Consider the following 46756-nt stretch of genomic DNA (forward strand, 5'->3'; position numbering starts at 1 on the left):
TAGAGGGCATCAGGGGGCATAGTCTAGCTACCAGGCTGTTGAGCCTCAGGCTCTGTGGATGCTCACCCTGATGCCAAGGCCTGCTGGCAGCTAAACAACAAGCCCGGAGAGACACAAGGCTCTGTCCGAAAAGTCGACGAGTGCAGGCACTTTTCAGACGAGCCCTAGTGCAGCTTTAGCCTGGGCTTGAGGAAGCGGTTAAGCCCATCCACCACCACCATCATGGCGGTCTTGACCGTGCCGTGGATGGCGCGCTGGTGCATGCGGTAGAGCGAGGCGTAGAAGAAGCGCGCCAGGTTACCCTCGATGAACAGACTACGGGCCGAGGCGGCGCGCATCAGGCTGCCGATGGCGTCGAAGTGGGCCAGCGAAATCAGCGAGCCTCGGTCGCGGAAGACAAATTCCTTGAGCGGCTTGCCGTCGACCACGGCACACAGGTTGCGGTAGAGCACGCCGGCCTGCTGGTGGGCGGCCTGGGCCCTGGGTGGCACCACCGTGCCGTCTTCCTGGGGGCAGCTTGCGCAGTCGCCGAAGGCGAAGATGCGCGGGTCATCGATGCTCTGCATGGTGGCGGCCACCTTGACCCTGTTGTTGCGCTCCACCTCCAGCCCCAGTTCTGCCAGGAAGGCCGGAGCCTTGATGCCGGCGGCCCACACCCCCAGGTCGATCTCGATGGCGTCATCGTCGGTGGTGTGGATGGCGCGCTCGTCGACCATGGTCACCCGGGTGTCCACATGGACCTTGACCCCCAGGTTCTCGAGTTCCTTGTGCACCGCGCCGCTGATGCGGTCCGGCAGCGCCGGCAGCACCTTGGGTGCGGCCTCGATCAGGTGGACCCGCAGGTGCTCGCGGCCCAGCGCGGTAAAGCCGTAGCTCTTGAGCATGCGCGAGGCGTCGTGCAACTCGGCGGCCAGTTCGACGCCGGTGGCCCCGGCCCCGATGATGCCCACGGTAATGCAGGGATCCTGATCCTCGAGCCGGGTGCTGTAGCGCATGAAGGTATTGAGCAGTGCCTGGCGAAAGCCTTCGGCCTGGGCAGGGCTGTCGAGGAAGTGGCAGTGGTCCGCCACGCCTTTCGTGCCGAAGTCGTTGCTGACGCTGCCGACTGCCAGTACCAGGTGATCGTAGTCGAGACGCCGCGCCGGCAGGATCTCGTTGCCCTCGTCATCGACGATGGGGGCCAGGGTCAGTTGGCGGGACTCGCGATCCAGATCGCACAGGGTGCCGCGCTGGAAGCGGTAGCCGTTGGCCGCCGAGTGGGCCTGATAGGAAATCTCGTCGAGGCCCGAGTCGAGGACGCCGGTGGCGACCTCATGCAACAGCGGTTTCCAGATGTGGGTCGAATTGCGATCGACCAGCACGATGTCGGCCTTGTCCTTCTTGCCGAGCCGTCGTCCCAGGCGCGTGACCAGCTCAAGGCCGCCGGCGCCGCCGCCGACAACCACGATGGTGGGTTTGCTCATGATGAGCTCCAGAAAAAAGGTGGAGCGCCATCATAGACAGATAAGTGCTTGGCTGACCACGGCGCTTGCGCCAGAATGTGCGCCGCGCATAGATATTCCAATTTCGGCATAGTCGAGGAGACGGCCTATGGGTGACGCCCTGGAGGGGGTGCTGTTGGTGGCCTTCGATCTGGATGGCACCCTGATCGATTCGGTCCCGGACCTGGCAGCGGCGGTGGATGCCGCCTTGATCGACGTCGAACTGGCGCCGGCAGGCGAAGCCAGGGTGCGCGACTGGGTCGGCAATGGTGCCTGGGTGCTGCTGGAACGTGCCCTGACCGATGCACTGGGCGAGGCCCCCAGCGAGGTGCTGTTGAAGACCGCCCACGAGCGCTTCCTCGAGCACTACCATCGCCGTCCCTGCGACAGGACGAGGCTCTATCCGGGGGTGACGGAGACCTTGAAGCGGCTGTTCGGGCGGGGTCTGATCCTGTGTCTGGTCACCAACAAGCCCGAGGCCTTCATCCACCCGATCCTCGAGCACCTGGGTATCGATGGCTTCTTTTCCGCCTGCCTCGGTGGCGACACCCTGCCTCGTCGCAAGCCTGATCCCATGCCGCTGCGGCACCTGTCCCAGCAGTTCGACGTCTGTCCCTCGTACTGTCTTATGGTGGGCGACTCCCGTCACGATGTCGCGGCGGGCAAGGCCGCCGGTTTCCGTACCGTGGCGGTGCCTTACGGCTACAATCACGGCGAGCCGATCAGCCTGAGCGAGCCGGATCTGGTGGTTGAATCGCTGGAACAACTCGTTTAGGGTTTTTTGGCATGACACTATCGTTAGCGTCATGCCGATAAATCCTCGCTATTGCAGGCTTTACCAGGCGCCCGTCACAGGGAATCCCGTCGTGTGGAATCCTCGAGCGCGGCGCCCGGGTCTCGCGGTAGCTGTCTGTCACTCGTTGGCTTCATTCATTCGTTTCGCTGGTGGACTGCCCATGGCCCAGCCTTGCTTCTCCTCGATGTCCTGTCCGCATCTGTCTGCGTCGCTGCCTACGACGTCCTGCGGTTGGCGATGGTGACCGTTACTCCGTTCTTGTCGTTGTCACTTTCGTCTCTTGAATTGAGGATCTGGGCATGATGACCCCCGAGCGTTTCGACGAGCTGGCCCAGGCCGGCTACAACCGTATTCCCATCACCCGCGAGATGATGGCCGACCTGGACACGCCGCTGTCCACCTATCTGAAACTGGCCGATCAACCCTGGACCTTTCTGCTCGAGTCGGTGACCGGCGGCGAGAAGTGGGGGCGTTACTCGATCATCGGTCTGCCCTGTCGCGAACGCATCGAGGTGCGGGGCTATCAGGTTCAGCATATTGTCGATGGTGACGTGACCGGCGCCACCGAAGTGGAAGATCCGCTGGCCTGGATCGAGGAGTTTCAGCGTCGCTTCAAGGTGCCGGTGCTCGACAACCAGCCGATCTTCGACGGCGGACTGGTGGGCTACTTCGGCTACGACACCATCCGCTATATCGAGCCGCGCCTGGCCGGTGTGGAGAAGGACGACCCCATCGGGGTGCCGGACATCCTGTTGATGGTGTGCGATGAGCTGGTGGTGTTCGACAACCTTTATGGGCGTCTGACCCTGTGGACCCACGCCGATCCTTCCACGCCCTCGGCCTACAGCGCCGCCCAGGCCCGGCTGAGCGCCCTGGAAGACGCCCTGCGCAGCCCGCTGTCGGTGGCCTCGCGAGTGCCCGGTGACGCGCGCCCGGCGGTGGAGGAGGGGCACTTCACCTCCGGCTTCACCGAAGAGGGCTTCAAGTCGGCAGTGGAAAGGATCAAGGAGTACGTGCTGGCGGGCGACGTGATGCAGTGCGTGCCGTCCCAGCGCATGTCGATCGAGTTCCAGGCCGAGCCGCTGGACCTGTATCGGGCTCTTCGCAGCCTCAATCCGTCGCCCTACATGTTCTTCTTCAACCTTGACGACCACCATGTGGTGGGTGCCTCGCCGGAGATCCTGACCCGCCTGGAGGATGGCATGGTGACGGTGCGTCCGATCGCCGGCACCCGGGTGCGCGGCAAGACCGAGGCCGAGGACAAGGCGCTGGAGGAGGACCTGCTGGCCGACCCCAAGGAGGTCGCCGAGCACCTGATGCTGATCGACCTGGGCCGCAACGACGTCGGCCGCATCTCCGAGACCGGCAGCGTCGAGGTGACCGATCAGATGGCCATCGAGCGCTACTCCCACGTCATGCACATCGTCTCCAACGTCACCGGCAAGCTGAAGCCGGGCTACAGCGCCATGGACGTGCTGCGCGCCACCTTCCCGGCGGGCACCCTGTCCGGAGCGCCCAAGATCCGCGCGATGGAGATCATCGACGAGGTCGAACCGGTCAAGCGCGGCGTCTACTCCGGGGCCGTCGGTTATCTGTCCTGGCATGGCAACATGGACACCGCCATTGCCATCCGCACCGCGGTGATCAAGGACGGTCAGCTGCACGTCCAGTGTGGCGCCGGCGTGGTGGCGGACTCGGTGCCCCAGTCCGAGTGGGACGAGACCCTGAACAAGGGGCGTGCGCTGTTTCGTGCCGTGGCCATGGCCGAGCAGGGACTGCGCTGAGTTCGGCCTGACATCCGCTTGACAGCCATGACCACGACACACACTATAAGCCCATGATGAATATGACCTCCGCACCGTCCCGTGATCGCCAGCAGTGGTGGCGCCCCTTCGACTGAAGCGGGCGGAGGAACCCTGAGCGCCGGGGTGTCGCGGACCACGGTCTGGACAACGACGGTCAGGACAGCGAAAGTGCCGCCCGCGAGGCGGCATTTTTGTGTGTGGGTCGTCTCGCTGGGTGAAGCCCAATATTGAATCCTGGAGCCACCATGATCTTGATGCTCGATAACTACGACAGCTTCACCTACAACATCGTCCAGTACCTGGGCGAACTGGGCGCCGAGGTGGTGACCCGACGCAACGACACCATCAGCCTCGACGAGATCGAGGCCATGGCGCCCAGCCATATCGTAGTGTCGCCGGGGCCCTGCACGCCCAACGAGGCCGGCATCTCGCTGGAGCTGATTCGCCACTTCGCCGGCAAGCTGCCGCTGCTCGGTGTGTGCCTCGGCCACCAGGCCATCGGCCAGGTGTTCGGCGGCAAGGTGGTCCGCGCGCCCCAGGTCATGCACGGCAAGACCTCCGACATTCGCCATGCCGGACAGGGCGTGTTCAAGGGCCTCGATGATCCGCTCTCGGTGACCCGCTACCATTCGCTGGTGGTGGAGCGCGAAAGTCTGCCGGAGTGTCTCGAGATCACCGCCTGGACCGATGACGACGACGTCACCCCCGGCCTGATCATGGGCCTGCGCCACAAGGAGCTGCCCATCGAAGGGGTGCAGTTCCACCCGGAATCGATCCTGTCGCGACAGGGACACGAGATGCTGGCCAACTTCCTCGAGCGCCACTGACTACCATCAGGAGACTTGCATGCAGATGACCAATGCCATCGCGGCGGTGATGCGCCGGGAGAACCTGGGCCGAGAGCAGGCCTATGCGGTGATGCGCACCATCATGACCGGCGAGGCCAGCGACGCTCAGGTCGCCGCCTTTCTGATGGGCATGGCGATGAAGGGCGAGACCGCCGAGGAAATCAGTGGCTGCGCCCAGGTGATGCGCGACCTGATGACGCCGGTAACGCTGTCCTGCGACAACGTGGTGGATATCGTCGGCACCGGTGGGGACGGCGCCAACCTGTTTAACGTATCCACCGCCTCGAGCTTTGTCGCTGCCGCCGCCGGCGCCCACGTGGCCAAGCACGGCAACCGAGGGGTGTCGTCGTCCTCGGGCAGTGCCGATCTGTTCCAGGTGGCCGGCATCGGCCTGGATCTGGACGCCGAACAGGTGGGCCGCTGCATCGAGGAGGTCGGCGTCGGCTTCATGTTCGCGCCCAACCACCACCCGGCCATGCGTCACGCCATCGGTCCGCGCCGCGAGATGGGCGTGCGCACCCTGTTCAATATTCTGGGGCCGTTGACCAACCCTGCCAGTGCGCCCAATCAGCTGCTCGGCGTCTACCACGCCGACCTGCTGGAGTTGATGGTGGAGGTGCTGCGTCAGCTCGGCAGTCGGCATGTGCTGGTGGCCCACGCCGAAGACGGCCTGGACGAAATCTCGCTGGCGGCACCGACCCGCATCGCTGAACTCAAGGATGGCGAGATCCATCGCTATACCCTGACCCCCGAGGATGTCGGTATCGAGCGTCAGTCGCTCGCTCCGCTCAAGGTCAAGACCGCCGAGGACAGCCTGCGCCTGGTCGAGAAGGCGCTTTCCGGCGAGGGGCCTGCGGCGGATATCGTCGCCCTCAACGCCGGCGCCGCCCTCTACGCCGCCGACGTGGCCGATTCCCTCAAGGAAGGCGTGCTGATGGCCCAGGACGCCCAGGGAACCAGGCTGGCGCTGGAAAAGATGAAGGAACTGGCCCACTTTACCCGGGTGTTCGCTCAGTAGGACCTTTCTGAAAAGAGCCCGACGGGCCGCAAGGAGAATCACAACATGGCCAATGCCACCCCGACGATCCTCGAGCGAATCCTCGAGCGCAAGGACGAGGAGGTCGCCAGCCGACGCCGCCAGGTCAGCGAGCAGGCGCTGCTCGCGCGTGCGCGAGAGCAGGATGCACCGCGCGGTTTCGTCATCTCGCTGGCCGAGCGGATCCGCGACGGCGACGCCGCAGTGATCGCCGAGGTCAAGAAGGCGTCACCCTCGAAGGGGCTGATCCGTGAGGACTTTCGCCCGGCCGAGATCGCCGCTCAGTACGCCCGGGGTGGGGCGGCCTGCCTCTCGGTGCTGACCGACGCCGACTTCTTCCAGGGCCATGAGGACTACCTGATTGCCGCCCGCGAGGCGTGCAGCCTGCCGGTGATCCGCAAGGACTTCATCGTCCACGGCTACCAGGTCAGCGAGGCGCGGGCCATCGGCGCCGACTGCATCCTGCTGATCGTCGCCGCCTTGGAGGACGCCCAGATGCGCGACCTGCACCAGCAGGCTGGCGAGCTTGGCATGGACGTGCTGGTCGAGGTCCACGACGCCCAGGAGCTGGAGCGGGCGCTGGCGCTCGATCTGGATCTGGTCGGGATCAACAACCGCGACCTGCATACCTTCAATACCCGACTCGAGACCACCCTGGAACTGCTGCCGCGGATTCCGCCCGAGGTCACGGTGATCACCGAGTCCGGCATCCACAGCCGCGACGATGTGCTGCGCATGCGCGAGAACGACGTCCATGGCTTCCTGGTGGGCGAGGCCTTCATGCGCGAAGAAGATCCGGGCGAGGCCCTGCGGCGACTGTTCTTCTGAGTCCTGTGCTCGCCTGAAGACACCTCGGGCCGGTCATCGACCGGCCCGAGGTGTTTTTATTTCCGACTACTTTGCCGGTCTGGCATGACCAGGCGGATCACATGATCGCCCTTGCGCGGTGTCAGCGGCGCGTCGGCGGTGGCGATGCGCGGCCGCCCGGAAGTGCCGACACAGATCAGCGGCGCCGAGTCGGTATCGCCGGGGAAAGCCCCCTGACGTCTCGCGCTGGCGACGTCCCTGGCCTGGAGGGGCGCTTGCCGGGTGTCTGTGCTGTGGGCGTGACCTGGGCGTCTTTCTCCCCTTTCTCCACTCGCACGCTTGTCGCCGCTGGCGCGCAGCAGCGCCCGTGAGCGGGGGGCTTCGTCGAGCCTTTCGACCTCGAAGCGAGCCCCACGCTCGACCAGGCTCGAGAGCTGGGCAAAGGTCATCTCGCGGCCGAACAGGTAGGGAACATGCTCGATGGCGGTGGCGTGCTGGCGCCGGGCCTGGCGCCCCAGGTTGACCGCCAGGCGGAATACCTGGCCCTGGCCCAGCAGATGCTCGAAGTGCAGCGCGGCCAGATCATTGAGCTCTCGGTAGGGCGACAGCGGCATCAGGTAGCCGATACCGCTCAGCTCCATATGCTGGGCGGCGTGTTCGGACAGCGGGTCACCGTAGTAGGCCGAGAGCCCCTCAGCGCGGGCGGCCTGCACCGCGTCCCAGCTCGAGTCGGTCAGCAGCACGCCGAGTCGGGCCTGGCGCAGACAGTGGGCCATCTGCCGGGCCACCGGGTTGGCGCCGATGATCAGCACGCCGTGGGCCGAGGGGCGGCGCACCTTCAGCCAGTCGCCCAGCGGACGGGCCAGCAGACTCTGGGATACGACCGTGGCGATGATCACCAGAAAGGTCACCGGCACCAGACGGTCGGCGCCGGGCACACCGATCTCTTCCAGCCGCAGCGCGAACAGCGAGGCCACTGCGGCGGCGACGATGCCGCGGGGCGAGATGAACGCCAGCAGACTCTTCTCGCGCCAGTCCAGGCCGCTGCCCAGGGTGCACAGCCACACCACCAGCGGACGCACCAGCAACAACAGCACCGCCAGAAAGGCCCAGGCCGGCCAGCCCAGCAGCGCCAGTTGCTCGACCGTCAGACGTGCCGCCAGCAGGATGAACAGACCCGAGATCAGAAGAATTGACAGGGTCTCCTTGAACTCGATGATCGGTCGGGTGGGGACGCCACGCATATTGGCGAGCCAGGCGCCCATTACTGTTACCGTCAACAGGCCGGACTCGTGAAACAAGGTGTTGGACAGGGTGAACAGACCGAGCATGGTCATCAGGGTGCCGAAGCTGTGCAGCCGTTGCGGCAGCAGGTGCTGGCGCAGTACCTGGCCCCATAGATAGCCGCCGGCGACGCCGAAGCCGAAGCCGATCAACGCGGTCTGGGCGAACAGCATCAGGGTATGCGGCAGTGCCTGGGTGCCGGAGCCCAGGGCGACGAATTCGTAGACCAGCACCGCGCCGATGGCGCCCACCGGGTCGATCAGGATGCCCTCCCAGCGCAGGATCTGGGTCAGGTGCTCGCGGGCCCGCAGGGTCTGCAGCAGCGGCAGGATCACCGTCGGGCCGGTGACCACCAGCAGCGCCCCCAGCAGGCTCGCCATCTCCCAGCTCAGGCCCAGCAGCCAGCGGGCGGCCAGCGCTCCGCACAGAGCGGTGATCAGGGCTCCCCAGGTGACCAGGCGGCGCACCGTGCGGCCATGCCCTCCCAGCTCGCGAAAGTTCAGGGTGAGGCTACCCTCGAACAGGATCACCGCCACTGCCAGCGACACCAGCGGGAACAGCAGCTCGCCGAACAGGGCGTCGGGGTCGAGCAGGCCGGTCACCGGGCCTGCGGCAATGCCGGCGATCAACAGCGTCAGGATGGCGGGGACCTTGAGGCGCCAGGCTAGCCACTGTGAGCCCAGCGCCAGCAGGCCAACGGCCGCCAGGGTGAGTCCGGCATGCTCCATGGTCGGTCGACTCCGAAACGGGAAAAGCCGCGCAGCGTACTGACGCGGCGTCGATCATGCAAACCATCGCCATCATAGGCGTCAACGATGGTCTGACTCAGCTCGCCCGACGAAGTGCGCCGAGGAGCGCCTGTAGCGGATGCGGCAGCTGGCTGTCGGAGAAACGTCGGGCCTGGCTGCGACAGGAGTAGCCTGTGGCCAGCAGGCGACCGCTGCCGCCGTGCTCCTGCACCACCGGTTCCCAGGACTGGGCGTAGATGGTACGCGAGGTCGTAAGGTTGCGTGCCTCGTGGCCGTAGGTGCCGGACATGCCGCAGCAGCCCGAAGGCAGCGGCGCCAGGCGCAGCCCGAAGCGTTCAAACAACTGCTGCCAGGCCTTGGGACTGCCCGGTGCCTGGGTCTTCTCGGTGCAGTGGGACAGCAGCTGGAAGGGGGCTTCCTCGCTCAGGTCGAGTCCCGAGGGCACCAGCGAGGCGCCCAGGCTCAAAAGCCACTCCTGCAGCATCAGCACCTCAGGCACCGCCTGCTCACCCAGTGCCTTCACGTACTCCTGACGATAGGTCAGCGTCATCGCCGGGTCGATGCCCACCAGCGGCACGCCGCTGGCGGCCAGGGTGGAGAGCTCTCGGGCACGCTTGCGGGCGGTGCGCTCGAAGGCGCCGAGGAAGCCCTGGACGTTGAGCGGCTTGCCGTTGGGCTTGTAGGGCGCGACGAAGACGCGGATATCGAGGCGCGACAGCAGCTCCACCACGTCGGCGACCAGTCTGGCTTCGAAGTGGCTGGTGAAGGCGTCCTGCACCAGGATCACGCTGCGCGCCTTCTGGCGCTCGCTGAGGCGTCCCAGCGTCAGTGGTGTGGCCTCGGCCACGCCCCAGGCCTTGAGCTGCTTCTTGAGCCGGGCGCGTGACAGCCTGGGGCTGTCGACCATGCCGAGGCCGCGGGCCATCAGCCGGTCCACCAGGCGGTTATCGAGTGCCGCGTTGTAGGCCGGGGCCAGTGGCGCCAGCGCCGGCAGCAGGAATTCGAGCCCGCCGATCAGGTAGTCGCGCAGCGGTCGCAGGTAGCGTCCGTGGTAGACCTCGAGGAACTGGGAGCGGAAGGCCGGGACATTGACCTTGATCGGGCACTGGCCAGCGCAGGACTTGCACGCCAGGCAGCCGGCCATGGCGTCGTAGACCTCGTGGGAAAAGTCGTCCTTGCCGCGCAGGCTGTTGAGCGCGCGGCGGGGCAGGTGGGCGAGCCAGCCGAGCGCGGTCTCATCCTTCTTGCGCTGTGACTCCTCGACCACGTCGATGCCGGCCTTCCCCTGCAGGCGCAGCCATTCGCGCATCAGGCTGGCGCGGCCCTTGGGCGAGTGCACACGATCCCGGGTGGCCTTCCACGACGGGCACATGGCGTCGTCGGGATCATAGTTGTAGCAGGCGCCGTTGCCGTTGCAGTAGACGGCGTCGGCGTGGGCCTGCCATACCCGCTCGTCGATCTGACGATCGAAATCGCCGCGCATGGGCACCGCGTCGATGGCCAGCAGGCCGGGGTCGCTGAGGCTGGCGCCGGGCTCGGGCTGGCTGTCGGCCGCTTCGTCGGTCTCCACCAGCGGCGTGGCGATCTTGCCGGGATTGAGCTGGTTGTGCGGGTCGAAGGCACCCTTGAGGCGTCGCAGGCTGGGGTAGAGCTCACCGAAGAAGGCCGGCGCGTACTCCGAGCGCACGCCCTTGCCGTGCTCCCCCCACAGCAGGCCGTGGTAGCGCTGGGTCAGCGCCGCCACCTCATCGGAGATTTCGCGGATCATCGCCTGCTGGCGCGGGTCCTTCATGTCCAGCGCCGGGCGCACATGCAACACTCCGGCGTCGACGTGGCCGAACATGCCGTACTCGAGCCCGCGGGCATCGAGCAGGGCGCGGAACTCGGCGATGTAGTCGGCCAGGTGCTCGGGGGGTACCGCGGTATCCTCGACGAAGGGCAGCGGGCGCTTCTCGCCCTTGACATTGCCGAGCAGGCCCACCGAGCGCTTGCGCATGGCGTAGACCCGACCGATGGCGTCTCGGCCGACGGCCTGGGTGAAGCCCAGGCGGGTGACGCTGGTGTCGCTTTCGAGTCCCCGGCAGAAGGCGTCGACCCGGGCCTCGAGGCGCTCGGGGTCGTCGTCGTTGAACTCCACCAGGTTGATGCCTTCGATGGCCGGGCCGTCATCCACCGGGAAGAACTCGGCCACCGAGTCCCACACGAAGTCCTCCATGGCGAGCTTCAGCACCTTGTCGTCCACGGTCTCGATGGAGGTGGGGCGAAGCGCCTGCGGCTTTTCTGGTGACGAGCCGCCGGCCATCAGCGCCTTGGCGTCGGCGAGGGCCGCCATGAAGCTCGGGTAGCGCACATTGACCAGGATCGAGTGGCGCGGGATCGGCAGCACGTTGAGCACCGCCTCGTTGGTCAGCGCCAGCGAGCCCTCGGCGCCGCACAGCACGCTGTTGAGGTTGAAGCGGCCGTCGTCGTCGCGAAGGTGGGCCAGGTCATAGCCGGTCAGGCAGCGGTTGAGCGGCGGGAAGATCGCCTCGATGCGCTCGCGCTCCTGCTCGATGATCTTGCGGGCGGCGCGATAGGCGCGGCCCCGGGCCGAGTCCTCGGCGCACAGGGTCTCGAGTTCGTCCTCGTCGACCGCGGCGCTGATCAGGCGCTCGCCGCCGATCAGTACGCTGTCGAGCTCGAGCACATGGTGGCGGGTCTTGCCGTATTCGCAGCTGCCCTGGCCGCTGGCGTCGGTGGCGATCATGCCGCCGATGGTCGCCCGGTTGGAGGTGGACAATTCCGGTGCGAAGAACAGCCCATGGGGCCTCAAGGCGGCGTTGAGCTGGTCCTTGACCACCCCGGCCTGGACCCGCACCCGGCGGTTGTCGACGTCGATCTCGAGGATCTGGTTCATGTGCCGGGACACGTCCACCACCAGGCCGTCGCTCAGCGACTGGCCGTTGGTGCCGGTGCCGCCACCACGTGGTGTCAGGGCCACCTTGCGGAAGGTTTCCCGCCCGGCGAGCCGGCCGAGCAGCTCGAGGTCGCCTGCATGACGCGGAAACACCGCCGCCTGGGGCAGGCACTGGTAGAGCGAGTTGTCGGTGGCCAGCACCGTGCGGCTGGCGTAGTCCGGGGCGATTTCGCCCTCGAAACCTTCCGCCTTCAGGGCCTTGAGAAAGTCGACGTAGTGCTGGTCCAGTGGGGTCGCGGCATCAGCTAGGGGCAGTGGTGCGATCATGGTCTCGGTCGATACAGGCCCCGCGGCGGCGCGGCTGGCGCTATCGACAGGGCAGGAGAATGGGAGGGCGTCCACTTTACCGCGTCTCGGGGGGTGGGTGCATCCCGATCGCGCGAGAAGCGGGCGCTCGCCCCCGGTCGATGGCGCCGCCTCTCGCTTTTGCCTACAATAGCCGCCGGCAGAAATTCTACGTCCTACTTTAAACGCAGCTTTGCGATTTTACGTCTCGACGTAAATACGACGACAAGTTTCTGTGTAGTGCCTACAGCCAGGCTTGATCAGGATTGGCCCTTGATTGCCAATCCGCTTGCTTGCTTGCTTGCTTGCTTGCTTGCAGAACGGACGTGGCGCTATCTCAGGCGATTGATTCAACTTTCACTCAGGCGACGGACCAGACTCCATGCTCGATCCGAAACTGCTGCGCGGCGACCTCGATACGCTCGCCCAACGACTGGCCACCCGCGGTTACTCTCTCGACAGCGAGGCGCTTGGCTCGCTGGAATCCCGCCGTCGCGAGCTGCAGACCGAGACCGAGCGTTTGCAGAACGAGCGCAACACTCGCTCCAAGGCGATCGGCAAGGCCAAGGCCGCCGGCGAGGACATCCAGCCGCTGCTCGACGAGGTCAGTGACCTGGGCGAGCGCCTGGACGCCGCCAAGGTGGCGCTGGCCGAGGTGCAGGGCCAGTGGGAAGACATCGCTGCGGGGATTCCCAACCTGCCCCACGCCAGCGTGCCCGAAGGTGCAAGCGAAGACGACAACGTCGAGGTGTCGCGCTGGGGCAACCCCGGCGAGTACGCCTTCGAGGTCAAGGATCACGTCGATCTGGGAGCCAAGAAGGGCGATCTGGACTTCGAGGTTGCCGCCAAGCTGACCGGCGCTCGCTTCGCCGTGATGCGTGGGCCGATCGCTCGCCTGCACCGCGCCCTGACTCAGTTCATGCTCGACAAGCAGACCCTGGAGCACGGCTACGAAGAGTGCTACGTGCCCTACATGGTCAACCGTGACTCGCTCTACGGCACCGGCCAGTTGCCCAAGTTCGGCGAGGACCTGTTCAAGCTCGACGACGAGCGCGAGTTCCACCTGATCCCCACTGCCGAGGTGCCGCTGACCAACCTGCTGCGCGGCGAGATCGTCGACGCTGGCGCCTTGCCGCTGAAGCTGACCGCCCATACTCCCTGCTTTCGCAGCGAGGCAGGTTCCCACGGTCGCGATACCCGCGGGATGATCCGCCAGCACCAGTTCGACAAGGTCGAGATGGTGCAGCTGGTCGATCCGGCCAAGAGCTACGAGGCGCTGGAGGAAATGCGCGGCCACGCCGAGGCGATCCTTCAAGCACTCGAGCTGCCTTATCGGGTGGTGACCCTGTGCACCGGCGACATGGGCTTCTCCGCCGCCAAGACCTACGATCTCGAGGTCTGGCTGCCGAGCCAGGACACGTACCGCGAGATCTCCTCGGTGTCCAACTGCGAAGACTTCCAGGCACGCCGCCTGCAGGCGCGCTTCCGTGCCAAGGGTGAAAAGAAGCCGCAGCTTCTGCACACCCTCAACGGCTCCGGCCTGGCGGTGGGCCGCTGCCTGATCGCGGTGATGGAAAACCACCAGAACGAGGACGGCTCCATCACCGTTCCCGAGGTGCTGCGTCCCTATATGGGCGGGGTCGAGCGCATCAACGTCTGATCCGTCCTCGAGAGGGGCAGGTACGCTTGCCCTTGCTCAAGCCCTTGCTTAAGCAAAAGCAAAAGCCCCGGTGGTCGCGACCACCGGGGCTTTTGCGTCACGGGCTTTTGCGTGACGGGCTTAGGCGTAACAGGCTCAGGCGACATGGCACCGGACCCCGGCCGCTTTCCGTTGGGCGGGTGCGACTCGCTGGCCACCGATGCCATGGCCGTCGGGCTGACGTCGCCGCTATCGTCATTGCGGCGCAGCCGGGAGCTGCTGGCGATCCTGATCGATATCCGCGGTTGCCTCGGCCAGCCCCCAGCGAACCTGGACACCGGCGTCGATGGTGATGCTGCCGGGGCTGTAGTCGGCGTTGCCGCCGCTTTCGGCCATGTCCGCGCGCATCGCCATCATGCGTGGCTGAAACACCGGGGCGTTGGTCTCGCTGACATGGATCACCTCACCGAGCTCCACTCCCAGGGCGTCCGCCATCAGTTCGGCCTTGGCCCTGGCGCGCGCGAGCGCCTGGGTCAGTGCGCGGTCGCTGGCCGCGTCGCGGTCGGCAAGATCATAGCTGACGCCGTCCAGTGCATTGACGCCGGCTTCGGTCAGGGCGTCGAGCAGGGTCGGAAGGCTATCGAGATCGCTGATCGCCAGGGTCACCGGACGTTCAAGGCGAGTACGTACCATGGGGATGGGGGTGTCATTGCCCTGACGTGTTCGATGCAGCATCTCCTGCTGTACCCTCAGCGATCCAGCGTTGATCGCTTCGCGGGAAAGACCCGCGTCTTCCAGCGCCGAGATCAGCTCGGCGGCACGATCCTTCAGGCGTTGGCGGGCCTCAGCCAGGGCCTGGCCGTGGTCACCACTGTCCTTTTCCTGGGCGATGGCCGGTGTCAGCTCCCACAGTCGGGCGTTCAAGGTCGCTTCGTCCGGAGCGACCTTGAGCTCGGACTGGGCCTGGATATCCAGATAGCGTGGCGTGGGTGACTCGGCGGCCAGGGAGGGCGTGGCGGCCAGAGAAGCCAGCGCCAGGCCGAGCCCCACCGTCGCCAGCCGGTGGAGGTGGCGCAGGCGAAGGCTCGGCATCGCCCGTGACCGGGCGGAGGGAGTGGCGAGTGACATCGGATTCTCCTAGTAACGTGGGGGATTAACGACAGGGCGAACAACAGGGGGCGCGTCGCAGACAAGTCTGACAGGTACCCGCACCGGCCAGGGCCTACTGACTGGGACGGTGTCCCTGGCGAGACGTTCCCGGATCTCAAGCGTCTCCACGATCCTTGCATGGTTGAGGCTGGGCCGGCCAATGTCGCCGGAGTGATACACGCAACATTGGCAATGTCGCGCCATGTGCCATGATTCTTTGTGCTGAAACGATTGGCGGGGCATGATGGCGCCGATAACGCCGTCGAGCCGACGGCTGGTTAACGAGAGGAGCTACCGTCCATGGAAGATGAAGTCGAGGCGCAGGAGCGCAGGCTCCCCTTGAACCTGACGCTGGCCCTGGCTGCACTGGTGGTCATCGTCGCCGGCATGCGCGCGGGGGCAGACCTGCTGGTGCCGGTGCTGCTGTCGCTGTTCATCGCGGTGGTGTGTACCGCCCCGGTGCAGTGGCTGCACGAGCGGGGGCTGGGCTTGAGACTATCGGTATGGGTCACGCTGGTGGTGATCGGCGGCATGCTGATCCTGTTGGCGCTGTTGCTGGCCAATAGTGTCGGTACCTTTGCCGAGGCCTTGCCCGGGATCGAGGAAAAGCTCTACGAATACTACCTGCGCCTGCTCGATGGACTGGCCAGCATGGGGCTTGCCATCGACACCCAGCGGCTGGCCGGGTTTCTCGACACCCAGAAGCTTGGCGAATGGCTACCGGCACTGCTCAGCCAGCTCGGCAATCTGATGATGCAGAGTATCGTGGTGGCGCTGCTGGTGATGTTCATGTTGTTCGAGACCCTGAACTTCCGCGACAAGATATCCCGGGCGCTGGCCAACCCCGCCCCGAGCCTCGAGCGCTTCAACGAGTTCAGCCACACCCTCAAGCGTTACCTGGCGGTCAAGACCGTGATCAGCCTGGTCACCGGGGCCCTGGTGTGGGTGGCCTGTCTGCTGGTGGGGGTCGACTTCCCGCTGCTATGGGCGGTGCTGGCCTTTGCGCTCAACTATATCCCCAACATCGGTTCGGCCATCGCCGCGGTGCCGGCGGTGCTGCTGGTGCTGGTGTCTCCGGACGGGGGCATGGGTGATGCGCTGCTGCTGAGCCTTGCCTATCTGTCGATCAACTTCGTCATGGGCAATCTGGTCGAACCGCGGGTCATGGGGCGAGCGCTGGGATTGTCCACCTTCGTCGCCTTTCTGTCGCTGGTGGTGTGGGGCTGGATCTTCGGGGTCACCGGCATGTTGCTGTCGGTGGTGCTGACGATGACGTTGAAGATCGCCCTCGACAGCCACCCCCAGACCCGCTGGATGGCCCACCTGCTGGGACCGGCCAAGGGTGGCCCGGTGGAGGACGCCAGCCGGCCACTGGCCGAGCGTGCTCGCATGAGCAAGCTGAAACGCAAGGTCGAATCGGTCCAGCGCAAGTAAACCGACCGGGCGCTTAAGCCAGCGCTAGTAAGCTGGGCAAACCCAACAAAAGGTTGAGCCAACCCGGCCAGGGTCGGCTGCTGTAGCGCAAGCGAGCCAAGGACGGGGTTATGGCGCCTTCTCGGGCGGTGGGAATACCACCTCCATGCCGCGGGCGTCGAGCTGACGGATGTCCTCGGGGCTACCGTCCTCGGCCAGGGTGACCAGACCGATGCCGGGCCCGTTCCACAGGCGTTCTCCGGCCTTGGCGCGGTCCGGGTCCCTGGGCTCCACCGCCATGGGCCGGCGCTGGGTGAACCAGTTGAGCGGCGAGCGTGGCGAGTAAAGCCAGCGATTGAGCCGGTCGAAGGTATCCAGCAGGGTGTCAGGAAAGCAGTTCTTGAGACCGCTGGAGGTGATCTGCCAGATCATCGGGCCCTGGTGCCGGTGACGGATACGCACGTCGTAGACGAAGGAGTAGTGCACGTCGCCGGACAGGATGACGTAGTGTCCCGGGGTCCGCGAGTGGCGGAAGATGTTGAGCATCACGCTGGCGGCGCCACGATGGGCCATCCAGTTCTCGGCATCCACCAGCAGCGGCTTGCCCGCCAGGGTGAACAATTTCTGGATGGTCTCGATCAGCTTGACCCCGAACATCGGCGCCGGAGAGACGATGACCGCCGACGGTGCGTCGATCAACTCCTGCTGAAATTCCGATAACGCCTCCCAGTCCATCAGGCCGGATGGCCGTTCGGGCTTGCGCCCATTGCGCCAGCGTCGGGTGCGGGTATCCAGCACCACCAGCCGTGGACTGCCCTCCACCTGAAATTCCCAGCCCTCGAAGCGAAAGAGGCGCTCGAGACAGGCATCCTGCTGATCCTTGTCGAGCCAGCCTTGATGGTCATTGGCGTCGTTCAACAGCGCCTGGGCTTCGTCCAGCGGTGTCTTCAACCGCTCGGGGGCGTTGCCCCAGCCCTGACACAGCAGATAGGCCAGCAAGGCATTGCCGATGATGCGCTTGGAGAAGGGGTGGCCGTAAGCCGTGCTTTCCCACTGCGCGGTAAGGTTCCAGTCGTCGGTGACGTCGTGGTCATCGAAGATCATCAGGCTCGGCAACTGGGCCATGACGCGGGCGGCGGCAGGCAGGGTAGCGACAAAGTCGTCGATGATCCGAGCCTGGTCGTCGTAGGTCTCTCGTCGCTCTTCTTCAAGCGCAGGAGGCTGGCACTCGATGAGGCGCCACGGCGTCGGCGACCAGACCAGCAGGTACATGGCCACCATCTCGGCGAAGGTCATCAGGTGATTGGCGGCGCTGGCCGACGTGAACACCGGCTTGCGTACGCCCCCGAAGAAGCGATCCTTGAGGGCAGCCGAACTCTTGACGTCGGGCAGCAACTCCTCGCGTCGATAGTAGCTGAAGGGGCTTGCGTAGAGCGATTGGCTGTCGTCGATGGTCGAGCCCTCGAGGGTCTCGTCGAACAGCCCCAGGCGCTCGATCAGCGCGTGTATCGCCACCAGCAAGGGGCCGGCGACGTCATCGGCGTAGATCTGGTCGCCGGTCATCAACAGCCAGGCCGGCCACTGTTCGGGACAGTCGAGACGCTGGGCGAGCCAGCTGTCCAGATGGGCCAGGCCGTCCGGGCCATCGTAGTGAGGACGACGGCAGGAGCCGTGCAGCAGGCGCCGGTGGCTCGACGCCAGCACGAATGCCGGCGTCTCGTGCCCTTCATGGCACAGATGGGGCGCCAGCTCGCCGAGTGAGGTTTCGCGCTCGTCCGTCACCTTGAGGTCGTAGTCGATCCGGGTGTCCTGGGGCAGAGGCTCATCCAGCGGTGCATCGATCAGGTAGAGCAGGGCATGGCGGCCCAGTGGCACCAGCCGGTAATCGTCCTCACCAAGCGGCTGTCGGCGAGGTGACTCGCCGCTGGGTGACAGCTCGAGGGTCAAGCTGAGCGGACGGCTCGCCACCAGCCAGATGCGCAGACGTTCGGGACTCAAGCGTCGCAGGATGGGGCCGGCGAGGATAGCGGGGAGGTCGTCGGGAGACGTTCCGGTGTCGGTCATGGCGGTCCTGTGTCGGTTCGCTGTCGGTAAGCCCCGTTCCGGGGGAGACCTCGCGCATGGCGAATACATCAAGAGTATCAACGGTAAGCGGCAAGGAGGCCAGAGCGCCGGCGTATGCCATGCAGACTGTTCCCGAGGTGGCCGTTGCGCTGGCTGGTCTGGTAGCGCTGGTCTTGAACTGGCTGCGCGAGTGGACCAGGTCAGCACCTGGCAAATGCTAGCATCAAGGATGAGGAACGCGTCTTCCCGGGAGACTCCCATGGCTCATGAACATCGAACGACCGAAAGCGCCAGAGCGGACGGCCCTGCTCACCAGCACGCTGAGCGTGACAAGCATCGGCACGATCCCCACGGTCATGACGCGCACCGCCATGGCCATGGCATCGGCCATGTGCACACCGACAGCCAGCGTCGGCTGGCCTGGGGCATCCTGCTGACCGCGTCCTTCATGGTGGCCGAGGTGATCGGAGGTGTTGTCTCCGGATCGCTGGCGCTGCTGGCCGACGCAGGCCATATGCTCACCGACAGCGCTGCTCTGGTACTGGCCTGGTTCGCCGCCCGCCTCAGCAAGCGACCTGCCGACGACGCCCGCAGTTTTGGCTATGACCGGGTGCAGATCCTCGCCGCCTTCGTCAACGGCTTGACCCTGATCGCCATCGTTGTGTGGATATCGATCGAGGCGGTCCGCCGCCTGCTGAGTCCGGTCGAGGTGCTGGGGCCTGTCATGCTGACGGTGGCGGTGGCGGGACTGCTGGTCAATATCGTGGTCTTCGTGATTCTTCACGGCGGCGATCGCGACAATCTGAATATTCGCGGTGCTGCGCTGCACGTGCTGGGCGATCTGCTCGGTTCCGTTGCGGCGATCGTTGCATCGCTGGTGATCATGGCGACCGGATGGACGCCGATCGACCCGCTGCTGTCGGTGCTGGTGGCGCTGCTGATCCTCAGGAATGCCTGGACACTAACGCGCCAGAGTGGGCACATCCTGCTGGAAGGCGTTCCGGAATCCCTGGACATCGATGCCATGAAGCGGGCCGTCGTCGAGACGGTACCGGCGGTATGCGACGTTCATCATGTTCACGCCTGGTCGCTGACACCCGGACGGCATCTGGTGTCGATGCACGTCGGCGTGCGCTCGGGAGAAGACCACCAGACAACTCTGGTGGCAGTGCGGGAGGTGCTGACCCAAGGGTTCGATATCGAGCATGTCACGATGCAACTGGAAGAGGTGGGGGACTGCGTCGATCATCGCTGAGCAACACCACTGCATGAAGTCAGGCAGGCGCAAGGCAAGCCGAAAGGGAAGGGGGGGTGGCCGCCCCCCTGGAGGCAGGGAGGGCGAGGATGGCCGGCGACTAGAGAAGCTTGGTCTGTCGCAGACTGTGCAGGGCGCAGGGGGCATCGAAGCTGTTCGCATCTGCCAGATCCCAGAACTCACGATACAGCGGATGGTTCTTGGCGCCGCCCTCCAGCAATTCCTTGGGTGCCAGGCTGTCGATCAGGCTGATGTAGGGCAGCGCCTTGCCATTGGAGAGGCGCCTGATGATGTGTTCGGGGCCAAGTTCGCTGGGGTGATGCAGCCCAGCCGCCTCCAGCATCTCGCACAGGGCGAACTTGGTATTGGCGTGGAAGTTCTTCACCCGCACCGACTTGTCCTCGACGTCCAGGCGGTTGCCGCGGGCCTTGTCCTGGGTGGCGACCCCGCTGGGGCACTGGTCGTTGTGGCAGCTCTGGGCCTGGATGCAGCCCAGCGAGAACATGAAGCCACGGGCCATGTTGACCCAGTCGGCGCCCAGCGCCAGCGTGCGGGCGATGTCGAAGGCGCTGATGATCTTGCCGCTGGCGCCGATGCGAATCTCGTCGCGCAGTCCGGCGCCGACCAGGGTGTTGTGGACCAGGATCAGGGCGTCATTGAGCGGCATGCCGAGGCGGTTGATGAATTCCAGCGGTGCGGCGCCGGTGCCGCCCTGGCCACCGTCGACCACGATATAGTCGGGGCGGTCGCCGCATTCCAGCATGGCCTTGACCATGGCGAACCATTCCCAGGGATGGCCCAGGGCCAGCTTGATGCCCACCGGCTTGTCGCCGGACAGGGTGCGCAGCTCCTGGATGAAGTGGATCATCTCGCAGGGGGTGGAGAAGGCGGAGTGCTTGGCCGGCGAAAGTACGTCCTGGCCTTCGGGCACGCCGCGGGTCGAGGCTATCTCGGCGGTCACCTTGGCCCCCGGCAGGATGCCGCCATGGCCAGGCTTGGCGCCCTGGGACAGCTTGATCTCGATCATCTTCACTTCGTCACGACGGGCATTCTCCTTGAACTTGTCGCGATCGAATCCACCGTCGTCGCGACGACAGCCGAAGTAGCCGGAACCGATCTGCCACACCAGGTCGCCGCCGCGCAGGTGGTAGGGCGATATCGCCCCTTCCCCGGTGGTGTGGTAGAAGCCCCCGAGCTTGGCACCTTCGTTGAGGGCGCTGATGGCATTGGGCGACAGGGCACCGAAGCTCATGGCGGAAATATTGAGCACGCTGGCCTTGTAGGGCTTGGCGCGATGCTCGCCAACGACCACGCGGAAGTCATGATCGGTGATCTCCACCGGTGACAGCGATGGCCCCATCCACTCGTAGCCGGGGGCGTTCATGTCCCGGAGCGAGCCGAAGGGCTTCTTGTCGATGGTGCTCTTGGCCCGTCGATAGACCAGCGAGCGCTGCTCGCGGGAGAAGGGCGACTCGAAGGTGTCCGCCTCAATGAAGTACTGGCGGAACTCGGGCCCGATGGATTCCAGGAAGTAGCGAATATGCGCCAGGATCGGGTAGTTGCGACTGACCGTGCGGCGACGCTGGACGATGTCATAGGTGCCCAGCGCGGTCAGCGCGCCAAACGCCAGCACCCCCGTCAGCCACCATAGTGACGCCAGTAGCCCGAGCAGGCTGACGATCAGGCCGGCGACGGCGATGTAGTAGGCGCCGAAGCGGGTCGAGGCGTGGCGTGAAAGGTACGAGGCCATGTCGTTCTCCCTGAGTCACGGTTTTCTTGTGTTCTTTACTCATGCAAGCACATTACCTGTCACCGGCATAGAGCACGCGGCACCGGGTGACGACCAGGCACAGTGGAGCAAAAGGCGGAGGCATGGCTCGGGAGAGAGGCCGCGCTATAGGCGGCAGCCGGCCAGTCGTGAGGTGCTGCTGCAGGTGACTGCAAAGCGTCATCGTCTCGTAACCAAGTGCAAATAGTGTTTGACCTGAGCGCCAAGACGGCGCATGCTGCTCGCAGTTGGTTAGCAAGTTGAACGTCTCAGAGGTCATCGAAGCATCCTGGCGACGATGTTCCGGGGGAAGGTTTCTTGTTTTACCCACTGCAACTCGGGTATCTCCCGGTAATGTATATACGCTAGTCGAGGATTCGATCATGGCAACTGGTACCGTCAAGTGGTTCAACGACACTAAGGGCTACGGCTTCATCTCTCCGGACGACAACGGTGACGACCTGTTCGCTCACTTCTCCGAGATTCAAGCCGACGGCTTCAAGTCCCTGCAGGATGGCCAGAAGGTCTCCTTCGAGGTGACTCAGGGCAAGAAAGGCCTCCAGGCTTCCAACATCAAGGTCATCGACTAAGTCGATCGCTTGATGGCCGCTCAGGCGGCATGATGCATCGCACTTGATGCATGGAAAAGGCTCGCTACGGCGGGCCTTTTTGCGTTTCTGATGTGTCATTCTGCGCCCCGGGTGGGTGCCGGTGAAGGACACCCGTAAACGAGGTGAATCTCTCGCAAAGGCGCTGTGGCATAGGGTGAATGGCGCATATGCCTGAAAGAGATAAAAAAATAATACATTGTAACTATTTAGAATAAGGTGAGGGAGGCACAATAGGCTGATTCTCTTCAGCAAGGCCACCTCATGTCGCTGGATGCCTGGATCGCCCTTTCCGTTGCCTGTGCCGTCTTCCCGTTGATGGCGCTGACCCGTCTCGGCCCCGACATGGTGCTGATGGGGGCTCTTGTGGTGCTTCTGAGCCTTGGGGTCATCGACGCCGAGCAGGCGTTGGGCGGCTTTTCCAACAGTGGCCTGTTCACGGTCGCCTTCCTCTACATCCTGGTCGCCAGCCTGCGTGATACCGGTGGTATCGATCTGATCATTCGTCACGTGCTGGGACGCCCCTCCGGCGAACGTCACGCCTTGTCACGCCTGGTGTGGCCAGTCACCGCCGTCAGCGGGCTGCTCAACAACACGCCGGTGGTGGCCACCTTCATCCCTGCGGTGATCAGCTGGGGGCGTCGCTTCTCGATTGCCCCGCAGTTGCTGCTGATGCCGCTGAGCTTCGCTTCGATCCTCGGCGGCACCGTCACCCTGATGGGTACCAGTACCAATCTGGTGGTGCATTCGCTGATGCAGGAGCGCTTCCCGGACCTCCACCTGGGGCTGTTCGAAATCGCCTGGGTGGGCGTGCCCATGGCGCTGGTTGGGGTCGTCTACCTGCTGGTAGTAACGCCTCGTCTGCTGTCCAGGCGCCCCGGCAGCGAGGAGGCCTTCGCCAACCTGCGCGAGTTCACCATCGAAATGGAAGTGGATCCGCAGGGGCCGCTGGTCGACCGCACCGTCGAAGAGGCCGGGCTGCGGCATCTTTCCGGGCTCTTCCTGGTGGAAATCGAACGCGGTGGCAATGTGGTCAGCGTGGTGGGGCCGGGTGAACGTCTCAAGGGCGGGGATCACCTGGTCTTTGCCGGCACCACTGAGGGGGCAGTGGAATTGCAGCAGATGCGCGGTCTGAGGCCATCCCGTCTGGGGGAGTCGCATCTTGAGAAGGAGTTTCGCGAGCGCCGCCTGGTGGAAGCGGTAGTCTCCGACCAGTGCCAGTTCATCGGGCAGAAGATTCGCGATGGCCATTTTCGCACGCTCTATGGCGCCGCTGTGCTGGCGGTCTGTCGTGGTGGGCGCAGGGTGGCGGGTAGCCTCGGGCAGATTCGTCTGCAACCCTCCGATGTGCTGTTGCTCGAGGCGCGCCCGGCCTTTATCGAACGTCATCGACAGTCTCAGGACTTCCTGTTGATCAGCCAGGTCAATGGTCAGGCCAGGCCCGCCTTCGACCGAGCGCTGCGCGCCTGGGCGATCCTGGCGACGGTAGTGGTGCTGGCCTCCACCGGGCTGATGAGCATGATGAACGCCGCCATGCTGGGCGCCACGGCAGCCCTGTTGAGCGGCTGTGTCAGCGTCCGCAGTGCCCGTCGCGGCATGGACACCCAGGTGTTACTGACCATCGCCGCATCCTTTGGCCTGGGCGCCGCACTGCAGACGTCCGGGGCAGCAGATGTGGTGGCCCGTGGGCTGCTGAGTGTCGTCGGCGACAGTCCCTGGGCGCTGCTGGTGGGCACCTACTGTGTGGTGGCGCTGCTGACCTCGCTGGTGACCAACAATGCCGCAGCGGTCATTACCTTCCCCATCGCCATGGCAGGGGCCGAGAGTCTCGGCGTCAATCCTTTGCCCTACGTGGTCGTGGTGATGTTTGCCGCATCGGCCAGTTTTCTCACCCCGATTGGCTATCAGACCAATCTGATGGTCATGGGCCCCGGTGGCTACCGGGTTCAGGATTACCTCAAGCTCGGCGGCCCCCTGAATCTGCTGACTGCGGTCGTGGTGCTGGTGCTGACCCCCTTTTTCTGGCCCTTCTAAAAAGCCCTGTGTGCTTCTCGGTAGCCGGGTGACTTCACCTGTTTGGCTCGTCCCCTCTGGCGCATTGCGGTAGGCTAGGAGGTTGTGCTTTGCAACATAGACTGAGATCTGCCCATGAGCGACAACGACCAGCTGGTCATCGAGCCCCGAGGCGAAGCGGACGCCTGCATGATCATTCTTCACGGCCTGGGAGCGGATGGGCGTGACTTCGAGCCGGTGGTGCCCATGCTGCCAAGGCCCGGTTACGCTCAGATCCGATTTATCCTGCCCCATGCACCGCGCCTGCCGGTCACCATCAATGGTGGCATGGTCATGCCCGCCTGGTACGACATTCTCGAGATGAGCCTGGACCGTCGGGTGGACGAGATGCAGCTGCGGCTGTCGGCCGAGCGGATCAAGGGCGTCGTACAGTCCCAGATCGATGCCGGCATCGACAGCCGACGTATCCTGCTGGCCGGGTTTTCCCAGGGTGGGGCCGTTGCCTACGAGGCCGCCTTCAGCTTTGACAAGCCGTTAGGCGGTCTGCTGGCGATGTCCACCTACTTTGCCACCGCGAACTCGATCAAGCTGAACGAGGCCAATCGCGACCTGAGGGTGGAAATCCATCACGGCAGCATGGATCCGGTGGTACCCGAATCCCTGGGCCGAGCCGCCTTCGCTCGTCTGGAGGAGCTTGGCTATCACACCGTCTATCGTCAGTATCCCATGGCTCACGCGGTCTGCCCGCAGCAGATCGGGGATATCGGCGAGTGGATGAGTGAGCTGCTGGGACAGTGAGTCCTGAGGCTGCTTTGCTCAGCCTGCGAACATGAGACTTTTCATCCTGCGAAGGAAGTCTGGTTCTTCTAAGCTTTTTTCGTACAAAAAATTAAGAAAAAGCTTACGGGATGCAGGGTGATGTCTGTATGGAGGTTTTTCCGTCGCGACAAGACAAAGGCCGAGAGTGGCGCACCCCCAAAGACCATGACGGTCAGTGACGGGGAGTCGGGGGCCGAGGCCCTGCTGGGCGCCGCGCCGGGGTCCGCCTTGTTGCTTGACCATGAAGGAACCATCGTCTGGGCGAACGCTCGTCAGTGCAATGAACTGGGCAAGTCTCTGGCAGACATCAGGGGGCTGCGCCTGACCGATGTTCATTGCAGTACGGCAGCCGAGACACTGGAGCTGGCCCTTGCGCGTTGTCGCGAGGGAGGCGGGAGCTGGGAAGGCGTGGTGGCCTGTGACGGGGTTGGTCGTCTACGTCACCTTGGTACCAGCATCCACCCGGTGTCGTGGTGCGCTGCCCGCTGGATGCTGATGAAGCACGACGTCAGCCGACTGCAACTGCAGGCGGCGTCAGCTCAGCGACTGAGCCGCACCATTGAAAGCCGCATGGCGAGGCTCCCGGGAGTGGTGTTCCGGCTGCGCCAGTCGCCCGGGGGAGGCTTGTCGTTTGACTACCTGGGACCTGGCTTCGAATCCCAGACGGGGCTGTCTCGTCAAAGAGCCCTTGAAGACGTCGAGGTCGTGCTTTCCAGGCTGGACGAGGACGCGCGTGAGCAGTTGACGCTGGCGCTCGCCCAGTCGCTGGTCAGCCTCACACCCTGGCACCTGGACATCACCCTGGGTGATGCTCAGGAGACCGTAGCGGAAGGACAGCGCTGGTTCGAGGCCAGGGGGACGCCCCAGCGATTCGATGACGGCACCGTGGTCTGGGATGGCCTGCTGCTGGATGTGACCCAGCGCAAGCAGGCGGAGTCGCGTGTCGCCAAGCTGGTCAGCACCGATGTCCTCACCGGCGTGATGAATCGCCGTGCCTTCCTCGAGGCAGGAGCGCGGGTACTCGCCCGATTGCGGCGCCGTGGCGAGCCAGCGGTGCTGGCGATGCTGGATCTTGACCATTTCAAGTCACTGAACGATGCCTACGGCCACGCCGCCGGGGATATGGTGCTGAAGGCTTTCGCCGATACCTGTCGTCTAAGCCTGCGCCCCTATGACCTGCTGGCGCGTATCGGGGGCGAAGAATTTCTGGTACTGCTCGGTGACGTTCATGCCGAAGACGCCTGGGACATACTGGAGCGTCTTCGAAGCAACGTGGAAGCATCGACCTTGAAGGTCGACCGTCGTGCCCTCAAGGTAACGGTGAGCATGGGAGCCATCTGTGTCGGGCAGGACGAAAGTCTCGACATGGCCATGCGGCGTGTGGACGGAGCGCTCTACGATGCCAAGCGTGCCGGTCGCAACCAATTGAAGGGCCTCCTTCCTGAGTATGAACGCGATAACCTCGCGTTGGGCAAGGCCCTGGCATCATCCACCATCTACAAGGAGATCGAGATGGCGTTGAGCGAAGATCTGCGGATCCCCAAGCCCTGCCCGAACTGCGGCAGCTACAACATGCGAGTCCCCAGCACCAAGAATCCCGATGAAAAGGTGCACTGCGCTTCCTGCCAGACCTACGTCTGCCTTTATTCCGAAGCGGCCGAAATGATCGAGAAGACACCCAAGAGCGAGTCCGAGGAGCTGATCGAGAAGGCCATGAACCGGGACAAGTGACCGTGACAAGTGACCGGGGCAACTGAAAGTGTCAGCTCCGGGCCGAACGCCAGCGCCCCCGCCTTGCAGGCGGGGGCGCTTTGGTTTCGTTGGGGGGCGCTTTCGTTTCGTTGGTGGGCGCGTTCGTTCCGCTGGGGGCGCTTACAACAGCTCTTCGCCGGCCAGGGCCAGGCGCGAGCGCTCGACGCTCTTCAAGGTCACATGGCCGGCATGGGGCCAGTTCTTGAAGTTCTGAACCACTGCGGCCATGCCGCAGGTATTGGCGGTGAGGTAAGGGGTGTCGATCTGGCCGACGTTGCCCAGACAGACGATCTTGGTGTTGCGTCCTGCTCGGGTGATCAGGCTCTTCAACTGCTTTGGCGTAAAGTTCTGGGCCTCGTCGATGATCAGGAAGGTGTCGTTGAGGGTGCGTCCACGCATGAAGCCCGGCGCCCGGATCTGTACGCGTGAGCCCAGTAGCTGGCGCGTGGCGTCCTGGTTCCAGGTCGAGCTTCCGTCATGCTCGTCGCGCAGCAGGTTGTCCATGTTGTCGTGGAAGGCGCCCATCCAGGGCGACATCTTTTCCTCTTCGGTGCCGGGCAGAAAGCCGATGTCCTCGCTCATGGAGATCGGCGCCCGGGTGAATACCACCCGTTCGAAGCGCTTGGTATCGAGGGTCTGCTGGAAGGCAGCGGCCAGGGTCATGAAGGTCTTGCCGGTGCCGGCACTGCCGGCCACCGTGACCAGGTCCACGGCGTCATCCATCAGCAGGTTCAAGGTGAAGTTCTGCCGGCTGTCGTGGGCGTGTACCCCCCAGACGCTGGCGCCGTGGCGATAGTTGGTCAGAAGCTCCAGGGTGGCCTGGTGGGGGGCGAGTTCGCGCACGATGGCCTCGAAGCTGGCCTCGCCGTCGGCGTCGGACACCAGCATGCCCAGGTGCCAGTGCTGGGGAATCTCGCCGCTCAGTCGATAGATGACACGGTCATGGTCGCGCTCGACCTTGACGTCCAGCGCCATGGCGTCCCACAAGCCATGGCCGGCGTCCTCATACACAGCGACACCGTCGGTCATGGCGTCGGAGTCATCGAAGGCGCGATCGGTCAGGTAGTCCTCGACCGGCACGCCGAGGGCGGCGGCCTTGACCCGCAGGTTGATGTCCTTGGTGACCAGGATCACCGAGGCGTCGGGGCGCTCCTGACGCAGTCGGCAGGTCTCGCCGAGCAGACGATTGTCGGGGCTGTCTTCCAGGTTGTCGGGCAGGGTGAGGTCGGAGTAGCAGAGCAGTCTCAGTCGGCCATCTGGTCCGCTGACGCGGGTGATGGGAATACCTTGGCGTATCTGGTCGATGTCGACGTTGGCGGTCAGGTCAGAGAGGGTCCGGCTGACTTGCCGGGCGGTGCGGGCGATTTCGCGGATGCCATTCTTGTGCTTGTCGAGCTCCTCGAGCACGGTCATGGGGATAACCACTTCGTGCTCTTCGAACTGGTAGAGGGCGCTGGGATCATGGATCAGTACGTTGGTGTCCAGCACGTACAGTCGGGTGGCCTTCTTGTCGATGCGTACCATCGGCACAGCTCTCCTGATTGTCACCTTGGGCGTCAACATGACGCCTTGATGTCGACACTCTCAGCGCGCGATGTCAGGAATGTGACAGCCGCCAAGGTGTCGGATTGCACACGATAGGCTCCTCCTGTGGCCATGAAACGGTTCTCAACCAATTCTCAACTGGTTCTCAATCGATTCTCGAACCCTTGGGCGGGTTGGCCGTTCCTTGCAGCTTGTCCCGCTGTGGCGCAAGACGTGCTGCCAACGGCGCTTCTTTACATTGGACCCTGATTCGGTCCAGCGGTGCCCTTGAGTCAAGCATGGACGATGACAAAAATGCTGCAAGGGCGAAGTGTCAACGCTGCGCTATCAGGTCAATTCTTCGGTCAACCTTCCCGCTCACGCCAGGCCGGTCCTCTGCGATTCGGCCGCGACGGACTTATCCCCCGAGATGACGGTCAGGACCGAGCCCGCCAGCTTTCGTGCCGCACAGGCCCGGGCCGAAATGCTGCGGCGCTCAGGGTGCGATCATTACCCTGTCCTGGTCGAAGGCCACCGCCCAGGTGCGCAGCGAGACGCTGTCGTCTTCCACGCAACTGCCGTCCTTGAGGCGAAAGTGCTGCTTGTACAGGGGAGAGGCCACCACCGGCTCTCCCTGGATGTCGCCGACGATGCCTCTGGCCAGCACATTGGCCTTGGCGATGGGGTCGTGGTGGTCGATGGCGAACAGTTCCGGGCTATGCCCGGGCAAGTAGAACAGCGCCACCTGGGCGGGGCCCTCGGCGCTGTCGATCCAGGCGGCGACACCGGAGAAGGGCACCAGGTCGCTGCGCTGGCACAGCGGTATCCAATCCAGCGAACGGCTGATGGAAGAAGCGGTCATGGAAAACTCCTTGTGGCGTTGTTGGCAGCCCGTCTCGTGACGTGGTGTCGGTCACGAGGGCGGAAACGGTGGTTGGCTCAGGCTGGGCGGAGCTGACCGCGCTCCTCGGTGACGATGATGTCCGGGTCGGGGCGGCTGTCGTTGACGTAGCTGCGAAAGCGCTTGAGCTTGTCCGGATCGGCCAGGGCGCCCGCCCACTCGCACTCGTAGGTATCGATGACGTGCTGCATCTGGCGTTCGAGCTCCTCGCCGATGCCTAGACTGTCGTCGAGCACCACCGCCTTGAGGTAGTCGAGGCCTCCCTCGAGGTTTTCGCGCCACACAGAAGTCCGCTGCAGTCGATCGGCGGTGCGTACGTAGAACATCAACAGACGGTCGATGGCCTGGATCAGGGCCTGGTCATCCAGGTCGGTGGCGAACAGCTCCGCATGACGCGGACGCATGCCGCCGTTGCCGCAGACGTACAGGTTCCAGCCATGCTCGGTGGCGATGACGCCGATATCCTTGCTCTGGGCCTCGGCGCACTCGCGGGTGCAGCCGGACACCGCAAACTTGAGCTTGTGCGGCGAGCGCAGTCCCTTGTAGCGATGCTCGAGCCGCAGCGCCATGCCGACGCTGTCCTGGACGCCGTAGCGGCACCAGCTGCTGCCGACGCAGGATTTCACCGTGCGCAGCGACTTGCCGTAGGCGTGTCCGGTCTCGAAGCCAGCGTCGATCAGTTCCTCCCAGATGGCCGGCAGGTCTTCCAGGCGCGCGCCGAACAGGTCGATGCGCTGGCCGCCGGTGATCTTGGTGTAGAGGCCGTACTTCTTGCCCACCTGGCCCAGCACGATCAGCTTGTCCGGGGTGATCTCACCGCCGGCGATACGTGGCACCACGGAAAAGGTGCCGTTCTTCTGCATGTTGGCCATGAAGGTGTCATTGGTGTCCTGCAGCGGGATATGCGCCGCGTCGGTGATCGGCTCGTTGAAGCAGGAGGCCAGGATCGAGGCCACCGCCGGCTTGCAGACGTCACAGCCGAGACTCGGCGCCCCGTCGTCCAGGATGGTGCCGTGTCGGGTCATCAATTCGCTGAAGGTCTTGATGCCCGCGACCCGAACGATATCGAAGAGCTGCTGGCGGGTGTGGGCGAAGTGCTCGCACAGGGAGGTGTCGACCTCCATGCCGCGGGCCGCCAGTTCATGGTCGAAGACGTTCTTGAGCAGCGCCGCACAGCCGCCGCAGCCGGTACTGGCCTTGGTCGTCCCCTTGACCGCGCCGAGGTCCTCGCAGCCGGCGTCGATGGCGACGCTGATGGCGCCCTTGGTGACGTTGTGGCACGAGCAGATGGTGGCACTGTCCGGCAGGGCGTCCGGGCCCAGCGCCGGCGCCGGTTCGCTGGAGGGCACGATCAACGAGGCGGGGTCCGCCGGCAGATCCAGGCCATTGGCGTAGTACTGCATCAGGCTGTCGTAGGCGGAGTTGTCGCCCACCAGCATGGCGCCGAGCAGGCGCTTGCCGTCACCGGAGACCACCAGCTTGCGATAGACCTGCTGGATCTGGTCGAAGTAGCGGTACTGCTTGGCGCCGGGATGGCGGTTGGCGTGGGCGTCGCCGATGGCCCCCACGTCGACCCCCATCAGCTTGAGCTTGGTGCTCATGTCGGCCCCGGTGAAGGTCGAATCGCCACCGCACAGGGTGTCGGCCGCGGCCTTGGCCATCTGGTAACCGGGGGCGACCAGGCCGAAGATGCTGTTGTTGTACAGCGCGACCTCGCCCACCGCGAGGATGGCGGGATCGCTGGTCAGGCAGTGGTCATCGATCACCACGCCGCCACGTTCGCCGATCTCGAGCCCGCACTCGCGGGCCAGCTCGTCCCGGGGGCGTATACCGGCGGAGAACACGATCAGATCGGTCTCCAGCACCTTGTCGTCCTGAAATACCATGCGCAGACGGCTGGCTTCACCGGGGACGATCTCGCGGGTCGCTCTTTCGGTCAGCACCTGGACGCCCAGGCCCTCGATCTTTTCCTTGAGCAGTTCACCGCCTTGCTCGTCCACCTGCATCGGCATCAGACGCGGGGCAAATTCGACCACCGCAGTGTCCAGGTCGAGGCCGCGCAGGGCGTTGGCGGCCTCCAGCCCGAGCAGTCCGCCCCCCACCACCACGCCGGTATTGGCGGTGGCGGCGGCGGCGCGAATGGCGTCGAGATCGTCCAAGGTGCGGTAGACCAGGCAGCCCTCGCGATCATTGCCGGGAATCGGCGGGACGAAGGGGAAGGAACCGGTGGCCAGCACCAGACGGTCGAAGTCGAGGTAGCCAGCGTCGGTGTGAACGCGCCGTGCATCGCGATCGATGGCGGTGACCGCCTGGTGCAACTTGAGCTCGATGCCGTGCTCGGCGTAGTAGTCGGCGGTGGACAGCGCCAGGGACTGGGCGTCGCGGCCGCTGAAGTACTCTGACAGGTGCACTCGGTCGTAGGCCAGATGACGTTCCTCGCCGAATACCACGATGTGGTAGCGGCGGTGCTGATCACGTTCGACCAGCTGCTCGACCAGGTGGTGACCGACCATGCCGTTGCCTACCACGACCAGGGTGGGGCGGGTATCCGTGGCGTCGCTGTCGGGAGCATTGTGTGCGGCGAGATTGTGCTTTGTGCTGGACATCAGGCGGCATCCTGTTCGGTGGTCGATGGGTCGGTGTCGGTGGTGGCGTCGTCCGCCAGCAGAGCCTCGGTATCGGCCTGGCCCAGCAGCAGCGAGTGGCGCACTTGGTCCAGTCGCAGGCCTTGCTCGGCGAGCCGGAATAACCAGGGGCCCATGCGGGTATCGCCGTAGAGCACGGCACCCTCGAGTCGGCCGTCGCGCAGCAGCAGTCGGCGGTATTCGCCCTGGTCGCGGTAGCTGAGGACCTCATGTCCGTCCTCGGCCTCGGTGGGGCCGAAGGCGTACAGCGAGACGCCGGAAACCTTGAGCTTGGTGGCGCAGGCGCGTTCGTGGTAAGGCGCCGAGGGCTCGCCGCACAGGCGACGGGCCAGTACCTCGACCTGATGCCAGATCGGCTCCACCAGACCGTAGGTGGTGTCCTCGAACTGGCAGCATTCGCCGAGGGCAGAAATGTCGGGGTCCGAGGTGGCCAGGGTGTCGTCGACGACGATGGCGCGATCGCAATCGAGCCCCGCATCCCTGCCCAGCTCGGCGTTGGGGGTGATGCCGGCGGCGATCACCACGCAGTTCGCCGGCAGCAGGCGCTCGTCGTCTTCCAGGCGCACACCGGCGACCTGGCCGTTTTCATCGCCGACGATCTCGGCCAACCGCGCCCCGGTCTCAAGATGGATGCCGCGGCCTTCGATTTCGCTTGCCAGCATGGTGCTGGCGGTGGCGTCCAGCTGCCGGTTCATCAGGCGCGGTGAGCGTTGCAGCACGCACACCTGCATGCCTCTGGCGGCGAGGCCGGCGGCGGCCTCCAGGCCCAGCAGACCACCACCGACCACCACCGCCGCGCCGCCAGCCTTTGCTGCGTCGGCCAGGCGCGCCGCATCGTCCAGATCGCGAAAGCCCGACACGCCCGTCAGCGTGATGCCGGGGATCTGTGGCATGGCGCTGCGCGAACCCAGCGCCAGCACCAGATGGTCGTAGGGGATCACCTCGCCGTCGTCGCACTCGACCAGGCGCCGGGTACGATCGATCCGCTCCACCCGCGCGCCCAGGCGCTGATCGACCGTGACGGCGGAGTCATGCGGCGGTGTCAGCGTCAATCCATCCTGCTCGACATCGCCGGCCAGCCAGCTCGACAGCAGAATGCGGTTGTAGGCCGCGTGCGGTTCGGCGCCGATCACGGTGATGTGTCGTGGGGCATTACTCTTGGCCGCCAGGGTCTCGATCAATCGATGCGCGGCCATGCCGTTGCCGACGATCACCAGGTGGGGAAGACGTGCGTCATCAGACCTCGTCGGGGAAGACGAGCCGGCCTGGGTCATTTCGGAACGGGACCTTGAGTCAGGCAGGCCAGAGGAACGGGGCCTGGAGTCAGAAGGTCCAGTGGAATAAGGCATCGCATGGGCTCCAAAAACGCCAAAGACGTCTCTCACACCTCCGGCGTCGGAGGGTGAAGAGACGTCTTTGTCTAGTGTCGGTGCGATCGCCGTTGACCGCCGCCGGCATTCGCCGGCACTTGCTACAGGCTATCCAAGTTTCATGCCTGTTTTACGTTTTGTGCTGGTAAAACAGCCTGTTGGTGCAGGCCCTGGCGGCGGGCTGCAGCACCGATCAGGCAGGGTTCAGGGCGTGTCGGCACCGTACTGGTGCGTGGCGGCGTCGTAATGCACAGCGCTGTAGCACTCCTCCAGGGTGGCGGTGTCGAGCTGTCGCCCGCGAGCCTCGAGCAGCGGCGACAACCGCTGGATCAACCCCTCGAAATCGGCCGTCAGGGGACGCAGTCGCTCACCGATGCAGGGGTAGCCCGGGGCGGCTTCCAGCGGCAGTTCGTCGAGATGGCCTACGGCTTCATCGAGGTAGGGGGGCAGTGCCAGCCAGGCCAGGGTCTGGCGTCTGGCCTCAGGTGCCTTGTCCAGCCACAGGGCGGCGGCCTGGAGGGCGCGCAGCAGCGCGGACAGGGTATTCGGGTAGCGCCGCGCCCAGGAGGCAGTCACCCCCAGCACCTTCTCGGGATGCGCCGGCATCAGTTCCGCGCCGCTGGCCACCACTCGACCCACCTGACGATGCTGGGCCAGGCTGCCCCAGGGCTCGCCGACGCAGAAGCCATCGATCTCGCCTTCGCGCAGGGCGTCCACCATGCGCGGGGGCGGCAGCGCGACCAGTTCGACCTCGCGGTCGACGTCGATGTCGCCGCGGGCCAGCCAGTCACGCAGCAACAGGTGCTGGCAGGAGTAGGGGTAGACCATGGCCAGGCGTGGCCGGGTGCCTTCTTTCAGCGAGGCCTTGAAGCGTCGGGCCAGTTCGCTGGCCGCGCCGAAGGCGTCGGGCTCCCCGTTGTCGACCGAAGCGCCAACCGCATCGGCCAGGCGGCGAGACAGCACCAGCGTATTGCCCTGGCGGCTCAGCACCGCGGCGGCCAGGGTGTCACAAGGCGCGCGGGACAACCCCTGGCTCATGGCCAGCGGCATCGGCGCCAGCATCTGGGCGCCGTCAAGCAGGCCGGCGGCGACCTTGTCGCGCAGGGTGGACCAGGCGTTCTCGCGTGACAGGCTGACCTCGACTCCCTGGGCGGCGAAGAAGCCGCCTTCCCGGGCGATGATCAACAGCGCAGCATCCAGCAGTGGCACGAATCCCAGAGTCAGGCTGGCGAGCTCGGGTGGATGCGGCGCGCCAGTTCTGGACGTGCTGGCCGCGTCAGAAGACAGCGATGGACTCATGATCCCTTCTCCAGTGGCTTGAGGATGTCGATGACGTTCTGGGCGACCTGGGCGATGCGCTGGCCGCGGTCCATGGCCAGCTTGCGCAGCATGCGGTATGCCTGTTCCTCATCGCAGCTCTGATGCTTCATCAACAGGCCCTTGGCCTGTTCGATGCGCTTGCGGTCGGCGAGCTGATTGCGTGCCTTGTCGAGGTCGCGGCGCATTCCCTGAAAGGCTTCGAAGCGGGCGATGGCGACATCGATGACCGCCTTGACGCGGTTGGCCGCCAGACCGTCCACCACATAGGCGCTGACGCCGGCCTTCACCGCCGCCTTGAGCGATTCGGGGTCATGCTGGTCGGCGAAGAACACCACCGGTCGAGGGTTCTCCCGCTGCAGCAGCGCCATGCTCTCCAGGGTGTCCCGGTCCGGCGATTCCATGTCGATGATGACCACGTCGGGCTGATGCTGCTGCACCATGTCGTTGAGGCTGGCCGGGCTTGACAGTCGGCAGACCACCTGGTGTCCGTCCAGCGCAAGCGCCTCTTCGACCATGGCGGCGCGCACTATCTCGTCGTCGACCAACAGGACCTTCAAGGTGTCGTGTTCGGGCATGGGCGTGGCTCGATGATGCTGTCGCTCGATAGAGCTCGAGTCGACATGATGAGGGGTGCACCTTGGGTGCCTCTGCACCTGTCAGCGCAAAAGGCGTTCCATTTTCGATCTTGTCGTTTCCTGTCAGGGAGATAACCCCCTGCAAAGCCACCGCCCTGCCCCCGCAGATATGCCGGGCAGGCGCTCGCGCACCGAAAGGGTGCGTAAACGGTGGCCTCCATCGTTCGTTGTGGTGCGAGCCTGGGGTCCGTCAGTCGTCTTCTCGCCGCCATCGCCTGGGTAAACGGCAGAAAAAAACGTCGTGGCTTCAATTGGCTGGCACCAGCATTCCACACTGCAAGGGGCGATTGTGGTGTTCTGGCACAGGGTTTGCTTTGGTTACTGGCAAAGCTAGTGCCGTTGGTGGTGCCATGGGCATCACTAAGCCGGGCCAGATCGCTAGGCCGAGCCAGGAAGGGTCCCGACGCTGGTGGCGGCGTGGGCCGGTTCGACAACTCGTCCGCAACGGGCGCTAGCACACACGAAATCCAGCGCGGGATTTCATCCGGCAACGACGCCCATCTCCTCGAGCCTTGCTCGACGGGATGGGCGTCGTGCGTTTGGACCGCAGCAAGGCCCGACCGATCAAGGCCCGGCCGCTAGCGGAGCGATGATCTGCCGATGAGATGCCGCCGATATGCCAGAGCAGCAAGATGGCCGACAGGAGAGCGCGATGACCCGGACGGATAGCGACAGCACGGAGATCGACAGCGGTGTGGGCGGCGAGGCCACAGGCACCACCTGTCCCTACTGCGGGGTCGGCTGCGGCGTCGAGCTACGTCGCGATGGCGAGGCGGTTACCCTCAAGGGCGATCGGGATCACCCGGCCAACTTCGGTCGCCTGTGCGTCAAGGGCTCGGCCCTGGCGGAGACTCTGGGCGGCCAGGGGCGCTTGACGCGACCCAGGGTGGACGGTCGCGAGACCGACTGGGACAGCGCGCTGGACGCCGTCGCCGAGCGTCTGGGAGCGATTGCCGAGGGTAGCGGCCCACAGGCCATTGCCGGCTACCTGTCCGGGCAGCTATTGACCGAGGACTACTACGTCGCCAACAAGCTGTTCAAGGGATTTCTCGGGACACCGCACCTGGATACCAACTCGCGGCTGTGCATGGCGTCGGCGGTGGCAGCCTACAAGCGCACCCTGGGCGCCGACGCCGTCCCCTGCAACTACGAGGACCTGGAAGAGGCCGAACTGGTGGTGCTGGTGGGGTCCAATCTGGCCTGGAACCATCCGGTGCTGTATCAGCGGCTGCGTCTGGCCAAGACCCGCAATCCGCTGATGCGGGTCGTGGTCATCGATCCTCGGGTCACCGATAGCTGCGAGATCGCCGATCTGTACCTGGGGCTGCGTCCCGGCAGCGATGCTTTGCTGTTCAATGGCCTGCTGGCCTGGATGGCCCGTCGCCAACGGCTCGATGAGGTCTATCTGAAGCGCCATGTGGACGGCGCCGAAGAGACGATTGCCGCCGCCCTGGACGAGGCGTCGGACATCGAGGCGGTGGCGGCGGCCTGCGATCTCGACGCCGAGCGCCTCGAGACCTTCTACTACTGGTTTGCCACCCAGCTGCACGTGGTCACGCTTTACTCTCAGGGCGTGAACCAGTCGACCAGCGGCACCGACAAGTGCCAGGCCATCCTCAACTGCCACCTGGCCGGCGGCAAGATTGGCCTGCCCGGCGCCGGCCCCTTTTCCATCACCGGCCAGCCCAACGCCATGGGCGGGCGCGAGGTCGGTGGGCTGGCCAACCAGCTGGCCGCCCATATGGACTATCACACCCCGGGCGCCATCGAACGGCTGACCCGCTTCTGGTCGACCGAGGCGCTGGTGCCGACACTGCCCCGGGAGCCCGGCCACAAGGCGGTCGAACTGTTTCAGGCCGTCGAGCGCGGCGACATCCAGGCGCTGTGGATCATGGCCACCAACCCTCTGGTGAGCCTGCCGGATGCCGACCGGGTGCGCCGCGCCATCGAGCGCTGTCCGCTGGTGATCGTGTCGGAATGCATGGCCGACACCGACCTGGTGGAACTTGCCGATATCGTGTTGCCGGCCAGCGGCTGGTCGGAAAAGGACGGTACCGTCACCAACTCCGAGCGGCGTATCTCGCGCCAGCGCGGTCTCCTGCCGCCGCCGGGCGAGGCCCGCCACGACTGGTGGATCCTGTGCCGGGTGGCCGAGCGCCTGGGCTTCGGCGAGGCCTTCGCCTATGACCACCCCAGCGAGATCTTCGACGAGCATGCGCGCTTGTCGGGCCTCGACAACCAGGGACGGCGGGCCTTCGATATTTCCGGGCTGGCGGGGCTGTCCCGGGTCGAGTACGACGATCTCGCACCGATCCAGTGGCCGGTGACGGCAAGCGCACCACGAGGCACCGCGCGGCTGTTCGAAAACGGCCGCTTCTACACCGAGAGTGGCCGGGCACGGCTGTGGCCGGTGAGCGCGCGGGCGCCGCGCCAGGCGCCTGACGCCGACTATCCGCTGCGGCTGAATTCGGGGCGGGTGCGCGATCAGTGGCACACCATGACCCGTACCGCCAGGGCCAGCCGACTGATGAATCACCGCTCCGAGCCCTTCGTCGAGGTCCATCGGGATGACGCCGAGGCCCTGGGGCTGTGTGACCAGGGGCTCGCCAGGATCCGCTCGCGCAGCGGCGAGATGCGCGCCCGCGTCAGGGTCTCTGCCGCCCAGCGCCGTGGGGAAGTGTTCGTGCCCATCCACTGGACACCGCGCTTCAGTCACTCGCCGCTGGCGGGGAGCCTGTTCGCCCCGGACGTTGATCCGCTTTCTGGCCAGCCGGAGACCAAGCATGGCGCGGTGGCGGTCACGCCGCTGCAGCACGCCTGGGAGGCGACCCTGGTGGTTTCCCGGGCACTGGCCCAGCAGGGACCACCCGAGGGTTCGGGCCTGGCGGCCCGGGTGGTCGAGGGGACGAACTACTGGACGCGGGTCCCGCTGGCCTCGGCGGAGCGATGGCAACTGGCCGGTGAGCCGATCGAGCCAGGGGGTGTTGAGAAAGGGAGCGTCGAGAAAGCGGGCGTCGAACGCGACTGGCTCGACTGGGCCGCACGCCAGTTGCCGGGGGAGCTGGGCCCGGTGGCCCAGGACCCGGCCAGTGGTCGCTGGCGCCTGGCGGGGTTCGAGCAAGGACGCCTGTGCTGGTGGCTGATGGTTGGCCCGGTCAGCGAACTGCCGGGGCTTGGCTGGCTGTGCGAGCGCTTCGACGAGGCCGCACGTGGCGAGGCCATGGGTCAGCAGCATCGGCGGCGAGTGCTGGCGGCCTGTCATGACGGCGCCGCTGACCAGGGGCCGATCGTGTGCAGTTGCCATCAGGTGGGGCGCACCCCGATCCAGCGGGCGATTCGTGCCGGCGACGACAGCGTCGAGGCGCTCGGCGCGCGGCTGGCCTGTGGCACCCAGTGCGGCAGTTGTATTCCCGAATTGAAGAGTCTGGTGGAAGAGGAGAAGAGCCGTGGTCGCATCGAGCGTGCACAACCCCAGTCGGCCTAGAGACCGGCTGGGTCACCTTGTTGAAGCGGGGACGACGCCTTGGCTGGCACGTCGTCTGGACGGGTTGTCGATGCTGCTGGGGCGACTGGCAGGGCAAAGCCAGCATTGGGCCGACCGGCTGGCCTCCCGGTCCGCTGCCAGCGGCGCTGGCCATCGGTCAGGCGGCGCTGTTGGCCGGGTCGCGCTGGTGGGGGCGGGCAGCGGTGCGGGTGAACTGCTGACGCTCAAGGCGCTGGATCGGATCGAACACGCCGACGCGGTGGTCTACGACCGCCTGGTGGGGCCCGAGGTGCTGGCGATGATTCCGGCCGGTGTCGAGCGCCACTATGTCGGCAAGGCCAGGGGCCACCACAGCGTCGATCAGGCGCAGATCGGCACCCTGCTGGTGGCGCTGGCGCGCCAGGGCAAGGCGGTGGTGCGCCTCAAGGGCGGCGATCCGGGCATCTTCGGGCGCCTCGGGGAAGAACTCGACGCCCTCGACGAGGCCGGCATTGCGCGTGAGATCGTGCCCGGCATCTCGGCGGCGGCCAGCGCCTGCGCCGCCATGGGGATTCCGCTGACCGATCGCGGCCACGCCCAGAGCCTTCGCCTGATCACCGCCCAGCAGTGTCGCGAGGGGGGCGAGCCGGACTGGGCATCACTGGCCCGACGCGACGAGACCTTGGTGTTCTACATGGGGCTCAACAAGCTTGGCGCGATGACCCGTGGCCTGCGTGGCGCAGGCCTGCCACAGGACTGGCCGGTGATGCTGGTGGCCAACGCCAGTCTTCCCGAGATGGCCTCGTTGGTGGGCACCCTTGGCAATATCGATCAGCGCCTGGCGGAGAACCCCTTGCCATCCCCCTGCCTGATCATCGTCGGCGGGGTGGTGTCGCGGGTCGCCGGCAGCCGGGCGAGCGTTGCTGAACCGGCTGCCTGCCTGTCGTAGAGCGAAGACGGTGGAAACTCATTTAGGCGACAGCACCAGGGTGGCATGGCCATTGGCGGTACCTGGCGTGACGGTGCCGGTCTTCACGTAGCGGGCCAGAAAGTCGAGCATCAAGATGTTGCCGCCCTGCGCATGAAGGTTGGTGTCGATCCAGCGGTAGGCGTCGAAGGCGCTGCCTTCGGGGGTGATCGGCAGTGGCGCCAGGCTACCGGTGTGGATCAGCTGGATACCCACGCCGCTGGCGCTTTCCTCCGCACTGTCCAGGGCCAGAATACCCTGATTCCCGCCGGGATCGTAGGCTGCCGACTTGCCCAGTACGGCCCACTTGATGTCGCCGTCGGAGTGACACCAGGCGGTGACATGTACCGGGGTGTCGGCGACGCCTGAGGCAGGCTGGCCCAGGGTGGTGAAGCGATGGCTGCCTACCTCTCCCAGTGACACCGAGACATTGTTGATGCCATGGCAGGGATTGATTCGAACCCGAGTGCGCTGGGCCAGCTGCAGCCTGACCAGATTGAACAGGTCTCCATTATTTGAAGGTGGCGTGCTCTGGCGGTTCATCAGCGAGAACAGGCTGAAGCCGGCGTTGTTGTTGTTCTGAAGCTGTACACCGCTGGTGCCTGGGGAACCGGCCATGCGGTAGAGCGTGACCTTGATCTGGAAGGGGGGAAGCTGGCGCCAGTTGACCGCGTAGTCACCGATGGGGCAGTTGATATCTATCAGGGGGGGATAACCCTCGGCCTCACCCGTTCCCAGCAGGGCGTCGCTGCAGGGGATGCCGTGGATCTCCTCGCCGATCGGGGGAATGTTCTTGTTGGGGGAAGCGGAGACCCAGGCGAACGCATGGGCGCTGCCGTTGACCAGCAATTCCGTGGTATAGCCGACGCTGCCGCTGCCCCCGCCGCCGTAGGGATTGCGGCTACCGCTGTCCTGCATGATGTAGACGCGCCCGTCGGCGCTGTCCACGCTGATGCCGGGGACCGGGTGGGAGCCGCTGGACTGGGAGTAGTGCTGCTCGAGCCACCAGTACTTGATCGCATCGTCCTGATTGTTGCAGGTGGCGACCCAGCCTCCTTTGATCGCATAGAGTTGGCTGCCGGGGATGACCGCCGTGGCGATGGGCGTGCCGACGGCCACGTTTTCGTCGAGCACGATCTCGGCGCCAAAATTTACCGTCAGAGGCTGGTCACTCCATGGTGGGTTGATGCGTCGGCAGCTGGCCTCCACCGAGGTCGCCGACAGCAGTGCGGCGATCGACAGCAGCAAGCCGAGAAGTCTGATGGCGAAACGCAGCGGAGCGCTCGCGCTGCGGGTCTTCAAGCCGATGGTGCGCATTCACGTTGTCTCCAGCAGGTCTTTCAGTGGCGTTGGCTGGCAGGGGCTGGTGACGATCGGTATCTCGTCGCTGTCCGTCGGAGGCGTCCAGACAGGACGTGCCCAGCAACGTCGTTCGCCTCCCAACGTCACCTGGAGCGAGGTACCGGGCGTCAGATCGCGCAGTAGCAGCATGCCGCCGGCGCCGACCACCCCCAGCTTGCGTCCGTCGGTGGCGCTGACTTCGGCGCCCAGCGGTACGCCCCGGCCGTTCTGCTCCAGCACGATCACCACCGGCAGCCCGGTTCGAGTGGCGAAGCGCAGTGGCACCACCGCGCCGGCATAGGGCGCGACATCGATCGAAGTTCGCTGAAATTCCACCGAGGTGGCGGCGCCGCGCGGGTCCAGCTGGACCGCGTTGTCGTGGTAGGCCGTCAAGTAGGGGACCAATGCCTCGCCGTCATCGTCGAGGGTCAGGTTGGCGGCGTTGGTGACGCGAGCGCCGGCGCCCCCCGGGGCGCTGACCAGGCCTACGGTATCGCTGGTGCTCTGGCCGAAGGTCACGCCGTGGCGGTGTATCAGCACGGCGCCGCTGGCGCCGATGGAAAGTTGTCGGTAGTCGTCGCTTTTCGAGCCTGCCGCGGTGAAGCGGCCGACGGAGGTTCCGCTCGACAGGTTGAGCCCATAGGAGCGGTAGCGCTCCTTCGGGCCGCGGGTCTGATTGGCGAACAGCCCGTAGGACAGCTCGCGTTCGTCGCCCAGGGTGCCGGTGAGGTCGAGCTGGGTATCGTCATGATGGCGGCTGTCACGACTGGCGGAGACACCCAGACGTGGGGCGAAGGACGCGTTGGACAGCGGCAGCGTCAGCGATACCAGCGCCCGGTGCTCGGCCTCTCCTTCACGGTTGTCGGTGCGCGACAGGTTGAGGGCAAGGCTGACGCGCCCGATGCGGTGACTCAGACTCAGCTGGTAGGACGACTCGGTGCCGCCGCGATGCCAGTAGTCCGCCAGGCTGCCGGTTGCGGAGATGCGTGTATGTGGCCCGAGGGGCTGGCTCAGATTGAGCTGCAGACGACTGCGTTGATCGATGGTCGTGCTGTCGTCTTCGTACCCTTCATCTGCCTGAGCGCCGTCGTCGTCAGCGTCGGCAATCCAGGCGGCGTCTGCCAGCGACACGAACCCCGTGGTCGAGTAGCGATACGCCGCCAGATTGATGTCGGTATCGGTGGATTGCAGGTGGCGGCTGTAGGAGGCCTCGAGACTCCAGCCGTTGCGCCCTCCCTGGGGAAGGTCGGCGTGGGCGTACTGGGCATCGAGAGCAATGGCCCCCGCGGGGGTATTGAAGGCGGCGCCGATCAGCGGAGACCAGTAGTGTTCGCTGAGCTGGGCGCCGCCGTAGGCGGTGATGGCGTTGTCGAGCCCCCGTCGATAGCCGGCCTCCAGCAGTGAGGGAGGGTCATCGAGGCCTTTGGCATGGTACTGACCGGCGGCCAGCGAGAGGCGCGATTGCCCCGGTCTCAGCAGGCCCGGGACGGCAGCATAGGGCACGCTGTAGCGCTCGACGCGTCCATCGGCCTCGGTGACTTTCACCTCAAGATCACCCCCGTAGCCGGTGGGATAGAGGTCGTCGATCTCGAAGGGGCCGGGAGGCACGCTGGTCTCGAGCAGACGCCGCCCCTGCTGGGAGATGGTGACATGCGCCTGGGTTCTGGCGCTGCCGCGGACCACGGGAGCGTAGCCACGTCGACTGTCGGGCAGCATGCGGGTCTCTGTGCGTAGCGTGACTCCGCGCAGCGCCAGCGAATCGAAGAAGTCCCCTCGGGTGTTGATCTCGCCGGCCCGCAGCAGCAAGCCCTGGTCCGGCAGGGGCCGCTGAACGTAGTGATGAAGGCTGTCCCAGTCGACGTCGCCGTCATCGCTGCGGGAAACGTTGAGGCTGCTGCGAAACTGCCACAGGCCAAGGTTGGCGCCGAGCGTCGTGCCGAGAAAGGCACTTTGATAGTGCCCTTCGTCGGTGCTCGAGCGATAACCGTTCACTTGATAGTTGGCCAGCAGGGCGGTGGTGCCGGGCTCCCAGCGCGCGCTGTCGACCTGGCCACGAGGCAGCCGATGAAGCAACGCCTGGGGCACGCTGAGGTGGGCGCGCAGGTCACCGATGTCGAGATCCAGGCTGGCGCCGGGCAGGGCGGCGTCCACCCCCAGAAAGCAGTTGGCGTCCAGCCGGCAGATGTCTCGCACTTCCTGTTCGATGGCCGGCTCAAGGCGCGCGGCCAACCAGGCGTCGAGGGGCAGGGTAAGTCGCTGTGTTCCGTCCGGGGTGTCCTCGACACGCAGCGGATAGCGTCCCAGTGGCGTCTGGTTGAGCGTCAGATCGACCAGATAGTCGCCTGGTACCACGTAGTCCGGGCGGGAGAAGCGACGCATGTCGAGACTGGCGTCTTCGAGGAAGGCTGGGTCGAAGGTCACCTCGTCGGCCTGGACCGGCCGTGGCCCTGTCACCGTCGCCACCACTGCCGCCGCGACCACCAATGCCGCTCGCCACCGGTAGCGCCCGGCGGTGAAGCACCACCGGCAGGGGGGAGGATGTCTGGCAGCGGCCAGCGGCGTCGACTCGGTAGACGGTAGTGCCATGTCGTCGGTTCATTCGGTGTCCGGGATGGCCTCGCGCACCACGACGGCGCCGTAGTCGTTGATCGCCCGGTACCACAGTGATGACCCTGGCGCAGGCCTCGTCTGCAGTGACCAGCTTGCCTCGCTGTGCGGAGCCAGCATGTCGAGGGAAAGATCATCGTGGTCGCTGAACTGCCGCCAGGCACCGCCGATCAACGACACGTGGTAGTTCGAGGGGTTGTCGCACACCAGGCGCAGGTCGGGGCCAGGCGCCAGATGCCACTGAAGATTGGCGATGGCGTCGCCGGGTTCACCGGCGAGGCCCGTCGGACGATAGAACAGTTTCAGGCGTGTCAGGATGCCTAGCTGCAGTCGGTTGGTGGTCCCCTGGGGTAGCGGTGGCACCTCCTTGATGTTGAGCCAGTAGAGCGACTCCTGGTCGGACCTTTGCACGTCGCGAATGCGCAGGATACGCAGGGTCTGACTCTCTCCGGGGTCGAGACGGAATACCGATGGCGTCACCAGAAATGGCGACTCGGCGTCCCGCGCCGGGCGCCCTCCGGCGTGGCGGTCGGCCCAGGCCTGGACCAGCACCGGGACACTATCCTGGTTTTCCAGCCGGAGCGTCTGCTCCCGCTGGGCCTCCTGATAGATGACGCGGGTGCCATTGATGGTGATGCTGGCCTCGGCCTTGTGACCTGGCAACGCCGCGATGATGAGCGCAAGACACAGACTCAGACCCAGGCCGAGGGCGTGTATCACCAGTCGCTGCCACGCCCGCATGGCAATGGGCGAAGCGCCGGGGCCTTCTATCGCGATCATTGGTAGACGAGCTCGATGTTGCCGCTGGCCTTGACGGTGCCGGCGGTTACCGTGGCGGCGGTGGACTGGTACCAGGCGCTCAGGGAAATGACCGTCGTGTCATCGCCTGCCACGATGTCCACCGGCGGGGTGCTGTCGTTGTCGGCCGCCTTGACCCAATCGTCGTTGGCATCGTAGACGGCGATCCCCACGTCCTTGGCAGTGCTGTCGCTGGTGAGCAGGAACAACCCGGTGACCGGATCCACCTGGGTGTCATCTCCGGTAAAGCGCACCGAGACCTTGTTGCGGCCGGTAGCGCCGGCGGCGCATTTCAGCACGAGCTGGAAGGCCTTCTGGCCTGCTCGGGTGCCGGAGGCGCCGAAGGCGCTGGTGGACACCTTGGGTAGCGTCACGGTAGTGGCGGCCGTCGGTATGGTGCAGTTGGCCGCGACGATTTCGCCGGTGAAGCTGATGGTGCCGTCGGCGGCCTGGGCCGAGGTACCGGCAAGCAACAGAGCGACAAGGCTCAGCCGGGTGATGGAGAAGTGACGGACGGGCATCGTGGTTTCCTCTTGTTCGGGGCAGTCGGCTTTTCACGGCGGTGGAGAAGGCCTGCGTGAGGGGATAGGGGAAAGGCTATTAGAAAAAGTAAAATTAGATTTGACGTAAATCAGTGCAGCGACGAACGAAGGCTGCGATCGCTCGTTGTGGTCAATATGGCGTTCGGGTGGCAACGGTGGCGGCGTTGGGGGGGCATCGAGAGGGCATCGAGAGGGCTATCGAGAGGTTGATCGAGGGGGCGGCCGAGGAGGCCGGCGATGAGAAAAAGCCTTGCGGTGGTTCTTCTGCAACTTCGCTATGCTGTAACGGCCAACCCAGCGACGAATGGAACTCTCGAATGCCCGTTATCGGAAAACCGCTGATGCTTGCCCTGTGGCTATCGGTGGCCGTGTTGTTAACTGGATGCAGCGGCCTGCCCTCCCTGGAAGGGCGTAGCCAGACACAGCATCTGACGCTGGAGCAGGCCCGCGACACGGCGCTCGGCGAGATGCTGGCACCCTATGTGGATGCCCATCCCGGCAAGAGTGGTATCCATACCCTGCGCAATCCCCACGACGCCTTTGCCGCACGACTGTTGCTGGCGGAAGCGGCAGAGCGGACCCTCGATGTCCAGTATTACATCTGGCACGACGACATCACCGGCTCGATGCTGTATCAGGCCATGCTGGACGCCGCCAATCGTGGCGTGCGCGTCCGCATGCTGCTCGATGACACCAACACTGCAGGGCTCGATGACAAGCTGGCAGCGCTGGATGCTCACCCCAATATCGAGATACGCCTGTTCAATCCCTTCGTGGTGCGCTCACCGCGGTTTATCGGCTACCTGACCGACTTCTCCCGGGCCAATCGGCGCATGCACAACAAGTCACTGACGGTGGACAACCAGGCCACCATCATCGGCGGGCGCAATATCGGTGACGAGTATTTCGGCGCCGGCGATAACGTGATGTTCGCCGATCTCGATGTCGTCGCCGTGGGGCCGGTGGTCGAGCAGGTCTCTGAAGACTTCGATCTGTACTGGGCCAGCCAGTCCTCCTACCCGGCCAGTCGGGTGCTCGACTCGGTGGGGCGCCAGGGGCTGGCACGCTTCGAGCAGGCCTCGGCGGAAATCGTCCGTACCCCTGATTCGCTGGAGTACCGGCAGGCGCTGGACGAAAGCCAGTTCATCGAGTCGATCGAGGACGGTAGCCTTGAGCTGGTCTGGGCCAACACCAGAATGGTCAGTGACGATCCGGCCAAGGGCCTGGGGCTGGCCGCCGATGAAGACCTGCTGACCGGACGCATACGTGGCCTGCTGGGGCCGCCCCGGGACAGCGTGCATCTGGTGTCGCCGTATTTTGTGCCGGTAGAGAAGGGCACTCGCATGTTCGCCGATCTAGAGGCGCGCGGCGTGGAGGTGACCATTCTGACCAACGCACTGGAGGCGACCGATGTGGCCGCAGTGCACGCCGGCTACGCCAAGCGGCGACGCGAGCTGTTGGAGGCTGGCGTCCGGTTGTTCGAGCTCAAGCGCGCGCCAGATGCGCCGGGGCGCAGCGAGTCTGCCGGCCCCTTCGGCAGCTCGGGTGCCAGCCTGCACGCCAAGACCTTCGCCGTGGACGGCGATCGGCTGTTCGTCGGCTCGTTCAATTTCGACCCACGCTCGGCGCGACTGAATACCGAACTCGGCTTTATCATCGAGAGTCCGGAGCTCGCTCAGGAAATGCAGCGGGTGTTCAATACCGACGTGCTCGACAACGCCTACGAGGTCAAGCTGGACGAAGACGGCAGCATGATCTGGCTGGAGCGTACGCCGCAAGGGGTAGTGCAGTACGACGGCGAGCCCAACGTGGGCATCTTCCGCCGGGCGGCGGTAACCTTGATCTCTGTGCTGCCGGTGGAGTGGATGCTTTAGCGTCCCGAGCGGCAAGTGCCGAGATGCCAGGGCAAGACTCGGCTCGACACGGCTCGATACAAAGACAGGACGGCCAGCATTGCGCTGGCCGTCTGTATGTCACCGGAGTAAAAACGGGTTCATCGCAGATTAGCGTGAAACGGGCAAGGCGCGTGAGGACAGGCAGGATAGAGAAACGGCGGTAAATCCGAGTAAGCTGATATTCGCCAAAACGTCAGCCTACGGACACCGCCGTTGCCATG

The 46756-nt window shown here is 65.2% G+C and carries 31 protein-coding genes; 15 read left to right on the forward strand and 16 right to left on the reverse strand.

Features of this window, described 5'->3' with window-relative positions:
- Positions 1-164: 164 nt before the first annotated feature.
- Positions 165-1463 (reverse strand): NAD(P)/FAD-dependent oxidoreductase, encoded by a 1299-nt coding sequence (locus C9F12_RS21070; RefSeq protein WP_108131491.1) that lies wholly within the window; start codon positions 1461-1463, stop codon positions 165-167.
- A 127-nt stretch (positions 1464-1590) separates the two neighbouring features.
- Here C9F12_RS21070 and C9F12_RS21075 point away from each other — a divergent pair, with 127 nt between their 5' ends.
- The 5 genes from C9F12_RS21075 (at position 1591) to trpC (ending at position 6794) form a co-directional block, all read left to right on the forward strand.
- The gene (locus C9F12_RS21075) at positions 1591-2256 is read left to right on the forward strand and encodes a phosphoglycolate phosphatase (RefSeq protein WP_108131492.1); all 666 of its coding nucleotides are present in this window, start codon (positions 1591-1593) and stop codon (positions 2254-2256) included.
- 323 nt (positions 2257-2579) lie between these two features.
- Positions 2580-4061 carry an anthranilate synthase component I gene (gene trpE, locus C9F12_RS21080; RefSeq protein WP_108450123.1) on the forward strand — a complete coding sequence of 494 codons (1482 nt, stop codon included), beginning with the start codon at positions 2580-2582 and terminating at the stop codon, positions 4059-4061.
- Positions 4062-4327: 266 nt separating this feature from the next.
- Entirely contained in the window at positions 4328-4909 is a 582-nt protein-coding gene (locus C9F12_RS21085) for an aminodeoxychorismate/anthranilate synthase component II (RefSeq protein ID WP_045994387.1), read from the forward strand.
- Positions 4910-4928: 19 nt separating this feature from the next.
- On the forward strand, positions 4929-5948 hold the full coding sequence (gene trpD / locus C9F12_RS21090; RefSeq protein ID WP_045994365.1) for an anthranilate phosphoribosyltransferase: 1020 nt from the start codon (positions 4929-4931) through the stop codon (positions 5946-5948).
- A gap of 45 nt (positions 5949-5993) precedes the next feature.
- Entirely contained in the window at positions 5994-6794 is an 801-nt protein-coding gene (trpC, locus tag C9F12_RS21095; protein WP_108131493.1) for an indole-3-glycerol phosphate synthase TrpC, read from the forward strand.
- Positions 6795-6850: 56 nt separating this feature from the next.
- On the opposite strand, the gene C9F12_RS21100 is transcribed toward trpC, so the two are convergent.
- Positions 6851-8785, reverse strand: coding sequence for a sodium:proton antiporter (locus C9F12_RS21100; protein WP_240184319.1), 1935 nt, complete (start codon positions 8783-8785; stop codon positions 6851-6853).
- A 97-nt stretch (positions 8786-8882) separates the two neighbouring features.
- Positions 8883-12029 carry an FAD-binding and (Fe-S)-binding domain-containing protein gene (locus C9F12_RS21105; protein WP_108450104.1) on the reverse strand — a complete coding sequence of 1049 codons (3147 nt, stop codon included), beginning with the start codon at positions 12027-12029 and terminating at the stop codon, positions 8883-8885.
- Between the two features lie 400 nt (positions 12030-12429).
- On the opposite strand from C9F12_RS21105, the gene serS reads away from it, so the two are divergent.
- Positions 12430-13707 carry a serine--tRNA ligase gene (serS, locus tag C9F12_RS21110; protein WP_108450105.1) on the forward strand — a complete coding sequence of 426 codons (1278 nt, stop codon included), beginning with the start codon at positions 12430-12432 and terminating at the stop codon, positions 13705-13707.
- 234 nt (positions 13708-13941) lie between these two features.
- On the opposite strand, the gene C9F12_RS21115 is transcribed toward serS, so the two are convergent.
- Positions 13942-14814 (reverse strand): SIMPL domain-containing protein, encoded by an 873-nt coding sequence (locus C9F12_RS21115; RefSeq protein WP_240184320.1) that lies wholly within the window; start codon positions 14812-14814, stop codon positions 13942-13944.
- A 321-nt stretch (positions 14815-15135) separates the two neighbouring features.
- On the opposite strand from C9F12_RS21115, the gene C9F12_RS21120 reads away from it, so the two are divergent.
- Positions 15136-16269 (forward strand): AI-2E family transporter, encoded by a 1134-nt coding sequence (locus tag C9F12_RS21120; protein ID WP_108450106.1) that lies wholly within the window; start codon positions 15136-15138, stop codon positions 16267-16269.
- Positions 16270-16377: 108 nt separating this feature from the next.
- Here C9F12_RS21120 and C9F12_RS21125 read toward each other — a convergent pair whose 3' ends face one another.
- Entirely contained in the window at positions 16378-18312 is a 1935-nt protein-coding gene (locus C9F12_RS21125) for an alkaline phosphatase D family protein (protein ID WP_108450107.1), read from the reverse strand.
- Positions 18313-18571: 259 nt separating this feature from the next.
- Here C9F12_RS21125 and C9F12_RS21130 point away from each other — a divergent pair, with 259 nt between their 5' ends.
- The gene (locus tag C9F12_RS21130; RefSeq protein ID WP_108450108.1) at positions 18572-19567 is read left to right on the forward strand and encodes a cation diffusion facilitator family transporter; all 996 of its coding nucleotides are present in this window, start codon (positions 18572-18574) and stop codon (positions 19565-19567) included.
- 100 nt (positions 19568-19667) lie between these two features.
- Here C9F12_RS21130 and C9F12_RS21135 read toward each other — a convergent pair whose 3' ends face one another.
- The gene (locus tag C9F12_RS21135) at positions 19668-21317 is read right to left on the reverse strand and encodes an FMN-binding glutamate synthase family protein (protein ID WP_108450109.1); all 1650 of its coding nucleotides are present in this window, start codon (positions 21315-21317) and stop codon (positions 19668-19670) included.
- A 401-nt stretch (positions 21318-21718) separates the two neighbouring features.
- Between C9F12_RS21135 and C9F12_RS21140 the strand changes: the two genes are divergently transcribed.
- The 4 genes from C9F12_RS21140 to C9F12_RS21155 all read left to right on the forward strand — a co-directional run bounded on the left by C9F12_RS21140 (position 21719) and on the right by C9F12_RS21155 (position 26506).
- Positions 21719-21925, forward strand: coding sequence for a cold-shock protein (locus C9F12_RS21140; protein ID WP_045994373.1), 207 nt, complete (start codon positions 21719-21721; stop codon positions 21923-21925).
- A 282-nt stretch (positions 21926-22207) separates the two neighbouring features.
- Positions 22208-23977: an SLC13 family permease gene (locus C9F12_RS21145; RefSeq protein ID WP_045994374.1), complete on the forward strand. Its 1770-nt coding sequence runs from the start codon at positions 22208-22210 to the stop codon at positions 23975-23977.
- A gap of 114 nt (positions 23978-24091) precedes the next feature.
- Entirely contained in the window at positions 24092-24754 is a 663-nt protein-coding gene (locus C9F12_RS21150; RefSeq protein ID WP_108450110.1) for a carboxylesterase, read from the forward strand.
- Between the two features lie 186 nt (positions 24755-24940).
- Positions 24941-26506 (forward strand): diguanylate cyclase, encoded by a 1566-nt coding sequence (locus C9F12_RS21155; protein WP_162816544.1) that lies wholly within the window; start codon positions 24941-24943, stop codon positions 26504-26506.
- Between the two features lie 141 nt (positions 26507-26647).
- On the opposite strand, the gene C9F12_RS21160 is transcribed toward C9F12_RS21155, so the two are convergent.
- The 6 genes from C9F12_RS21160 to C9F12_RS21185 all read right to left on the reverse strand — a co-directional run bounded on the left by C9F12_RS21160 (position 26648) and on the right by C9F12_RS21185 (position 34862).
- The gene (locus C9F12_RS21160) at positions 26648-28051 is read right to left on the reverse strand and encodes a PhoH family protein (protein WP_108450112.1); all 1404 of its coding nucleotides are present in this window, start codon (positions 28049-28051) and stop codon (positions 26648-26650) included.
- Positions 28052-28547: 496 nt separating this feature from the next.
- Positions 28548-28913 (reverse strand): nitrite reductase small subunit NirD, encoded by a 366-nt coding sequence (gene nirD, locus C9F12_RS21165; RefSeq protein ID WP_108450113.1) that lies wholly within the window; start codon positions 28911-28913, stop codon positions 28548-28550.
- 77 nt (positions 28914-28990) lie between these two features.
- Positions 28991-31558, reverse strand: coding sequence for a nitrite reductase large subunit NirB (gene nirB, locus C9F12_RS21170; RefSeq protein WP_108450114.1), 2568 nt, complete (start codon positions 31556-31558; stop codon positions 28991-28993).
- Positions 31558-32871: an FAD-dependent oxidoreductase gene (locus tag C9F12_RS21175; RefSeq protein ID WP_108450115.1), complete on the reverse strand. Its 1314-nt coding sequence runs from the start codon at positions 32869-32871 to the stop codon at positions 31558-31560. The genes nirB and C9F12_RS21175 overlap by 1 nt, the downstream gene beginning before the upstream one ends.
- 300 nt (positions 32872-33171) lie before the next feature.
- Entirely contained in the window at positions 33172-34266 is a 1095-nt protein-coding gene (locus C9F12_RS21180) for a CmpA/NrtA family ABC transporter substrate-binding protein (protein ID WP_108450116.1), read from the reverse strand.
- Positions 34263-34862: an ANTAR domain-containing protein gene (locus C9F12_RS21185; protein ID WP_045994380.1), complete on the reverse strand. Its 600-nt coding sequence runs from the start codon at positions 34860-34862 to the stop codon at positions 34263-34265. Before C9F12_RS21185 ends, C9F12_RS21180 begins: the two co-directional genes overlap by 4 nt.
- 712 nt (positions 34863-35574) lie before the next feature.
- Between C9F12_RS21185 and C9F12_RS21190 the strand changes: the two genes are divergently transcribed.
- On the forward strand, positions 35575-38406 hold the full coding sequence (locus tag C9F12_RS21190) for a nitrate reductase (RefSeq protein ID WP_108450117.1): 2832 nt from the start codon (positions 35575-35577) through the stop codon (positions 38404-38406).
- Positions 38369-39334: a uroporphyrinogen-III C-methyltransferase gene (cobA, locus tag C9F12_RS21195; RefSeq protein WP_240184321.1), complete on the forward strand. Its 966-nt coding sequence runs from the start codon at positions 38369-38371 to the stop codon at positions 39332-39334. Before C9F12_RS21190 ends, cobA begins: the two co-directional genes overlap by 38 nt.
- Before the next feature lie 18 nt (positions 39335-39352).
- Here cobA and C9F12_RS21200 read toward each other — a convergent pair whose 3' ends face one another.
- Genes C9F12_RS21200 through C9F12_RS21215 form a run of 4 tightly spaced genes read right to left on the reverse strand, consistent with a single transcriptional unit; the run spans position 39353 to position 44619 of the window.
- A complete protein-coding gene (locus C9F12_RS21200; RefSeq protein ID WP_108450119.1) occupies positions 39353-40669 on the reverse strand; it encodes a fimbrial protein in 1317 nt (438 codons plus the stop codon).
- Complete coding sequence (locus tag C9F12_RS21205) at positions 40670-43279, reverse strand: fimbria/pilus outer membrane usher protein (protein ID WP_108450120.1); 2610 nt, start codon at positions 43277-43279, stop codon at positions 40670-40672. It lies immediately after the preceding gene.
- Positions 43280-43288: 9 nt separating this feature from the next.
- Complete coding sequence (locus C9F12_RS21210) at positions 43289-44080, reverse strand: molecular chaperone (RefSeq protein ID WP_108450121.1); 792 nt, start codon at positions 44078-44080, stop codon at positions 43289-43291.
- The gene (locus C9F12_RS21215) at positions 44077-44619 is read right to left on the reverse strand and encodes a fimbrial protein (RefSeq protein ID WP_108450122.1); all 543 of its coding nucleotides are present in this window, start codon (positions 44617-44619) and stop codon (positions 44077-44079) included. The genes C9F12_RS21210 and C9F12_RS21215 overlap by 4 nt, the downstream gene beginning before the upstream one ends.
- A gap of 338 nt (positions 44620-44957) precedes the next feature.
- On the opposite strand from C9F12_RS21215, the gene C9F12_RS21220 reads away from it, so the two are divergent.
- A complete protein-coding gene (locus C9F12_RS21220; protein ID WP_240184322.1) occupies positions 44958-46514 on the forward strand; it encodes a phospholipase D family protein in 1557 nt (518 codons plus the stop codon).
- The last annotated feature ends 242 nt before the right edge of the window (positions 46515-46756 follow it).

Source organism: Halomonas sp. BN3-1 (genome assembly GCF_003056325.1).
Lineage (GTDB): Bacteria > Pseudomonadota > Gammaproteobacteria > Pseudomonadales > Halomonadaceae > Halomonas > Halomonas litopenaei.

Coding starts and splice junctions, on each gene's coding strand:
- trpD (WP_045994365.1), top strand. CDS start 4,929: ATGCAGATGACCAATGCCATCGCGGCGGTGATGCGCCGGGAGAACCTG.
- C9F12_RS21105 (WP_108450104.1), bottom strand. CDS start 12,029: ATGATCGCACCACTGCCCCTAGCTGATGCCGCGACCCCACTGGACCAG.
- C9F12_RS21160 (WP_108450112.1), bottom strand. CDS start 28,051: ATGGTACGCATCGACAAGAAGGCCACCCGACTGTACGTGCTGGACACC.
- C9F12_RS21215 (WP_108450122.1), bottom strand. CDS start 44,619: ATGCCCGTCCGTCACTTCTCCATCACCCGGCTGAGCCTTGTCGCTCTG.
- C9F12_RS21220 (WP_240184322.1), top strand. CDS start 44,958: ATGCCCGTTATCGGAAAACCGCTGATGCTTGCCCTGTGGCTATCGGTG.
- C9F12_RS21070 (WP_108131491.1), bottom strand. CDS start 1,463: ATGAGCAAACCCACCATCGTGGTTGTCGGCGGCGGCGCCGGCGGCCTT.
- C9F12_RS21075 (WP_108131492.1), top strand. CDS start 1,591: ATGGGTGACGCCCTGGAGGGGGTGCTGTTGGTGGCCTTCGATCTGGAT.
- serS (WP_108450105.1), top strand. CDS start 12,430: ATGCTCGATCCGAAACTGCTGCGCGGCGACCTCGATACGCTCGCCCAA.
- nirB (WP_108450114.1), bottom strand. CDS start 31,558: ATGTCCAGCACAAAGCACAATCTCGCCGCACACAATGCTCCCGACAGC.
- C9F12_RS21100 (WP_240184319.1), bottom strand. CDS start 8,785: ATGGAGCATGCCGGACTCACCCTGGCGGCCGTTGGCCTGCTGGCGCTG.
- C9F12_RS21120 (WP_108450106.1), top strand. CDS start 15,136: ATGGAAGATGAAGTCGAGGCGCAGGAGCGCAGGCTCCCCTTGAACCTG.
- C9F12_RS21140 (WP_045994373.1), top strand. CDS start 21,719: ATGGCAACTGGTACCGTCAAGTGGTTCAACGACACTAAGGGCTACGGC.
- C9F12_RS21175 (WP_108450115.1), bottom strand. CDS start 32,871: ATGACCCAGGCCGGCTCGTCTTCCCCGACGAGGTCTGATGACGCACGT.
- C9F12_RS21210 (WP_108450121.1), bottom strand. CDS start 44,080: ATGATCGCGATAGAAGGCCCCGGCGCTTCGCCCATTGCCATGCGGGCG.
- C9F12_RS21130 (WP_108450108.1), top strand. CDS start 18,572: ATGGCTCATGAACATCGAACGACCGAAAGCGCCAGAGCGGACGGCCCT.
- C9F12_RS21150 (WP_108450110.1), top strand. CDS start 24,092: ATGAGCGACAACGACCAGCTGGTCATCGAGCCCCGAGGCGAAGCGGAC.
- C9F12_RS21200 (WP_108450119.1), bottom strand. CDS start 40,669: ATGCGCACCATCGGCTTGAAGACCCGCAGCGCGAGCGCTCCGCTGCGT.
- trpC (WP_108131493.1), top strand. CDS start 5,994: ATGGCCAATGCCACCCCGACGATCCTCGAGCGAATCCTCGAGCGCAAG.
- C9F12_RS21180 (WP_108450116.1), bottom strand. CDS start 34,266: ATGAGTCCATCGCTGTCTTCTGACGCGGCCAGCACGTCCAGAACTGGC.
- C9F12_RS21125 (WP_108450107.1), bottom strand. CDS start 18,312: ATGACCGACACCGGAACGTCTCCCGACGACCTCCCCGCTATCCTCGCC.
- C9F12_RS21115 (WP_240184320.1), bottom strand. CDS start 14,814: ATGTCACTCGCCACTCCCTCCGCCCGGTCACGGGCGATGCCGAGCCTT.
- C9F12_RS21205 (WP_108450120.1), bottom strand. CDS start 43,279: ATGGCACTACCGTCTACCGAGTCGACGCCGCTGGCCGCTGCCAGACAT.
- C9F12_RS21155 (WP_162816544.1), top strand. CDS start 24,941: ATGACGGTCAGTGACGGGGAGTCGGGGGCCGAGGCCCTGCTGGGCGCC.
- C9F12_RS21185 (WP_045994380.1), bottom strand. CDS start 34,862: ATGCCCGAACACGACACCTTGAAGGTCCTGTTGGTCGACGACGAGATA.
- C9F12_RS21145 (WP_045994374.1), top strand. CDS start 22,208: ATGTCGCTGGATGCCTGGATCGCCCTTTCCGTTGCCTGTGCCGTCTTC.
- trpE (WP_108450123.1), top strand. CDS start 2,580: ATGACCCCCGAGCGTTTCGACGAGCTGGCCCAGGCCGGCTACAACCGT.
- C9F12_RS21190 (WP_108450117.1), top strand. CDS start 35,575: ATGACCCGGACGGATAGCGACAGCACGGAGATCGACAGCGGTGTGGGC.
- nirD (WP_108450113.1), bottom strand. CDS start 28,913: ATGACCGCTTCTTCCATCAGCCGTTCGCTGGATTGGATACCGCTGTGC.
- C9F12_RS21085 (WP_045994387.1), top strand. CDS start 4,328: ATGATCTTGATGCTCGATAACTACGACAGCTTCACCTACAACATCGTC.
- C9F12_RS21135 (WP_108450109.1), bottom strand. CDS start 21,317: ATGGCCTCGTACCTTTCACGCCACGCCTCGACCCGCTTCGGCGCCTAC.